This is a genomic window from Xanthomonas sp. CFBP 8152 (assembly GCF_014199025.1).
In the GTDB taxonomy this organism is placed as follows: domain Bacteria; phylum Pseudomonadota; class Gammaproteobacteria; order Xanthomonadales; family Xanthomonadaceae; genus Xanthomonas; species Xanthomonas arboricola_B.
In genome coordinates, this window is the sequence record NZ_JACHNO010000002.1 from 538,974 (window position 1) to 596,644 (window position 57,671).

47 protein-coding genes, 1 other RNA gene and 2 pseudogenes (2 of these 50 cut by a window edge) are annotated in these 57,671 nt (G+C 66.5%); 10 read left to right on the forward strand and 40 right to left on the reverse strand.

Annotated elements, in window-relative coordinates; translation table 11 throughout:
- Positions 1 to 327: the 5' portion of an SAM-dependent methyltransferase gene (locus FHT09_RS09965; protein ID WP_181141416.1), read on the reverse strand. It extends 927 nt beyond the left edge of the window; only the first 327 of its 1,254 coding nucleotides appear in the window; the start codon lies at positions 325 to 327; its stop codon lies off the left edge, out of view.
- Here FHT09_RS09965 and FHT09_RS09970 point away from each other — a divergent pair.
- Positions 326 to 1,063: a pteridine reductase gene (locus FHT09_RS09970; protein WP_104607049.1), complete on the forward strand. Its 738-nt coding sequence runs from the start codon at positions 326 to 328 to the stop codon at positions 1,061 to 1,063. The two genes, FHT09_RS09965 and FHT09_RS09970, sit on opposite strands and share 2 nt — an antisense overlap.
- 12 nt (positions 1,064 to 1,075) lie before the next feature.
- Here the strand turns inward: FHT09_RS09970 and folK are convergent, their stop codons facing one another.
- The 5 genes from folK to FHT09_RS09995 all read right to left on the reverse strand — a co-directional run bounded on the left by folK (position 1,076) and on the right by FHT09_RS09995 (position 6,095).
- Positions 1,076 to 1,588: a 2-amino-4-hydroxy-6-hydroxymethyldihydropteridine diphosphokinase gene (folK, locus tag FHT09_RS09975; RefSeq protein ID WP_104607050.1), complete on the reverse strand. Its 513-nt coding sequence runs from the start codon at positions 1,586 to 1,588 to the stop codon at positions 1,076 to 1,078.
- A 92-nt stretch (positions 1,589 to 1,680) separates the two neighbouring features.
- Positions 1,681 to 3,183: a hybrid sensor histidine kinase/response regulator gene (locus FHT09_RS09980; protein ID WP_104538572.1), complete on the reverse strand. Its 1,503-nt coding sequence runs from the start codon at positions 3,181 to 3,183 to the stop codon at positions 1,681 to 1,683.
- Positions 3,184 to 3,186: 3 nt separating this feature from the next.
- A complete protein-coding gene (locus FHT09_RS09985; protein ID WP_016900854.1) occupies positions 3,187 to 3,627 on the reverse strand; it encodes a response regulator in 441 nt (146 codons plus the stop codon).
- Positions 3,624 to 5,435 (reverse strand): ATP-binding protein, encoded by a 1,812-nt coding sequence (locus tag FHT09_RS09990; RefSeq protein WP_104538573.1) that lies wholly within the window; start codon positions 5,433 to 5,435, stop codon positions 3,624 to 3,626. Before FHT09_RS09990 ends, FHT09_RS09985 begins: the two co-directional genes overlap by 4 nt.
- Positions 5,436 to 5,720: 285 nt before the next feature.
- Positions 5,721 to 6,095, reverse strand: coding sequence for a BON domain-containing protein (locus FHT09_RS09995; RefSeq protein ID WP_181126376.1), 375 nt, complete (start codon positions 6,093 to 6,095; stop codon positions 5,721 to 5,723).
- Between the two features lie 149 nt (positions 6,096 to 6,244).
- Here FHT09_RS09995 and FHT09_RS10000 point away from each other — a divergent pair, with 149 nt between their 5' ends.
- Positions 6,245 to 7,312 (forward strand): oxidoreductase, encoded by a 1,068-nt coding sequence (locus FHT09_RS10000; protein WP_104607051.1) that lies wholly within the window; start codon positions 6,245 to 6,247, stop codon positions 7,310 to 7,312.
- A 192-nt stretch (positions 7,313 to 7,504) separates the two neighbouring features.
- On the opposite strand, the gene gnd is transcribed toward FHT09_RS10000, so the two are convergent.
- The 8 genes from gnd to FHT09_RS10040 form a co-directional block, all read right to left on the reverse strand.
- The gene (gene gnd / locus FHT09_RS10005) at positions 7,505 to 8,446 is read right to left on the reverse strand and encodes a phosphogluconate dehydrogenase (NAD(+)-dependent, decarboxylating) (protein ID WP_104538575.1); all 942 of its coding nucleotides are present in this window, start codon (positions 8,444 to 8,446) and stop codon (positions 7,505 to 7,507) included.
- A gap of 20 nt (positions 8,447 to 8,466) precedes the next feature.
- Positions 8,467 to 9,738, reverse strand: coding sequence for a hypothetical protein (locus FHT09_RS10010; RefSeq protein ID WP_258077262.1), 1,272 nt, complete (start codon positions 9,736 to 9,738; stop codon positions 8,467 to 8,469).
- A gap of 234 nt (positions 9,739 to 9,972) precedes the next feature.
- Positions 9,973 to 10,353 carry a glycine zipper 2TM domain-containing protein gene (locus FHT09_RS10015; RefSeq protein ID WP_104538576.1) on the reverse strand — a complete coding sequence of 127 codons (381 nt, stop codon included), beginning with the start codon at positions 10,351 to 10,353 and terminating at the stop codon, positions 9,973 to 9,975.
- A gap of 125 nt (positions 10,354 to 10,478) precedes the next feature.
- A complete protein-coding gene (locus FHT09_RS10020) occupies positions 10,479 to 11,252 on the reverse strand; it encodes a DUF2242 domain-containing protein (RefSeq protein WP_181141417.1) in 774 nt (257 codons plus the stop codon).
- Positions 11,253 to 11,325: 73 nt separating this feature from the next.
- Entirely contained in the window at positions 11,326 to 12,390 is a 1,065-nt protein-coding gene (locus tag FHT09_RS10025; protein ID WP_104607054.1) for a DNA methyltransferase, read from the reverse strand.
- Positions 12,383 to 13,480 carry a hypothetical protein gene (locus FHT09_RS10030; protein WP_104607067.1) on the reverse strand — a complete coding sequence of 366 codons (1,098 nt, stop codon included), beginning with the start codon at positions 13,478 to 13,480 and terminating at the stop codon, positions 12,383 to 12,385. Before FHT09_RS10030 ends, FHT09_RS10025 begins: the two co-directional genes overlap by 8 nt.
- Positions 13,481 to 13,502: 22 nt before the next feature.
- On the reverse strand, positions 13,503 to 14,906 hold the full coding sequence (locus tag FHT09_RS10035) for a nicotinate phosphoribosyltransferase (protein WP_104607055.1): 1,404 nt from the start codon (positions 14,904 to 14,906) through the stop codon (positions 13,503 to 13,505).
- 125 nt (positions 14,907 to 15,031) lie between these two features.
- Positions 15,032 to 16,087 carry a bifunctional nicotinamide-nucleotide adenylyltransferase/Nudix hydroxylase gene (locus FHT09_RS10040; protein ID WP_104607056.1) on the reverse strand — a complete coding sequence of 352 codons (1,056 nt, stop codon included), beginning with the start codon at positions 16,085 to 16,087 and terminating at the stop codon, positions 15,032 to 15,034.
- 163 nt (positions 16,088 to 16,250) lie between these two features.
- Between FHT09_RS10040 and FHT09_RS10045 the strand changes: the two genes are divergently transcribed.
- Positions 16,251 to 17,123: an endonuclease/exonuclease/phosphatase family protein gene (locus FHT09_RS10045; RefSeq protein WP_104607057.1), complete on the forward strand. Its 873-nt coding sequence runs from the start codon at positions 16,251 to 16,253 to the stop codon at positions 17,121 to 17,123.
- Positions 17,124 to 17,180: 57 nt separating this feature from the next.
- Here FHT09_RS10045 and FHT09_RS10050 read toward each other — a convergent pair whose 3' ends face one another.
- Positions 17,181 to 18,062, reverse strand: a complete 882-nt coding sequence (locus FHT09_RS10050) for a LysR substrate-binding domain-containing protein (RefSeq protein WP_104607058.1) — start codon at positions 18,060 to 18,062, stop codon at positions 17,181 to 17,183.
- A gap of 173 nt (positions 18,063 to 18,235) precedes the next feature.
- On the opposite strand from FHT09_RS10050, the gene FHT09_RS10055 reads away from it, so the two are divergent.
- Positions 18,236 to 18,979 (forward strand): sulfite exporter TauE/SafE family protein, encoded by a 744-nt coding sequence (locus tag FHT09_RS10055; protein ID WP_104607059.1) that lies wholly within the window; start codon positions 18,236 to 18,238, stop codon positions 18,977 to 18,979.
- Positions 18,980 to 19,161: 182 nt separating this feature from the next.
- Here the strand turns inward: FHT09_RS10055 and FHT09_RS10060 are convergent, their stop codons facing one another.
- The 4 genes from FHT09_RS10060 to FHT09_RS10075 form a co-directional block, all read right to left on the reverse strand.
- Positions 19,162 to 21,321 carry a carboxy terminal-processing peptidase gene (locus FHT09_RS10060; RefSeq protein WP_181141418.1) on the reverse strand — a complete coding sequence of 720 codons (2,160 nt, stop codon included), beginning with the start codon at positions 21,319 to 21,321 and terminating at the stop codon, positions 19,162 to 19,164.
- Between the two features lie 390 nt (positions 21,322 to 21,711).
- The gene (gene lipA / locus FHT09_RS10065; RefSeq protein ID WP_053054250.1) at positions 21,712 to 22,725 is read right to left on the reverse strand and encodes a lipoyl synthase; all 1,014 of its coding nucleotides are present in this window, start codon (positions 22,723 to 22,725) and stop codon (positions 21,712 to 21,714) included.
- Positions 22,726 to 22,740: 15 nt separating this feature from the next.
- Positions 22,741 to 23,439 (reverse strand): lipoyl(octanoyl) transferase LipB, encoded by a 699-nt coding sequence (lipB, locus tag FHT09_RS10070; protein ID WP_104607061.1) that lies wholly within the window; start codon positions 23,437 to 23,439, stop codon positions 22,741 to 22,743.
- Complete coding sequence (locus FHT09_RS10075) at positions 23,427 to 23,705, reverse strand: YbeD family protein (RefSeq protein ID WP_053054248.1); 279 nt, start codon at positions 23,703 to 23,705, stop codon at positions 23,427 to 23,429. Before FHT09_RS10075 ends, lipB begins: the two co-directional genes overlap by 13 nt.
- Before the next feature lie 276 nt (positions 23,706 to 23,981).
- Between FHT09_RS10075 and FHT09_RS10080 the strand changes: the two genes are divergently transcribed.
- On the forward strand, positions 23,982 to 25,043 hold the full coding sequence (locus FHT09_RS10080; protein ID WP_104607062.1) for a lipid A deacylase LpxR family protein: 1,062 nt from the start codon (positions 23,982 to 23,984) through the stop codon (positions 25,041 to 25,043).
- A gap of 151 nt (positions 25,044 to 25,194) precedes the next feature.
- Here the strand turns inward: FHT09_RS10080 and FHT09_RS10085 are convergent, their stop codons facing one another.
- The 10 genes and pseudogenes from FHT09_RS10085 to FHT09_RS10130 form a co-directional block, all read right to left on the reverse strand.
- Positions 25,195 to 26,400, reverse strand: a complete 1,206-nt coding sequence (locus FHT09_RS10085; RefSeq protein ID WP_016900824.1) for a D-alanyl-D-alanine carboxypeptidase family protein — start codon at positions 26,398 to 26,400, stop codon at positions 25,195 to 25,197.
- Positions 26,401 to 26,660: 260 nt separating this feature from the next.
- Positions 26,661 to 28,076 carry a septal ring lytic transglycosylase RlpA family protein gene (locus FHT09_RS10090; RefSeq protein ID WP_104607063.1) on the reverse strand — a complete coding sequence of 472 codons (1,416 nt, stop codon included), beginning with the start codon at positions 28,074 to 28,076 and terminating at the stop codon, positions 26,661 to 26,663.
- Complete coding sequence (mltB, locus tag FHT09_RS10095; protein ID WP_184416938.1) at positions 28,073 to 29,212, reverse strand: lytic murein transglycosylase B; 1,140 nt, start codon at positions 29,210 to 29,212, stop codon at positions 28,073 to 28,075. Before mltB ends, FHT09_RS10090 begins: the two co-directional genes overlap by 4 nt.
- 236 nt (positions 29,213 to 29,448) lie before the next feature.
- Positions 29,449 to 29,696, reverse strand: a pseudogene (locus tag FHT09_RS10100) (hypothetical protein); the annotation flags it as partial.
- A complete protein-coding gene (gene rodA / locus FHT09_RS10105; protein ID WP_104606519.1) occupies positions 29,693 to 30,811 on the reverse strand; it encodes a rod shape-determining protein RodA in 1,119 nt (372 codons plus the stop codon). The pseudogene FHT09_RS10100 and the gene rodA, both read right to left, overlap by 4 nt.
- Entirely contained in the window at positions 30,808 to 32,868 is a 2,061-nt protein-coding gene (gene mrdA, locus FHT09_RS10110; RefSeq protein ID WP_104606520.1) for a penicillin-binding protein 2, read from the reverse strand. Before mrdA ends, rodA begins: the two co-directional genes overlap by 4 nt.
- A gap of 3 nt (positions 32,869 to 32,871) precedes the next feature.
- Positions 32,872 to 33,357: a rod shape-determining protein MreD gene (gene mreD / locus FHT09_RS10115; RefSeq protein ID WP_104538589.1), complete on the reverse strand. Its 486-nt coding sequence runs from the start codon at positions 33,355 to 33,357 to the stop codon at positions 32,872 to 32,874.
- Complete coding sequence (gene mreC / locus FHT09_RS10120) at positions 33,354 to 34,547, reverse strand: rod shape-determining protein MreC (RefSeq protein WP_104606521.1); 1,194 nt, start codon at positions 34,545 to 34,547, stop codon at positions 33,354 to 33,356. The genes mreD and mreC overlap by 4 nt, the downstream gene beginning before the upstream one ends.
- Positions 34,548 to 34,627: 80 nt before the next feature.
- Positions 34,628 to 34,703, reverse strand: a non-coding RNA gene (locus tag FHT09_RS10125) — sX9 sRNA.
- 160 nt (positions 34,704 to 34,863) lie between these two features.
- Positions 34,864 to 35,910, reverse strand: a complete 1,047-nt coding sequence (locus FHT09_RS10130) for a rod shape-determining protein (protein ID WP_006452025.1) — start codon at positions 35,908 to 35,910, stop codon at positions 34,864 to 34,866.
- Positions 35,911 to 36,197: 287 nt separating this feature from the next.
- Here FHT09_RS10130 and FHT09_RS10135 point away from each other — a divergent pair, with 287 nt between their 5' ends.
- The 3 genes and pseudogenes from FHT09_RS10135 to FHT09_RS20445 all read left to right on the forward strand — a co-directional run bounded on the left by FHT09_RS10135 (position 36,198) and on the right by FHT09_RS20445 (position 39,797).
- Entirely contained in the window at positions 36,198 to 37,130 is a 933-nt protein-coding gene (locus tag FHT09_RS10135; protein ID WP_104538591.1) for a carbohydrate kinase family protein, read from the forward strand.
- A 243-nt stretch (positions 37,131 to 37,373) separates the two neighbouring features.
- Positions 37,374 to 39,347 (forward strand): sigma-54-dependent Fis family transcriptional regulator, encoded by a 1,974-nt coding sequence (locus FHT09_RS10140; protein ID WP_104606522.1) that lies wholly within the window; start codon positions 37,374 to 37,376, stop codon positions 39,345 to 39,347.
- A 256-nt stretch (positions 39,348 to 39,603) separates the two neighbouring features.
- Positions 39,604 to 39,797, forward strand: a pseudogene (locus tag FHT09_RS20445) (hypothetical protein).
- A gap of 320 nt (positions 39,798 to 40,117) precedes the next feature.
- Here FHT09_RS20445 and FHT09_RS10145 read toward each other — a convergent pair.
- The 11 genes from FHT09_RS10145 to ubiE all read right to left on the reverse strand — a co-directional run bounded on the left by FHT09_RS10145 (position 40,118) and on the right by ubiE (position 55,609).
- Positions 40,118 to 42,502 carry a TonB-dependent receptor gene (locus FHT09_RS10145; RefSeq protein ID WP_104606523.1) on the reverse strand — a complete coding sequence of 795 codons (2,385 nt, stop codon included), beginning with the start codon at positions 42,500 to 42,502 and terminating at the stop codon, positions 40,118 to 40,120.
- Positions 42,503 to 42,512: 10 nt separating this feature from the next.
- Positions 42,513 to 43,619: an S-(hydroxymethyl)glutathione dehydrogenase/class III alcohol dehydrogenase gene (locus FHT09_RS10150; RefSeq protein WP_104538593.1), complete on the reverse strand. Its 1,107-nt coding sequence runs from the start codon at positions 43,617 to 43,619 to the stop codon at positions 42,513 to 42,515.
- Positions 43,620 to 43,654: 35 nt separating this feature from the next.
- Complete coding sequence (locus FHT09_RS10155; protein ID WP_104538594.1) at positions 43,655 to 44,716, reverse strand: beta-propeller fold lactonase family protein; 1,062 nt, start codon at positions 44,714 to 44,716, stop codon at positions 43,655 to 43,657.
- Entirely contained in the window at positions 44,713 to 45,363 is a 651-nt protein-coding gene (locus FHT09_RS10160) for a c-type cytochrome (protein ID WP_166775048.1), read from the reverse strand. The genes FHT09_RS10155 and FHT09_RS10160 overlap by 4 nt, the downstream gene beginning before the upstream one ends.
- 25 nt (positions 45,364 to 45,388) lie before the next feature.
- Positions 45,389 to 47,152 (reverse strand): quinoprotein dehydrogenase-associated putative ABC transporter substrate-binding protein, encoded by a 1,764-nt coding sequence (locus tag FHT09_RS10165; protein WP_104606524.1) that lies wholly within the window; start codon positions 47,150 to 47,152, stop codon positions 45,389 to 45,391.
- Complete coding sequence (locus FHT09_RS10170; protein WP_343125512.1) at positions 47,149 to 49,188, reverse strand: methanol/ethanol family PQQ-dependent dehydrogenase; 2,040 nt, start codon at positions 49,186 to 49,188, stop codon at positions 47,149 to 47,151. Before FHT09_RS10170 ends, FHT09_RS10165 begins: the two co-directional genes overlap by 4 nt.
- A 631-nt stretch (positions 49,189 to 49,819) precedes the next feature.
- Positions 49,820 to 50,443, reverse strand: coding sequence for an HAD family hydrolase (locus tag FHT09_RS10175; protein ID WP_104606525.1), 624 nt, complete (start codon positions 50,441 to 50,443; stop codon positions 49,820 to 49,822).
- A gap of 145 nt (positions 50,444 to 50,588) precedes the next feature.
- A complete protein-coding gene (locus FHT09_RS10180) occupies positions 50,589 to 51,308 on the reverse strand; it encodes a hypothetical protein (protein WP_104606526.1) in 720 nt (239 codons plus the stop codon).
- Positions 51,309 to 51,571: 263 nt separating this feature from the next.
- Positions 51,572 to 53,527, reverse strand: coding sequence for a M1 family metallopeptidase (locus FHT09_RS10185; RefSeq protein ID WP_184416965.1), 1,956 nt, complete (start codon positions 53,525 to 53,527; stop codon positions 51,572 to 51,574).
- A gap of 227 nt (positions 53,528 to 53,754) precedes the next feature.
- Positions 53,755 to 54,645 carry a GGDEF domain-containing protein gene (locus FHT09_RS10190; protein ID WP_181126380.1) on the reverse strand — a complete coding sequence of 297 codons (891 nt, stop codon included), beginning with the start codon at positions 54,643 to 54,645 and terminating at the stop codon, positions 53,755 to 53,757.
- A 202-nt stretch (positions 54,646 to 54,847) separates the two neighbouring features.
- Positions 54,848 to 55,609, reverse strand: coding sequence for a bifunctional demethylmenaquinone methyltransferase/2-methoxy-6-polyprenyl-1,4-benzoquinol methylase UbiE (gene ubiE / locus FHT09_RS10195; RefSeq protein ID WP_016903622.1), 762 nt, complete (start codon positions 55,607 to 55,609; stop codon positions 54,848 to 54,850).
- Between the two features lie 87 nt (positions 55,610 to 55,696).
- Here ubiE and FHT09_RS10200 point away from each other — a divergent pair, with 87 nt between their 5' ends.
- Both FHT09_RS10200 and FHT09_RS10205 read left to right on the forward strand, forming a co-directional pair.
- Positions 55,697 to 57,346, forward strand: a complete 1,650-nt coding sequence (locus FHT09_RS10200) for an MFS transporter (protein WP_104538600.1) — start codon at positions 55,697 to 55,699, stop codon at positions 57,344 to 57,346.
- Positions 57,343 to 57,671, forward strand: the start of a protein-coding gene (locus tag FHT09_RS10205) for an HlyD family secretion protein (protein ID WP_104538601.1). The gene runs 760 nt beyond the window's last position; only the first 329 of its 1,089 coding nucleotides appear in the window; its start codon is at positions 57,343 to 57,345; its stop codon lies off the right edge, out of view. Before FHT09_RS10200 ends, FHT09_RS10205 begins: the two co-directional genes overlap by 4 nt.

Sequence of the window (57,671 nt, forward strand, 5' to 3'; positions counted from 1 at the left end):
CACCGGCGCCAGCGCACCGGACACGGTGGCCGCGAACAACGGCCCCAGCTCCGGTGCGGTGACGAAATCGCCAGCCTCGCCGAACTTGCTGGAGCCGGCGCTGTAATAGCCCAGGCCCGGCGCATACAACGCCAGTTCCATGAAACGCGAAAACGGAATCGCACCACCGGCGGCGGCGATCTCGGCGCGCAGATGCGCAGCCAACCGATCGCTATGCGCCAGGGCGTCCGGATCGGGAGTAGGAAGGTCGGCGTGCATGCGGGCACCGGTTGCGGGGACAATGCACAGGATAGCCGAGCCCTCTGCAACGCCGAGCGAGTACGCCATGACAGACAGTTCCAAGGTGGTGTTGATCACCGGTGCAGGCCGCCGTATCGGCGCCCAGATCGCCACCACGTTGCATGCGGCCGGCCACCGCGTTGCCTTGCACGGGCACCGCTCCGGCGAGGCGCTCGGCGCGCGCGTAGCGCAGCTGTGCGCCCAGCGCGCCGGCAGTGCGCAGGCCTTGCACGCCGATCTGCGCTTGCCGGAGGCGCCGGCGCAGCTGGTCGCCGACTGCATCGCCGCGTTCGGCCGCCTGGATGGCGTGGTCAACAATGCTTCCGCGTTCTATCCCACCCCGCTCGGCGCAGCGACGGTGGCGCAATGGGACGAATTGTTCGCAGTCAATGCACGTGCGCCGTTCTTCATCGCCCAGGCTGCCGCCGCGCAGCTGCGCCAGCACCACGGCGCCATCGTCAACCTCACCGACCTGCACGCGCAGCAGCCGATGCGCAACCACCCGCTGTACGGCGCGTCCAAGAGCGCGCTGGAAATGCTCACCCGCTCGCTCGCGCTGGAGCTGGCACCGGAGGTTCGCGTCAACGCGGTCGCGCCCGGTGCGATTCTGTGGCCGGACGAAGGCAAATCCGCAGATGCCAAACAGGCGCTGCTCGCACGCACGCCGTTGGCACGCATCGGTACGCCCGAGGAAATCGCCGAGGCGGTGCGCTGGCTGCTGGACGACGCCAGCTTCGTCACCGGCCACACCCTGCATGTGGACGGCGGCCGCCAGCTCAGTTGAGCTACAACGACGCTACCGCGCCACATCCAGCGCCGGAGCCGCGTCCAACGCAACCGTCGCAAACGCAATGCCGTACTGGGAATGCGCCTGCCACAGCGCGGCCAGGGTCTGCCCGCTCAGCGGGTCGACAAAGTCGGGCGCGATATCGGCCAGCGGCTTCAACACGAAGGCATGTTTGAGCTCGGGCCGCGGAATGCGTAGATGCCCGGGGCCTTCGATGATGCAATCGCCGAAGAACACCACATCCACGTCCAGGGTGCGGTCGCTGAAACGCGGGCCGCTGCGATCGCGGCCGTGCGTATCTTCCAGCGCATGCAGCCAGTGGTCGAGCGCAGGCAGGTCCATGTCCGTGTCCAGCGCCACGGCGTTGTTGACGAAGTCCGGCCCGTCGAAGCCCACCGCCGGCGTGCGATACGCCGGCGAGATGGCAAGTTGGCCGAAGCGCGCGCGCAAGGCGTCGACGGCCAGGCGCAGGTAGTGGGTCGGCTGGAGGTTGCTGCCGAGGCTGAGAAGCACGGTGGTCATGCGTTATTCGCGCATGCGGCCAGCGTGGGCGTCAACTGTTGCAATCGTCGCGCACCTTGGCCTGCCCGCCCGTAGTACGCCAGACCCTGGCCTCAGGCCACTTCCAGCGCATGCGCCACGGCGCGGAACACCCGGCGCATTTCCAGCGGTTTGCGCAACACATGCACCGGCAGTTCCGGCGGGAAATGCGAACGTTGCAGCGGCGCGCCGACGTCTTCGAGCACGATCGCCGGGCCGTGATAGCCCAGTTCCTGCATGCTCAACAGCACGCTCACCGCCGAGAGCTGGATGATGTCGCTGTCGATGATCACCAGGTCCGGCATCGCGTGCTGCTGCACCAGCTGCAGCGCCGCCGCACCGTCGGTTGCCAGCTGCGGTTGATAGCCCTGGCTGGACAAGGCGTTGCCCAGCAGCGACAGGCGCGTGGCCTCGCCATCCACCAACAGGATGCGCTGCCCATGCCCCAACGCCAGCGGCGGCTCGGGATCGGCAACCGTCCCCGCGGCCGCACGCATCGGCACGATCATGTCGAAACGCGTGCCCTCGCCCAGGCGGCTGTCGACCACGATGCTGCCGCCGTAGCTTTCGACGATGCGCTTGCAGGAAATCAGTCCCAGGCCGGTACCGTCGGCCTTGGTGGTGAAGAAGGGGCTGAACAGGCGTGCGCGGGTGTCCTCGCTCATGCCCACGCCGGTGTCGGCCACGCTCATGCGCACGCGCGCGCCATCATGGCGGTCGGCAGACAGGGTCAACGTCCCGCCGCCCGGCATCGCCTGGATCGCGTTCAGGCCCAGGTTGAGCAGGCACTGCTGCAACTCGGTGTAGTTGGCCTCGATGGTCAGATCCAGCGGGATCGTGTCCATCTGCAGGCGCACGCCGTCGGGCAGGCTGCTCTTGAGCAGCATCTGCACGGCCTGGAACAGGCTGGCGATCGACACCTGCTCGCGCGGCTTGTTGGAGCCACGCACGAACGACAGCATCGACTCGGCCATCTCATGCCCGCGCCGGCCGCACTCGGCCACCACGTTGGCCAGCTGACGCAGCTGCGGATCGTCGGTGCGTCCGGCCAGCAGGTCGGGCACGATCAGCAATGGCTGCAGGATGTTGCGCAGGTCGTGGCTCAACCCGGCCGCCAGCATCGCCAGGCTTTCCAGCCGCTGCGCACGCATCAGCTCGCTCTCCACGCGCTGACGTTCCAGATCCGCACGCGCCTCGCGGATCGCGCGGATCACTGCGCTGGGCAGCCGTGTCGGGTTGTGCTTGATGATGTAGTCGTTGGCGCCATCCTGCAGCGCCTTGACCGCGGTTTCCTCGCCCATCGTGCCGGAGACGAAAATGAAGGGCGTGGCGCCGTTCTGGCGCACCAGGCGCAGCGCCTGATGGCCGGAAAACCCGGGCATGCTCAGATCCGACAGCACGATGTCCGGCTGGAATGCATCCAGTGCGGCACGCAGCGATGGTTCGCTGTCCACACGCTCGAACGCCGCATCCAGCCCGGCATCGAGCAGCTGGTCGGACAACAGCTCAGCGTCTTCCGGTGAATCTTCCACCAGAAGGATCTTCAGCTGCTCCAGTTTGCCCCCCTCATGCAGCATGGGTCAGTCCAGCTCCGGTGCCTGATTGATGACCGCCCAGAAGGTGCCGAGCGTCTTGACTGCGTTGAAGAACTGATCCACGTCCACCGGCTTGACCACATAGGCATTCACGCCCAGGTCCCAGCTGCGGGCCAGGTCGCTCTCTTCGCGCGAGGACGACAGGATCACCACCGGCAGGCGCTTGAGCGACTCCTCGCTGCGGATCTGCTTGAGCACTTCCAGCCCGTCCAGGCGCGGCATCTTGATGTCCAGCAGCAACACCGCCGGCAGGCCTTCCTCGCGATCGGCGAAGATGCCCCGACGCAACAGATAGTCCATGGTTTCGACGCCGTCCTCGACATGCACGATCGGATTGGCCAGGCGGGCTTCGCGCAGGGCATCGACGGCCATTTCCGCATCGGCCGGGCTGTCTTCTGCCAGAAGAATGGTACGGATGGCGGTCATACAGTGAACTCTTGGTTGGGCGCTTCGAGCGCAGGTGGAAGCACAAAATAGAACGTGGCGCCTTCGTCGACCGCGCCTTCGGCCCAGACCCGGCCGCCGTGGCGCGTCAGCACGCGCCGCACGCTGGCCAGGCCGATACCGGTACCGGGATATTCGCTGGCCTTGTGCAGACGCTGGAACACGCCGAACAACTTGTCGCTGTATTCCATGTCGAAGCCGGCGCCGTTGTCGCGCACGCTGAACTGGTGGCCGCCGTCGGCCATCGGCGTGTAGGTGACCTCGATCCTGGCCACCTCGCGCTTGGTGCTGTATTTCACGGCATTGCCGAGCAGGTTCATCCACAGCTGGCGCATCATGTTCTCGTCGGCCACCAGCACCGGCAACGGCGCGATATGCCAGTCCACCCGGTGGCCGGTGTTCTCGCTCTGCACGTTGGAGTCCAGGATCGCGCGGGTTTCCGATACCAGCGACTGCATGTCCACCGCCTGCAGCCGCAGCGCGCTGCGCCCCAGGCGCGAGTACACCAGCAGATCGTCGATCAGCGACGCCATGCGACGCGCCGAGCTGCTGATCACTTCCATGTAGTGACGCGATTTTTCGTCCGCCGCATCGCCCAGATGGCGCGCCAGCTTGTCGGAGAATCCGGCCACATGGCGCAGCGGCGCGCGCAGATCGTGCGAGACTGAGTAGCTGAAGGCCTCCAGCTCGCGATTGACCTCCGACACCTGCTCCACCTTGCCTTCCATCTGCCGGTTGAGCTCCTGGATGCGCAGCTGCGAGGCCTTCTGCAGGCTGATGTCGCTGACCGTCATCAGCACCACGTCTTCGTCGCTGGTGTCCGGCAGCGGCATGCGCCGCGCGTTGATCAGCATGGTGCGCTGCACGCCATCGGCGGCGCGCTGCTCGTGTTCGTAGTCCCACAACTCGCGGCCGCGCAGCAGCACATCGGCCAGCCGCTGATGGATCTGCGCATCGCGCCAGACGCCCTCGCCCACGTCTTCCAGCGGCATCGATTCGTTGCCGCGCTCGTCCAGCCCGTACAACTCGGCAAACGCCGGGTTGTGCAGCAGGATGCGCTGGCTGGAATCCAGCAGCACGATCGGCTCGCGCACGGTCTGCAATACCGACGACGCACGGCCGTTGGCGCGCAGGTACTCCTGCTCGGCCGCCAGGCGGCGACGGATCTGCCGCTGCAGCAACCAGGTCACGGTGCCCAGCAGCAGCAACTGCACCACCAACGTGCCCCAGCTCAGCACGGCGTAATGGGCGCGCTCGGTGTCGGCGCGCGTGTTGCGCAGCTCCAGCAGCTTGCCCTCGGCCTCCTGCAACTCGTCGATCAGCACACGGATCGGGTTGTTCAAGGTCATGTCGTCAATCAGCACGCGGATCTGCTCGGGGGCAGTGGTCACCGCAATCCGCTCGGCCAACAACAGACGCCGCTCGATCGTGCTCTGGATGCGCCCCATCCGCACCTGCTGTGCGGGGTTGTCCTTGGTCAGCACGATCAGCCGCTGCACCGCAGCCAGCGACTCGCGCCGCCCGCGCCGCATCCGCTCCAGCAAGGCCGGACGCTGCACGCCGTGCGAGCGCATCAGGGCTGCCGATTCGGTGTCGCGCATTGCCGCTTCCAGGCGCTGGGCAGTCTCCTGCACTTCCTGGCTATGCAACACCCACGCCGCAGCCTGGTTGGCGTTGTGCGCCATCTGCTGCAACAGCAACGACGGCACCACCACAATCAGAAACACGGCAACTGCCAGTGACGGCAGGCGCCAGCGATCCCATCTGTCTTCTTGGACCGTCGTCTGCATTGCTAGGTCTGTATCCGCTCGCTGCCAAGGCCCCGAAGGCAAGTCGGCATTGTCTCCGATCAGGCCCAGGATGAGATTAACGATTCAGCCTGATCACTCCCGCGGCGACATAGCTGAATGGGCATATCATAAGTGCAGCAAACGTGAAAATGGTGCGAGCGCTTACCGCCCGTCGGCTTGCCTGGGTCGCGAACAGGCAACAAAAAAAGCGCACCCCGTGGAGTGCGCCTGGTGCTCGGATCAGCCGCCTCGCCTCGGCTGCCCCGGCATTTGCTACGGCTGCAATTACATCTTTGCAGCAACGACCTTCAGGCCTGTGGACTTGACGCTCTTGACGCCTTCGATGCCCTTGGCAACTGCCACGGCCTTGTCGTGCTCGGCCTTGGTGGCAACCGTGCCGGTCAGGGTGACGATGCCGTTCTTGGTCTCGACCTTGACGTCGGTGCCCGACACGTTGTCGGTGGCCAGCAGGTCGGCCTTCACCTTGGTGGTGATCCAGGTATCGGTCACCGGCTTCTTGGATTCGTTGATGTTGTCGGCAGCGTGATCCTTGTGCGCGGCGTGCTCCTGCGGCGCGGCGAATGCCTGCGAGGCACCCAGCGTCAGACCGAGCGACAGTGCCAGGGAAAGCAGCTTGCGTGCATGTGTCATGTTCTTCATTGGATGTACCCTCCTGTGAATGTGGCGGCAGTCTGCAATGGCGCTCGTCGTGCACACGTGACTGCCGGATGCAGGGGCTGTGAACCCGGCGCACACGGGTGCGTGCAATACCATGCAGACCTCTCCGTCGTTGCGATGAACCGTTTTCAATGCCTAAACCGTTCAATCTGGCCGTCGTCGGGTATGGCTATGTCGGCCGCACCTTCCATGCCCCGCTGATCGCCGGCACCCCGGGCCTGGCCCTGCATAGCGTGGTGTCGTCAAAACCGCAGCAGGTACAGGCGGACTTCCCCGATGTGGCCGTGCTGGCCGATCTGGAAACGGCACTGGCCGATCCGGCGCTGGACGCGGTGGTGCTGGCCACGCCCAATCAGACCCACGCGCCGTTCGCGTTGCAGGCGCTGGCCGCCGGCAAGCATGTGCTGGTCGACAAACCCTTTGCGCTGGACGCGGCGCAGGCGCGCGAGCTGGTGGCTGCAGCCGCCGCGGCCGGGCGCGTCGTCAGCGTGTTCCAGAACCGGCGCTGGGATGCGGACTTCCTCACCGTGCGCCGGCTGATCGACGAAGGCCAGTTGGGCGAGGTGGTGGAATTCCATTCGCACTTCGATCGCTTCCGGCCGCAGGTGCGCGACCGCTGGCGCGAAAGCGAGGTTCCCGGCGCCGGTCTCTGGTACGACCTGGGGCCGCATCTGCTCGATCAGGCGCTGCAGCTGTTCGGGATGCCGCAGGCGATCGGCGCGGACCTGCAGCGCCAGCGCAACCAGGCGCGCAGCGATGACTATTTCCACGTCACCCTGCGTTACCCGCGGCTGCGCGTGATCCTGCATGCCGGCTCGCTGGTGGCCGACAGCGGCCTGCGCTTTGCCGTGCACGGCACCCGTGGCAGTTATCTCAAGCACGGGCTGGACACCCAGGAGGACCAGCTACGCGCCGGACGCCGCCCCGGTACCGCCGGTTGGGGCGTGGACCCGCTTCCGGGCACGCTGACCCGCGTCGACGACGAAGGCCGCGTGCATACCCATCAACCCGACACCACGCCGGGCGACTACCGGCAGTGCTACGCCGCGTTTCGCGATGCCCTGGCAGGCACCGGACCGGCACCGGTCAGCGGTGCCGACGCGGTGCAGGTGATGGAGCTGCTGGAGCTGGCGCAACGCAGCGCCGCCTCGGGCCAGGTGCAATGGCTGGAGGGAGCGAGCGCGGTTTTACGCGGCTGATGCACGACTGTGCGCCGTGTCGGGCGCCTGACCGGTGTGCGGCATCGGCATGGCATGCTCGCGTCCTGCGGTATCGCGTGCGGGCACTGGATCAACACGCACTGCGATCAGCCAGCGGGTACGCCGGCAGTGGATGGAAAGACGTTTCACTACGCGCCCGCCATGCAGGCGCGCAGGAGTCGGCGCAACCGCTCAGACGTCCTTGCTGCCGATCGTGGGCGCGGCTTCAGTCGTGGTCTTGACTGCGTGACCACCGAACTGGTTGCGCATTGCGGCTAGCAGCTTGTCGGTGAACGAATCCTTGTCGCGCGAGCGCAGCCGCTCCATCAGCGACAAGGTGATGATCGGCGCCGACACCTCCAGATCGATCGCCTCGGCAACCGTCCAGCGCCCTTCGCCCGAATCGGCCACAAACGGTGCGATACCAGCCATGGTCGGGTTATGCGCCAACGCATCGGCAGTGAGATCCAGCAGCCACGAACGCACCACGCTGCCATCGCGCCAGATCTCGGCGACCTGGTGCAGATCCAGCGCAAAGTCGGTCTTGTGCTGCATCAAAGCGAAGCCTTCGGCATAGGCCTGCATCATTCCGTACTCGATGCCGTTATGGACCATCTTGGTGAAGTGGCCGGCGCCGCTCGGACCGACGCGCCCCCAGCCCTTGTCCGCTGCCGGCGCTAATGTGGCCAGTACCGGATGCAGCGTGGTCACCGCCGCTTCGTCGCCACCCACCATCAGGCTGTAGCCCTCCTGCAGACCCCAGACGCCGCCGCTGGTGCCGCAATCGACAAAGGCAATACCACTGGCATGCAGCAATGCGGCGCGCCGTTGCGAATCCTTGTAATACGAATTGCCGCCATCGATGACGATATCGCCGGCCTGCAACAGCGGCAGCAGCTGCGCCAGGGTGTCGTCGACGATCTTGCCCGCCGGCACCATCAACCACACCACACGCGGGCTCGGCAGCGCGGATACCAGCGAGGCCAGCGCATCGGCAGTGACCACGCCCTTGGCCTGCGCACTGCGACGCGCGCTTTCGCCCGGATCGTAGCCATGCACGCGATGTCCGCCGTGTACCAGGCGCTCGGCCATGTTGGCGCCCATGCGGCCCAAACCCACCATACCCAGTTCCATAATCGCTCCTCGTGATCTGATCAGTGCAGGGTGCCACGCCCGGCGTACGCTGGCGTGGCGGAATTCTCAATGGATCGTTCCGCCGCGGTACCGGCGCCGCACTGTTGCAACTGCCAGTCGATCCAGCGCCAGTACAAGGTGCTGCGCAGATTGTGCAAGGTCAGGTCGATCGCATACGGCGTGCGCGGGTTGCGATCGAGCAGGCGCGCTATGTGATAGGCGATCGGCTTGATCCCCTTGGGATGCACGTAGACCAGAAAGCCCTGGTAGAACGGGTCATCCAACAGGCCCTGCAGCGTTTGCAGGCGCACCTGCTGCTGCGGGTCGAGCGTGGCGCGCAGTTGTGCATCGCGCTCGTACAGCAACCGCTCGAAGCGACGCTTGCCCGGCCCGCGTAGCTCCTTGGCCAGCTCCCAGATCTGCCGGTTGAGCGCGTCGTAGTGCGCAAAGCCGCCGTGCTGCGCCAGCGCCTGCGCCGCCGCATCGCTGACGTCCACCACCACGAAGTTTTCGGCCTGATTGTGGATGTCGTCCAGAGACGACTTGTCGAACACATGCGCGATAAACCCCGGCGCACCGACAAATGCCTGGCGCCCCAGCTGCGCGGTCCTGACCGCCTTGCCGTCGGCGAAGAAATCGCCGGCATGCGCACCCAGCAGGATGCTGTCGGTGTCGTGCAGGGTCAAGAACGTGCCGATCGACAACTCGCCCGAAGTGAACACCTGATCGAAGCCCGTATCGCCATACAGTTCGCGCTGCGTGGCCAGCTGGGCCACCTGCCGCCCCACGCCGCATTCGGAGCGCACCTGGCCGCGATAAAACACCTCCAGCGCCTGCGCATTGCTGCCGCGCGGTTGATAGCCACGCCCGAAACTGCGGAAGCCGCTCCAGCCCTGCGCTGCCGCGCCGCGCCAGCCGAATCCGATCCAGCCCAGTTGCAACGCCGAAAACCGATAGCCCGGGTTGTTCTGCAGCTGCGTGGTTGCACGCCGCGTGGCCGCCCCGAGTTCGAACGCGTAAGCGCATTGGGTGGCGGTATCGTCCAGCAAGGCCTGGAGCGCGGCGCCGCGTTGCTGCGCGTTCCAGCTGGCCGGCAGCGTCAGCTGCAGATCGCCGGCTGCACGCGCCTGCGCAAGCGACCCGCGCGTACAGGGCTCGCCGCGCCGCACCACCGGCGCACGCACCGAAGCGCTGCGAATATCCCAGCCCAGCCGCCGCAGCAGGGCATCGACACAGTCCACAGACGCCTTGCGCGCAGTCTCACTCGGCGTGGCCGCGGCGGCCTGCAACATCTGCACACCGAGCAATGCGGTCGCGCATAGACGCAATGCGGTACGGGAACGCGGTTTGGGCCGCGCAGATGCGGATGCAGACGCACGCCGCATCAATCCCGTCCACAGCCGCAGGCGGGGTTTCTGAAACGCACTCATCGATACAAGGTGATGTAGATCGGCAGCAAGGCGCTGCATCCTCAGACGTAGAAAGCCCCGGCAGGACCGGGGCTCACAAGATTCAGTGCATCGATTTCAGCGGCGTTCGCAGACGCGCGCCACCTGACGATTGCCATTAGCTTGCTGGCGGTTGCCTTGAATGGTGCGACCCGCTGCACCACCAGCAACCGCACCGGCCACGGTTGCCAGCTTCTTGCCATTGCCGCCACCAACCTGGTTGCCCAGGAGGCCGCCGATCGCAGCGCCAGCGACTGTACCGCCGATGCGATTGGGATCGGTCGAGTTCTTCTGCACTTCCACATTCCGACAACGCACGCGCGTTCCGTCATTGAATCTGCGGCCTTCGTCTGCTTCGGTGTAGCGCTGCTGATGCGAATAGCTTTGCGCCTGCACGAAGGTGCTGGTCGCCATCAGGCCGATCAGGGACATACCCAACAGGGAATTGCGCATCTTCATCATCGGTCTCCTTCGTTCTCGCCCACTCGGCGAATCATGATTGCACTTTCGCCACTGTATCGAGAACGCGACGTGAAGCGTGCGGCCCGCTATTCAGGCTTTGGAGCGGAGCCTGAACCAACTTCTCACTGCTGTGCGGCAGGTTCGGTCTGCGGCACCTTGGCCGGGATCGGCGGCGGGTCCTGGGATTCGACCGGCAAGGGCGCCACCGGTGGCTGGGCGACCGGCGTTGCAGCGGGTTGCGGCGCGCTTGCCGGTGTGGCGGGCGAAACCGCCGTCTCACCCCACCGGGCGTCGGCCGCCGGTGCCGGGGGCGTGGTATGCACTTGCGGCGCCTGGGCAGCGTTTGCAGCCGCAGGCACCGCTTCGGTGACCTTGGGCAGATACGAATTCAGTCGCTCGAAGAAGCGCTTGTAGAAGGCCGCATCCTGCACCGTGGTGCTGGACACGCGCACCAGCGAATCGCCGCTACTGCCGACCGGCAACGACAACGAGCCGAGCACGCCGACTCCGACGCTGGCCGAGGTTGAACTCTTCTTCAGCGCGTAACGGTCCTGCAATGCGCTGACGAACACCTGCGCCTGGCCGCCGTCCTGCGTGGCGCAGGAAATGCGCAGATTGAGTTGCTCGCTCTGCTCGGCTTCCTTGAGCTGGAAGTTCTTGCTGCCTTCCACCGCAGCGGCATCGGCACGCGTCACCGCATAGCCCTGGCTCAACAACACCCGGCGCGCGGCCTCGCAGGCCTGCGGCGAGGTGGAGGCCACACTGCGCGAATAGGTGTCGTCGGAATTGAACGACTCGCGCATCAGCATCGTGTCGCCCTTGCTGCCACCGCAGCCAGCCAGGGTTGCCAGCGCGCCAAGCAGGGCACCGCGCGCAATCAGGGAAGAACAAGACATGGGAAAATTCCGGCATCCAGAACCGGCACAGAGCATAGCGGCAACCGCTGTGCGCGCGGCGTCGCGTTGCCGATCAGGGCAACGGCGGTTCATCCGCTGGCAATTGCAGGTCCAGCTGCAGGCGGCTGCCGTCTGCACCGATGCGCTCGGCGCGCAGATAGTGGTGCGCACGCACCGCCGCCAGCGTGACCGGCGACCGGCACGGCTCGCCCCACAGGCTCAAGGCGAATCCCTGCGCCTGCAGCCAGACGGTGAGGCGGTCCCAGAGCGGCTGCTCGGCCTGCACGATCAGGTCCAGATCCGCCGGCCCCTCCGGCACCGACGCCGGCGCCTGCAGCCAGCGCGCGTAACTGCCGTGCACCTCCACCGGCAGGCCGTTTGCCCGTAGCGCCTGCAGCAGCTGCGCTGCCTGCTGCAGGTCCAGCCGCGCACGGCGGTGCTGGAAGATCAGTGCGTACTCGTGGCTGCGATTGCTGTGCGTGCCAGCAGGCGCCAGCGCTGCACCCGGCCGCTGGTAGCACAGCACCCGCTCCTCACGCAGGGTGAACAGGCTGGCAAGGATCCGCCCCAGATCCCATGCCTGCGGGATCACCCGCCCGCCGACGACGACGTTTTCCACCATCGCCACCCCGAAGCCACCCGGCCGCAGCCGCTTGCGCAACGCATGCAAGACCGCCCGCATGCCGGACAGGTAGCCGGCGTAATCGGCACTGGCATACAGCTGCCCGGGCAATGCCGCACCGCGCCAGTGGCAACCGAAATACGGCACGTTGGTCAGGCACAGATCGATCGCCGCAGCGGGCGCGGTGTCGACCAGCGTACCGACCACGACCGGCGCCTGCACGCCGTGCCGTTGCAGACGCGTGCGTGCCAGTTGCGCACGTGCGGCATCGATCTCCATGCCATGGGCGCCGCGCCCTTCCAGCGTTGCCGCCAGCAGCGTGCTGCCGAATCCACAGAACGGGTCGAACACCTGTGCGCCCGGCACGCTGAAGTGCCGCACGAACGGGCGCATCTGATTGACCCAGCCACAATCGCGCCCGCCCAGCGGATCTATAGCGCGTAGATCCTCGGGCAGTGCCCAGGACGGGTCGTCCGGTGTCGGCGTCCACCAGCTGCGCTGATCGAGTTCATCCATCGGCCGGTTCCCACAGCACATCGGCATCCGGGTCCCAACCCGCGCACAGACGGCCGTTGGCGAAGAACACCAGCTTGTAGAGGTCGCCGGTGGCGTGGCGTGCGTGCATGGCCGCGTAGTCGGCACTTTCGAACACCACTTCCAGGCCGTCTTCGCTGCGCATGCGCAGATTCCAGAAGTAATAGCCCTCGGTCATGCCGTCTGCTTGCCAACGCGACCACCACGGCTGCTGCATGCAGCTCGCCAACAGGCTTTCCATGCCGATGCGGTGCTGCGCGATGTAACGCCAGGTGCCATTGCTGCGGTACGCATCGTCCAGACGCGACAACTCGCGGAAGATCACCTGCGTGGCGCCACAGCGGCGCGCCCACGCGATGTAGTGCGCCACGCCATCGGCAGTGTCCACGCCGCCTCGTTGCACGATGCAGACCAGCCGCACCGGCAGCCGCGCTGCGATGCGTTGCGCCGCCCGCGCGAAAATGGCCGCATCGGCAATGGGCTCGCCGGGACGAAAGCGCATGATCGCGTCGTTGCCGGCCTGCAGCGGATGGTGGCGCGACAGCTCGATCCACGACAAGCCGAAGTCGACCAGGGCATCGAGCAACTGCGCTGCCTGCGCGCGCGCAAAGCCGGCGCCATTGCTGTACAGCACGCGCTGCTCCACGCGTGGGCCGTTGGGCGTCGTCGCCAGGGTCTGCAGCAAGGTCTGCAACCAGTGCGGATCGTCGGTCATTTCCAGGCCGGACAACGAATACGACAACGGCACCTCGTGCAGCAGCTGCAACGCAGCGCGCAACTGCGCAAAGTAGTCCGGTCCCGGCCGCAGCATCGCTGCCGCCAGGCCACCTTGGTGTTGGCGCAGGTTTTCCGAACAGAAGCCGCAGCGTGCCGAACATGGCCGCACCGAGGCATACGGGGTCAGGGTGATCGGCAACGCTGCCCGATACACGCGCTCGCAGATGCGCAGCGCATGCCACCTGCCGCTCTCGCTCTGCTGCGGCACGCGCCGCCGCAAGCTGGGCGCGGCGGCGCGCAACCCGGCCAACAGCGGCGATGCAGACAGCAGTGAATCGTCATCGGAAGCGTGCATGCCCTTGCCCGCGCGGTGAACGTCAGCCACGCGCGGCGTCGGCACGGGCGCGCACCTGCTGCAACGTCCACTCCTGCTGCATGACGCCGTTCTCCCACACCGTCACCAATGCATCTTCGCTGTCGGCATGCGTGGCGACTTCGTCCAGCAACGCGCTGCGATAAGTGCCATCGCCACGGTCGCGCAGCAGCGTCAATCGACCGCGCTTGCTCTGCTTGCCCTTGTCGGTGATCGGGTCCTTGTAGACATCGATCCATTGCCCGTCCACGCGCACCGCCGAGCACTTCAGCGCGAACTTCTGGGTGTCGCGGTCCACTTTCTGCAGCAGCGCGCCGCCCATGCCGTAGGCGACGTTGTCGGCGGCGTACCCGGCTGCGGTGATACGCTCGAGAATCGCGCGCAGCGACTGCGGATTGATGCCATCGCCCTGGATCACCCGCACATGGTTGAGCACCTTGTAGCCCTTGCCGTTGCGCTGATGGCCGAACGCCTCGTCCAGCAACAGCAGGCATTGCTCGACCACGTCCACCGGGTCGCCCGAATCCGGGCGGATCACCACCGTCGCACCGGAGGCAATCACCTCCTCGCGCAAGGTGGTGCCCCAATGCTCGCGGATCGCGCGGTAGATGTCGTAGCTGTCCGATACCACCGCCACCAGCGAGCCGGGACGCGCGAACTGCGCCAGCATGTTGCGGTACGCATCGGCCTCGCGCTCGCGGCCCCAGCTGGTAATGGTGCTGTGCTCGGCGGCGGGAATCGAATATCCCGCCACCGGCGTGTGGTAGTGCGCACGCGCCAGCAACAACGCCGACAAGGTATCGGTGCCGAGGAAGTTCACCAGATGCGCGGCACCGCCAAGCGCGGCCGAGCCAAGGCTGGACACCCCACGCGCGCCGAAGTCATGCAGCTTGAACGGCAGCTGCCCTTCCGGATCGTCGCTGGTGCGCTGCAGGTAATCGCGTACGACCTGCTTGACCTGCCAGCTCACCGTTGCCACCGTCACCGGGTACCACACGCGCAACAGCAGCGTTTCCAGATATGACGGCACCCAGAACGCCTTGGGATCGGTGGATTCGATCGTCATCAACACATTGTGCGTGGGCACGACCGTGCCTTCGGGCACGGCACGGATGCGGATCGGCAGCTGCCCGCCGAGACGATCGACGATGTCGCGCCAGCCGGCTTCGTTGAACGGCTCACCATGCGCGGCCAGCAAGGCCTTCGCATCGTCGATGTCGGCGTGCGTCACCGGCCGGTTGATGGCCTCTTTCAGGATCGACTGCAGGCCGAAGAACACGGTCTGCTCGTAGACGCCACCGCGCGATTCGACATAGAAAAATGCCGCATCGGTGCCGGGTGGATACTGCAGCCAGTGGCTGGCCTTGTAGCTGTCGGTGTTGAGCAGCAGGTTATCGAGGTAATGCATGACGGAAGCTCCTTCGCGTCGAGTGAACCGGCGGTCTGTCCGCCGGCGGGGGGCTACGGTTCGAGCCGATCCAGGATTGCGAGTGGCCGTCTTCGGTGGGTGGCGGCACGCAATCCTTGTCGCCCTCAGCCGCGACCCAGGAAGAATTCGAGAATATGCAGATGATCTTCGTACAGGCGCGGCCCCATCGCCATCGCTTCGGCAAGCGGAATCCAGCGCGCCTTGTCGGCATCGTCGCCACCGCGTACCGCAGGCAGTTCACCGGCAGGGAACTCAAAATGAAAGGCATGCGTGATGGTGCGCCCACGCTGACTGCGCTCGGGGTGGTCGAACACCTGGCGCCCGCGCAATGAGCCCTTGAGCACCGGCACCGGCACTTTCAGCCGGGTTTCCTCGCGCAGCTCGCGCAGGCAGCCGTCCAGCAGACCTTCGTCCTGACCGACAAAACCACCTGGCAACGCCCACAAACCCTTGCCCGGCTCGGCACGACGACGCACCAGCAGCACGTGGCCCGAGTGCACCACCACCGCATCGGTGGTGACGAAGGTAGGCGGATACGGCGCGTCCTTCCAGGCGGCGCGATATTGCTCGATGAAACGGTACTCGGCCACCAGCTGCGCGTAGCTCGGCGAATTGCGCCGGAACGCTTCCAGCATGTCGTACACCGGCGCCGGCACATTGCCGCGCAGCATCAGCAACCCACCGTGAAAGCCGATCTCGCCGGCCTCGAACAGATAGCGGCGTAATTCGGTGGCCGACAGCGTGGCGGTCTGTTGCACATCTTCCAGCGACCACTGCGGAAACTCGCGCAGGTAATAGCTGCTGGCGTCCTTGTCCATGCCGATCAGCCCGATGCGTGCATCGAGCGTACCGCCATCGGCCTGCACGGCCTCGGCGACCTGGCGCTGTACCTCGGCAATCCACAGGCTTTCGTTGTACAGATGGTCGCGCAACGGGCCCAGGATCAGCCGCTGGCTCTCGCCCGGCAACGCGGACTCGATCATCACCGCGCGTTCGGCGACGGTCCACGGATTGCGAATGGTACGGGGCGTGTCGGCAGAGCCGATCAATACAATGAGCTTGTCCGCCATGCCCAGCGCGTGGCGGGCGACGGCGGCGTGGCCGTTATGAAAGGGCTCGAAACGCCCGATAAACACCAGATAGTCGTACTGCGGTGCCATGAGAATCCCTCACGGTTGAGTAGGCAGCCATCGGTCTATCCGGTGGCGTGGTGCAAATGCTACGCCGATGCGCGACGACGTCAAGCGTGGGCAGTGTGGCGATGACATATCGGTCATGCATGCCGATTAGACTCGCCGATTGGTCCTCGAGGAATCCGCCTGCATGCCACGCCTGTCCGTTCGCGCTATCTCACGTTCCCTGGTCGCGGCACTCGCGCTGCTGTGCATCGCCTTGCCTGCGTTGGCTGCACCTGCGCCCGCACCCTTGCGGGTGATGTCGTTCAATGTGCGCGTGCCGGTGGATACCGATGGCGACAAGCGCTGGAGCGTGCGCCGCACGGCGATGGTGGCATTGATCGAACAAGCGCACCCGGACGTCTTCGGGACGCAGGAGTTGGTGCAGGAACAGGCGCAGTATCTGGCTGCGCAACTGCCTGATTACCGCTGGTTCGGCAAGGGCCGCCGCGGCGGCGACAGCGGCAACGACGAGCACATGGGCGTGTTCTACGACGGCCGCGCGTTGTCGGTGGTGGAATCGGGCGATTTCTGGCTGTCGGAAACGCCACAGGTCCCCGGCAGCAGCAGCTGGAATACCGACCTGCCGCGCATGGTGACCTGGGCCCTGTTCGAGCGCCGCAGCGACAAACGCCGCTTCTATCTGTTCAACGCGCACTTCGCCCACCGCGACCAGGACGAGGCGGCCCGCGAGCACAGCGCGCGCCTGATCCTGTCGCGCATCGCGACGCTGCCAGCCGACATTCCGGTGGTGCTGACCGGCGACTTCAACAGCGATCCTGACCAAGGCACCTACCGCGTCCTCACCGCCACGCTTGGCGATGCACGCGCCCGCGCACCCGAGCCGCAAGGCCCGGAAAAAACTTTCCAGGACTTCACCACGCAACCGACCCGACGCATCGACTGGATCCTGTCCCGCGGCCTGACACCGACACGCTTTTCCACGCTGGATAATCGCCCCGGCGGCGTATTGCCGTCCGATCACTATCCGGTGCTGGCCGAATTCGCCTGGCCGCGTTGAGCGCGCCGACGACGCGGCACTCTCACCAAGCCGGCCTATCTGACGCTACGCAGGCGGTCAGTCGCGTTGCAGCCAATCCACCAGTGCTTGCAGCATGGTCGACGCAGGCTCGTGACGCAGCACGATCGAAAGTTGCCGAGGTGCCCAGGCTTCGTCCAATGGCACCATGACCAGCTGATCGCGCACGCATGAGCGCTGCACTGCAGCGTGCGGAAGAATCGCCACGCCCATGCCTTGCGCAAGCATGCGGCACAACACGTCGATGCCTTGTACCTTTGCACGCGTGCGCAACTGCACGCCGGCACGGTTCATTCGCACGCGCAGATGCCGTTGCAAGGCGCTGTCGCCGGCCAGCCCCAGCGTGTCCATTCCCGCAAGCTCGCTCAACCGCAGCGTCGCGGCGCCGGCCAGCGGATGCGTTGCAGCCATCACCAGCACCAGCCGATCCTCACGGAACGGCAGCACCTGCAGCCCACCGACATCGGCATGGCCTGCGACCACGGCGATGTCGACGCGCTCCTCGCGCACCGCATCGGCAGCGTCGTCGCTGCCCTGCTCGGTCAACGCCAGATCCAGCTGCGGATGTGCGATGAGAAAATCCGCCAACCGTTCGGGCAACCATGCCGACAGTGCCGCGGTATTGGCCGCCAGCCGCAGCGTCACCTGCCCACCGCCACCGTAGCCACTGAGCTCCAGCTGCAATGCCTCGGTCTGCCGCTGCAATTGCCGTGCGTGCCGCAGCAACACGCCACCGGCCGGGGTCAGGCTGACCCCGCGTCGCCCGCGTTCCAGAAGTGCGGCGCCCACCTGCGACTCCAGCGCACGAATCCGCGCGCTGGCAGCCGCCAACGACAACGCCGCGCGTTGCGCACCGGCAGTGATGCTGCCCGCCTCGACCACCGCGATGAACAATCGTAAATCGACAAACTCCAGATGCATGGCCGCTCCACAAGCACGCGTACGTCAATCATGGTGCATTGGCCGTCCACCAGACGGGCCGGCCGGGCAATGGATCTCTCCACATCCTCATGTCCCAGCCTTCGGCTCAACCGAAGCCTGCATCAAACAATCACGCATTGTCTGGCGCGGGGCCAGCCCGGATTCTTGGCGGCATGCAGACATTGCACACCCACTGGTATCTGATCGCGGGCATTTTTTTGCTGGCTGGCTGGGTCAAGGGCGTGGCCGGGATGGGCTTGCCGACCGTTGCCATGGGGCTGCTCGGTCTGTGGCTGACGCCCGCCGAGGCAGCGACGTTACTGGCGCTGCCCTCGCTGGTAACGAACGTGCAGCAAGCCTGGGGGCCGGATACGCGAACCCTGTTGCGACGTCTGTGGCCATTGCTGGCAACCGTGACGCTCGGCACCTGGCTCAGCGCAGGGGTGATGGCAGGCGCCGATCCCACCCTGGTCCGCGCCGGATTGGGCGCACTGCTGGGACTGTATGCCTTGCTTGGGCTGGCTCGCCGACACTGGACTGTGCAGGCGCGCCATGAACCCTGGGCAGGGCCACTGGCCGGACTGGCCACCGGTCTGTTGAGTGGCGCCACCGGCGTGTTCGTGTTGCCATCACTGCCCTACCTCACCGCACTGCAACTCCCGCGCGATCTGCTGATCCGGTCTTTGGGCTGGTGTTTCGGCGTTGCGACGCTGGCGCTGGCCAGTGCCCTGGCGTGGCACGGTGCGCTACCCGGCGCGGCGATCGCCCCGTCGTTGTGGGCGCTGTTGCCCACCGCCATCGGCATGTGGCTGGGTGCCTGGGTGCGCAATCGCATTTCCGCCGAGACGTTTCGGCGCTTTTTTTTCATCACCTTGCTGGTGCTCGGCCTGCAAGGCGTCTGGCAGGCACTGGCGTAAAGCCACGTTGGGCGCAATGAAACCTTGCACGGCACGCAGGCACGGCGGCCGGCAATCGATCATCCGTCAAACCGCTCGTGCAGTCGCCCATATGAAGGGGGCGGCCAACAAAAACGCCACCGCGATGCGGTGGCGTTTCTTGTACTTCAAGGTGATGTCGTCGCCAGCTGTTCGGCGAACGATCAATCGGCCCAACGTCCCGGTGCGGTCGACTGTGGCAACACCTGCGCCGACAACGGCTGGTCCTGCGACAGCAGGCCCAGCGCATCGGCCAGGATGGCAGCCGATTCGTGCAGCAACGGGTCCGGACGCTTTTCTGCGGCCTTTTCGCGTGCGGTGTCTTTGACGATATCGCGCTCGTTGCCGGTCAGGCCGTCGTCGCTGTCGTCGCCAAGCGGATCCAGCGGCAGGCCCAGCTGCTTGCGCACCTGCTGGCGATCCTTGCGCTGCTGATCCTGCTTCTGACGCTCGGCAACACGCTCGGATTCGTTCAACGAGATGTACTTCTTGGCCTTTTCATCGCGGAACTGCTTGACGTCCTCTTCCCACCACTGGAATTCCTTGTCGGTGGCGATACGCGCGGTGTGCAGGCCCTGCAACTTGGGCAGCAGCGGCGCGAAGTTGCCGTATTGGGTATGCGGCGCGGCAGCGATGCGCGTCCACGGCAGCGCATTGTCGTAGGTGCTCTCGCCGAACTCGGTGGCATCCACGCTTGCCGGGAATGCGATGTCCGGCACCACGCCCTTGTGCTGGGTGCTGGAGCCGCTGACGCGGAAGAACTGCGCGATCGTCAGCTTGACCTGCCCATAGCGCTGCCCCTCTGCGGCCGGCCAGCGGTCCAGGTCGACGATGTTCTGCACGGTGCCCTTGCCGAAGCTGGTCTCGCCGATCACCAGGCCGCGACCGTAATCCTGGATGGCACCGGCAAAGATCTCCGACGCCGAGGCCGAGCCGCGATTGATCAACACGCCCAGCGGACCATCCCAGGCAACCTTGGGATTGCTGTCGCCGTTGACAGTGACCCGGCCGCCGGATTCGCGCACCTGCACCACCGGGCCCTGCTCGATGAACAGACCGGTGAGCTCGATCGCTTCGTCCAGCGAACCGCCGCCGTTGTTGCGCAGGTCCAGCACCACGCCGTCGACCTTGTCGGTCTTGAAGCCGGCCAGCAGCTTAGCGACGTCGCGCGTTGCCGAGGCATAGTCGGTCGCGTTGCGGCGACGGCCTTCAAAATCCTGATAGAAGCCCGGCAGCTTGATGATGCCGATGCGGCGCTCCGGCTCGCTGCCCTTGGCCGGCAGGGTGATGGTCTCGCCCTTGGCGGCCTGCTCGGCCAGACGCACCTTCTGCCGGGTCAGCGTTACGGTGCGGTGCTTGCCGTCGATGCCCGACTCGGCCGGGATGTACTCCAGGCGTACCTGGGTGTCCTTGCTGCCGCGAATCTTGGCGACCACATCGTCGATGCGCCAGCCGATCACATCCTCGATTGCGCCGTTCTTGGCCTGACCCACACCGACGATGCGATCGCCTGGCTTGAGCGTGCCGTCCACCGCCGCCGGACCGCCCGGGATCACCTCACGGATCACTACCATGTCGTCTTGCTTCTGCAACTGCGCGCCGATGCCCTCCAGCGACAGCGACATTTGCTGATTGAAATTTTCGGCCGTGCGCGGCGTGAAGTAATCGGTGTGCGGATCGACCGCATTGGTGTACGCGTTGACGAAGAACTGGAACACGTCCTCGGCCTTCAATTCGTTGACCGAATCGGCCAGCGCCGCATAGCGCTTGTCCAGCGTCTTGCGGATGTCTTCGGGCTTCTTTCCGGCCAGCTTCAGGCGCAGCCAGTCGTTCATCACCGACTGGCGCCACAGCACGTCCAGCTGCTTGTCGTCGGCAGCCCACGGCACGTCCTTGCGGTCGTACTCGAACTTGTCGCTGCCGGCGAAATCGAAGTCCTGCTTGAGCAGGTCGCGCGCGTACTTGACGCGCTGGTCGACGCGCTTCTTGTAGACCGAGAACACCTGGAACGCCGGATCCAGTTTGCCACCGCGCAGCGCATCTCCCACGCCTGCTTCCAGCGGAGCGAAGCCGGCGATGTCGGTCTGGGTAAAGAACTGTTTGCTGCCGTCCAGGGTTTCCAGATAGCGCTTGAACACGTCCTTGGTCATGGCCTCGTCCAGCGTGCGCGGACGGTAGGCATAGCGGCTATCGGAGAGCAGGCCATAGACCAGCTTGGTCGCTGTGGCTTGGTCGGGTGTGGCTGCCGCCGGCAGTGCGGTGTCGGCGCGTGCGAGCAGTGCCATCGGAGTGGTCAACACCAGCGCCAGCAGGCCGGCCTTCATGGACGCAGAAACGTTGTAGGTCATCGAATGGCTCTCGGCACTGGGCCGATGAAAGAAAGGCGGTGAATGGATCAGACAGCATGACAGTGCCGAAAGTTGCTGGCGTTGTCACGGCTGGCTGAATCAGCCTAGCGCCGGGCCTGTAGCGGATTGTGAACGCGACCGTACCCTGCAAGCCCAGAGCGACGGCCGGATACGACACGACCCCGCGATATGCGGAGTGGCATGGGTCGCGCTACATCGAACTTAGTGGACCAGCGCGCGTGTGGCCGCGCGCAGCTTCGCGATGGACTGCGCTCGGCACGCAGGCAACTGCAGCGCCAGGCGATGCATCCGACCGAACTGGCGGCCGCGCCCGCCTGGGCGTGGCCGCAGGGGCCATCGGCTGCCTTAAGCAGCGACGCCGGCGCCGGCGGCCTGGCGATCGGCGTGATACGACGAGCGCACCATCGGTCCGGAGGCGACATGGCTGAACCCCAGCGCATTGCCGTAGTCCTCCAGCGCCTTGTATTCCTCCGGCGTCCAGTAGCGCATCACCGGGTGGTGGTGCGGCGTCGGCTGCAGGTACTGGCCGATGGTGATCATGTCGACATCGTGCGCACGCAGATCGCGCAAGGTGGCCTGCACCTGCTCCATCGTCTCGCCCAGGCCGAGCATGATGCCGGACTTGGTGGCGATGGACGGATGCTGCGCCTTGAAACGCTGCAGCAAGGTCAGCGACCACTGGTAGTCGGCACCCGGACGCACGTTCGGGTACAGGTCCGGCACGGTTTCGATGTTGTGGTTGAACACGTCCGGCGGGCTGAGCGCCAGGATCTCCAGCGCGCGGTCCATGCGGCCCTTGCCGCGGAAGTCCGGGGTCAGGATCTCGATGCGGGTCTTGGGTGAACTGACCCGGATGGCCGAAATGCAGTCGACGAAATGCTGGGCACCGCCATCGCGCAGGTCGTCACGATCCACGCTGGTCACCACTACGTACTTCAGGCCCATGTCGGCTACGGTGGTGGCCAGGCTGGCCGGCTCGTTTGCATCCGGCGGCTTGGGCCGGCCGTGCGCCACATCGCAGAACGAGCAGCGCCGCGTGCAGACCTCGCCCAGGATCATGAAGGTCGCGGTGCCGTGACTGAAGCACTCGTGGATGTTCGGGCAGCTGGCTTCCTCGCAGACCGTGACCAGGCGGTTTTCGCGCAGCTTGGCCTTGAGGTTCTGCACCGCATTGCCGGACGGAATCCGCACGCGGATCCACGACGGCTTGCGCAGGACCGGCGCATCGACGAACTGCACCGGCGAACGATTGATCTTGTCGCCACCGATCTGCTTGACGCCAGTCTGCAGCGGCGCAGACGCGGCGGCGTCGCCGGAGACGACCTGCAAGGGGATGGAACGGGCGATAGGCTGGGTCATGGCAATAACGGGCGCTCAGGCCGGAAGCGAAAGGTCGGGCAACGCGGAGACAGGCTGCAACACGAGACCGAACTGGCGCGCCAGCTGATCGAGCAGCACCGCCTTGACGGCGTCCATCCCGGAGGGGCCGCCCAAGTCTAGCACCGAGGTCACCTGCAGGCCCTGGTAGCCACAGGGGTTGATGCGGTGGAACGGCTCCAGGTCCATCGCCACGTTGAACGACAGGCCGTGGAAGGTGCAGCCGCGCCGCACCCGGATTCCCAGCGCGGCGATCTTGGCCTCGCCCACGTACACGCCGGGCGCGCCCTCGCGGCGCTCGGCGACGATGTTCCACTCGTCCAGGGTATCGATCAGCGCCTGCTCGATCCTGCACACGTAATCGCGCACACCGATCCCGAGCCGGCGCAGGTCCAGCAGCGGATAGACCACCAGCTGGCCGGGGCCGTGATAGGTGACCTGGCCGCCGCGATCGACCTGCAGCACCGGAATCTCGCCCGGCGCGAGTACATGCTCGGGCTTGCCGGCCTGGCCCAGCGTAAACACCGGCGCATGTTCGACCGCCCACACTTCGTCGGCCGTGGCCTCATCACGCGCATCGGTGAAACGCTGCATTGCGCGCCACACCGGCGCGTACTGCTGTCGACCGAGGTCGCGCAACGGCGTCGGCAGGACGGGAACAGGACTCGCCACCGTCTGGACCGCTACAGCGTCCACTTCACTTCCGGATGGTCGCGCAGCGCCTGGTGCGCAGCGTCGAACTGCGCGCGGCTCTCGGCGCGGAAGCCGATCTTGACCGAAACATATTTGCCGCTGGACGAATGCTTCCAGCTGATGCTTTCCTCCACCAGCTCTACACCGGTGGCGGCGAGCAGGCGCGGAAGTTCGCTTTCCAGCCCGCGCTCGGCCGCGCCCATGGCGCTGAGCTCGAAGGTGCCGGGAAACTGGAAGCCGTGATCGGGGTTGTCGGTGCTGATTTCCATCCGCCCATTATCGGGACGATGGCGGACAAACCCAAGCCCGCACCGGTCGAACGGATGAGCGCGTCGCGGCCGGGGAGCCGGGCGGTTAGCCCGCACCGGTCAGCAAGAATCGGCCATGACAGTCCCGGACCAAACACAGCTACGTGCCGGTGATGGTTCTGCACGCGAACACGCCAGCAGAAAATACGTTCCGCTGCTGCATACGTTCACGCGGCGCAGCAGCGGCCGCAGGCACCTTTGCTGAACATCGTCCTCTCTTACCCTCCCAGGCCATCCATGCTACGACCGCGCGCGTTGTCCGCTGCCCTGCTGTTCTCTCTTTCCGGGTTGTCGATGCCGGCCCTGGCTGCCGACCAGTGCGACTCCAGCACAATGCGGCGGACGCCGCCGGCGGTGAACTTCCGGGTGGATAACGACCTGTTCGGCGGGGAGGATCAGGATCAGGGCTATTCAAACGGCGCGGTGCTGACGCTGGTGTCGCCAAATCTGGTCGACTACACCGACGACCCCTGTCTGCCGCGCACCGCGCGCTGGGTCAACGGCTATCTGGAGCGTCTGCATCCGGGCGAGTTCGACCAGCAGAACATGGTGTTTTCGATTGGCCAGGCGATTTTCACTCCCACCGATCCCACCCGCCGCGATGTGATCCCGGACGATCGTCCGTATGCGGGCATCCTGCTGGCGAGCTTCGGTTACAACGCACGCAACGATGCGCATCTGCGCACCACGCAGCTGCAGGTCGGTGTGGTCGGCCCGTGGGCATTTGCGCAGGAAACACAGGACGCGATCCACGATGCGTTGGGCGATGAGAAATTCCAGGGCTGGGACAACCAGCTGCACAACGAGCCGCTGATCAACCTGGTGCACGAGCGCATGCGCCGCTGGCCGGGCGATGCGGCGGTCAATGCGGACGGCTTGGGCTGGGATTTCATTTCGCATTGGGGAGGCGCGGTCGGCAACATGGCCACGCATCTGAACGCCGGCGGCGAGGTGCGCTTCGGCTGGAAGCTGCCGGACGACTTCGGCAGCACCCCGACCCGCCCGGCCGGCGAGAACACCGCCCCCAGCCGGCTCGGACGTGCCAGCGGCTGGTCGGGCCATCTGTTCGTGACCACCGATGCACGCTGGGTGCTGCGCGACATCACCCTGGACGGCAACACCTTTCGCAACAGCCACAGCGTGGACAAGCGCCCGTTCGTGGGCGACGTCGGCTACGGCCTGGCGGTGATGTACGGACGCTGGAAGTTTGCCATCGCCCGCTACCACCGTACCCGCGAATTCGACACCCAGCGCGAAACCCCGGTGTATGGCAGTTTCACGATCAGTCGGATGCTTTGAGGGCTGGGATTGGGGAGTCGGGATTGGGGATTCGCAAGAGCGGGCTGCTGGTGCTTCGCTCCTGCTCTCGCCTTTGCCAATCCCGAATCTCCAATCCCCAATCCCCAATCCCGCAAAGAAAAAGCCGGCTTTCGCCGGCTTTTTCTTTGTATCACTCCGATTCCCACCACATCCAGAACGCATCCCAGAGGCGCTTGAAGAAGCCGCCTTCTTCGACGGCGTTGATGGCCACCAGCGGGGCCTGGGCGATGATCTTGCCGTCCAGGCTGACCTTGACGGTGCCGATCTGCTGGCCCTGCTTGATCGGGGCCTGCAGGTTCTTGGCCACTTCCATACTGGGCTTGAGGTCGTTGTAGCGGCCGCGCTGCAGGCTGACCAGCAATGGCTGGGCCACGCCGAGCTGCACTTCGTCCTGCTGGCCCTTCCAGACCTTCTGCTTGGTCACGACCTTGCCGGGCGCGTACAGGCTGTGGGTTTCGAAGAAGCGGAAGCCCCAGTTGAGCAGGGCCAGGCTGTCGTCGGCACGCTGGCGCTCGGACGAATCGCCCATCACCACCGCCACCAGGCGCTGGTCGCCGCGCTTGGCCGAGCTCAACAGGCAGTAGCCGGCCTCGGAGGTGTGGCCGGTCTTGATGCCGTCCACCGCCGGGTCGCGCCACAACAGCAGGTTGCGGTTGTTCTGCTTGATGCTGCCGACCTGGAACTCCTTGATCTTGTTGTAGGCGTAGGTCTCCGGGTAATCGCGCACCATCGCGCGGCCCAGCATGGCCAGGTCGTAGGCGGTGGAGTGGTGACCTTCGGCGCTGAGGCCGTGCGCGTTGACGAAGTAGGAGTCCTTCATGCCGATCTTGGCGGCGTAGCTGTTCATCAGCGAAGCGAAGGCTTCTTCGCTGCCGGCGACATGCTCGGCCAGCGCGATCGCGGCATCGTTGCCGGACTGGATCGCCATGCCCTTTTCCATGTCTTCCAGACGCGCGGTCTGGTTGACCGGAAAACCGCTGTAGCTGCCATCGGTGCCGGCACCACCCTCGCGCCAGGCGCGCTCGCTCATCATGACCTGGTCGTCGCGCTTGACCTTGCCATTCTTGATTTCGGCAGCGACCACATAGGACGTCATCACCTTGGTGATGCTGGCCGGGGCCAGCTGCTGGTGGATGTTTTCACCGGCCAGCACCTGCCCGGTGGCGTAATCCATCAGGATCCAGGACTTGGACACGGCCGGCGCGGGTGCGGGCGGAACCGGGACGGCGGCCGGCGCAGCGGCAACGGCAGGCGTCGGCTGCGGCGCAGGGGTCTGCGCGCAGACCAGGCCAAAGGCAAACGTGGCCACCGCGGCGGCGGCGAAGCGGAATTTCATTGAAGAACGACTCCTGACGGGCCCGAAGGCTGGGTGATGCGAAATTGTAAGGCGCCACGGCGATCAGGGCGACGCGCGCGATGCTGTGCGCGCCTGCGCAGTTCAGCGATGGCGGCAGGCGGCGTGCCGAACGTGGCTGACGGAATGGGCAACCGAGCAACCTGCACAGGGCGCGTCGTGATTACGTCTGCCCGGACGATACCTTTCGATAGCAGGCGCCGGCCTACCCGCCGACGCCTTGGCTGCCAGATCGATCGTGCCTAGTTGGCCACGATCTGCGGCCGCCCGAAGCCCAGACCGGCGATACGCTGCGCGATTTCCGAGGCATTGGCGTGATCGCGCGCGTTGACGCGCAGCCGCCACAGGGTGCGACCGCCGCTGACGATGTCGCTGACGCTGGCACCGGCAATACCGGCCGAGGCAAGCTGCGACAGCGCGCGGTTGGCGTTTTCGCGGCTGGCGAAACTGGCCACCTGCAACAGGATGTCGCCCAGTGCCGCTTCGGCCACGCTCGGTGCCTTGACCGGTGCCGGCTCGCTCCTGAGCGGACGTGCCGACGCGCTGTCGGCAGGCTTGATCGCCGCCACCGCGACCGGGGCGGCTGGCGCGACCGCTACCGGGACAGCCGAGGCAGGCCGCGGCGCGGCGGCAGCCGGCTTGCCGGTGGCCACGCGCACGCCTTGCGACTTCATCCAGGCATCGAAGTTGTCGGCATTGCCGGGCTGGCGCGAATCGGCCACGCGGTAGCGCCAACGCTCACCCGCGGGAACCGCCGCGGCTCCCGCACTGCCTGCCACCGCGGCGGCCACTGGCGCGGCGGCGCTGGCAGCCACTGTGCGCGGGGCGGCGGCCGGCACGGTGCGGGTGGGCAGACGCTGCACCAACCCATCGATCTGGCTGGCGCTGGCGGCCGGCCGCACGGCGGCCACCGCGGTGCTGGCCGGTGCGCTGCCGCTGCGGCGCTTGGCCAGCAGATTGCCGTTGTCGGCTTCGGTCAGGCCACGTACTTCGACGTTGCCGGTGCCCTTGCCGGTGATGCCCAGCTTGACCGCAGCGGCGTAGCTCAGATCGATCACGCGACCATCGTGGAACGGACCGCGGTCGTTGACGCGCACCACCACCGAGTCGCCGGTGTCGGTGTTGGTCACCAGGGCGAAGCTGGGCAACGGCAAGGTCTTGTGGGCGGCGGTAAAGGCGTACATGTCGTAGACCTCCTTGTTGGAGGTCAGCCGGCCGTGGAATTTGCTGCCGTAATACGAGGCGGTGCCGCGTTCGACATAGTCGCCGGGGCTGTCCATCACCACGTAACGCTTGCCCAGCACCTCATACGGCGAACGGTTGCCCACCGCCGAGCGCGGCTCGTTGGTGACCAGCGGTTCGGGGATGCAGGCCACATTGGGCACGTGGTCCGGCGTGGTGTCCTTGACGCCCGGCTTGTACAGGCCGCCGGCGGTGTAGTCGCCGCGCGTGGACGGGTCTTCCTTGGCCGCCGCGTACGGCGAGGTCGAGGGGCAACCGGTGGCGACATACGCCGGCCCCTTGCCGTCGACTTTGACGCCCTTGATCGCGCCGCTGCCACCGGTGCCGGCGGTTTTCTTCGGTGCACTGCTACAGGCCGCCAGGCCGAGCATCAGCGCCATCGGGATCAGCCACTTGGGGCCTGTCGTGCTGTTCATGCCGGGGGTAACTCCTTGCCGGCGATGGCCTCGGACAGCTGGAACACGGCCATCGCGTACATCTTGGAAATGTTGTAACGGGTGATCGCGTAGAAATTCTGGAAGCCCAGCCAGTACTGCTTGCCGTTGGCATCGTCCAGGGTGATCGGCGTGGCGGTGCTGCCGGCCACCACCGGCGCATTGGGGTGATAGCCGCGCGCGGACAGGTCGGCCAGCGTGTACATCGGCGACCAGTCGGTAGGATTGAATTCCTCGTGGCCGGCGGCCAGCGTGGCCGGCACTGCGACCTGGCCACCGCGCACCCAACCGCCCTTCTTGACGAAGTAGTTGGCGACCGAGGCGAACACGTCGTTGTGGTCGGTGAACAAGTTGCGCTTGCCGTCGGCATCGCCGTCGACGGCGAACTGGCGGTAGCTGGACGGCATGAACTGGCCCATGCCCATCGCGCCGGCATAGCTGCCGATCAGCGTGGTGACATCCAGCTGCTCCTCCTTGCCGAGCGCGAACAGCTGGCCGAGCTCATCGCGGAAGAACAGCTCGCGACGCACTTCGCGTTCGAGCTTGGCCGGGTCGCCGCTGCGCGGATAGCGGAACGCCAGCGTGTACAGCGCGTCCAGCACGCGGTACTTGCCGGCATTGCTGCCATAACTGGTCTCCACCCCGATGATGGCCACGATCACCTGCGCCGGCACGCCGGTGGCCGCTTCGACCCTGCTCAGTTCGGCACGATGTTCGGCCAGGAACTTGCGGCCGCCATCGATCCGCGCCTGGGTGATGAACATCGGGCGGTATTCGTTCCACGGTTTGACCCGCTCGGCCGGGCGCGACATCGCGGTGACGATGGCGTCCTTGAATTGCGCCTGTGCCAGCACCGCTTCGATCTGTGCGGCGTCGATGCCGTACTTGGCGGCGGTGTCGCGCACGAAGTTGGCGCGGGCGATCTCGAACGGCACCGGGGTCAGGTCCACCTGCGGCAGCGCGGGCGCTTCGGCGGCGGCACTGACGGGCGCGACCGGGGCGCTCGGCGGCTTGGCCGGGGGCGCGCTGGCGGCCGGCGGCGGGGTCGGAGGGCTGGGCTGGGTCGCGCAGGCGACAAGGCCGAGGGTGAGCAGGCAGGTCAGAATGCGTCGAATCATCGGCCGAGGGTAACAGAGAACAGATGAACTTCTAGCAATAAGATCATGAAACGAAAGAGCTTTAGCTTGCCGTTTTGCGCCACAAGGGATTTGGGAGTGGGATGGGGGATTGATTTGGTGCTGCGCGGGAATGGGGAATGGGGAATGGGGAATGGGGAATGGGGAATGGGGAATGGGAGTTCGGGGTGCGGGGTGGTGCGCGTGTGCCGATCGCGGGCTGTCTGGTGCACCGGGCCATGAACGTACGCCGCATTGATCAGATTGACGTTGTAGAGGGTGAACGTGCTGGCGTTCTGCGTCTTGATCAGATCCTGGCTGTTGTGCACCTGGCCGTGCAGGTCACGTCCCGATCGACGACCCGGGTGACGCCGGTGGGAACCGTCGGCGGGCCGCTGAGCAACGCGTTGCCGGTGCCGGCCCTGAGCAGCGCGCTGCCGTCCTTGCCGGTGCATGTCGCGGTTGGCTGCCGAACGCGCCGGCTCAGTACCCGTGCACCGGACGGTGCGCCTTGACCGCCATCACCAGGCCCAGCCCGGCCAGCAGCGATACCGCCGAGGTCCCGCCGTAACTCATCAGCGGCATCGGCACGCCCACCACCGGCAGCAGGCCGGAAATCATGCCGCCGTTGACCAGCACGTAGACGAAGAAGGCCAACCCGGTGGCACCGGCAACCAGGCGCGAATAGGTGTCGCGCGCCTGCGAGGCGATCCACAGGCAGCGCGCGATCACGATCAGGTACAGGCTGAGCACCGTCGCCACGCCGATCCAGCCGAACTCTTCGCTGAGCACGGAGAACGCAAAGTCGGTGGTCTGTTCGGGAATGAAGTTCAGATGCGACTGCGAGCCCAGACCCCAGCCCTTGCCGTCGAAGCCGCCGGAACCGATCGCGATCTTGGACTGGATGATGTTCCAGCCGGCGCCCAGCGCATCGTTTTCCGGGTTGAGGAACATCATGATGCGGTCCTTCTGGTATGGCCGCAGCAGCCAGAACCAGGCCACCGGCGCGGCCGCCGAGACACCGCCCACACCCACCGCCACCCACCACCACGGCAGGCCGGCCAGCAGCAGCACGAACACGCCGCTGGCGGCGATCAGCACGCCGGTGCCGAAATCCGGCTGCAGCATGATCAGGGCGGTAGGCACGCCGATGATCACGCCGGTCACCAGCACGGTGGAAATGCGCGGCGGCAGCGGCATGCGGTGCAGATACCAGGCCGCCATCATCGGCAGGCTGATCTTGAGCAGCTCGGCCGGCTGCAGGTAGAACAGTTTCAGGTCCAGCCACTGGCGGCCGTATTTGCCGGTGCCCAGGGCGAACACCGCCAGCAGCGGCAGCATCGACAAGCCGTACACCCACGGCGTCCAGGCGCGCAGGCGCAGCACCGACATGCGCGAAATGCCCCACATCGCGGCCAGGCCGATGATGAAGCGCACGGCTTGCGCCATCACCAGATGATCGCCGTTGGCGGCGCCGCCCGCGCTCTTGAGCACCGACAGCCCGATCACCATCAGCGCACCCAGCGCCAGGCACAGCATCCAGTCCAGGCTACGCGTGAAGCGCGCGACCATGTCCAGCAGCCAGCGCAGGATGTCACTCAATGGTCGGTCTCCTGGACCGCATCGGGCACATCCGGCACCACCGGCTGCGCGGGCGTGTTGGGGTCCAGCGCCACCGCGGCCTGGCCGATCACCACCGGCAGCTCGTCCAGCGTGGCTGCGGCCGCATCGCCGGCCTGGCGTGCATCGGTGGCGCCGGCTTCGAACTGGTTGACGCCCACGGCGGTCATGCCGAGTTCGCTGTCCAGCGGCTCCAGCCCGGCGGGCAGCTTGCCGAGCAACCAGGCATCGAAGATCTTGCGCGCGATCGGCGCTGCAGAACTGGTACCGAAACCACCGCCCTCCACCGCCACCGCCACTGCGATGACCGGGTTGTCGGCCGGTGCGAAGCCGACGAACAGGCCACGGTGACGCAGATGCATCGGCAGGCTGCGCGGGTCCACCGCGGCCACGCCCTTGCGGCTGACTACCTGCGCGGTGCCGGTCTTGCCGGCCATCTGATAGGGCGCGCCCGGCGTGATCGCATAGCCGGTGCCGCCGGGGCGCATGGTGTCCATCATGCCCTCGCGCACCACCTGCAGATGCGCCGCGCTGGGACTGATCGGCTTGCCCGGCGGCTGGATCATCGGCTGCCAGGGATGATCGAAGCCGGTGCGCTGCTCCAGCACCAGATGCGGGCGCAGCAGCAGCCCGCTGGCGATCGCCGACACCCCACGCACCAGTTGCAGCGGGGTCACCTTCCAGTCGCCCTGGCCGATGGCGATGTTGACGGTGTCGCCGGGATACCAGCGTTCCTTGCGGGTCTTGTACTTATAGGCCGGCGACGGCAGGATGCCGCCGATTTCGCCAAGCAGGTCCACCCCGGTCGGCTGGCCGAAGCCGTAATCGCCCAGGTAACGGTCGAAGCGCTCGATGCCCATGTCCACCGCCAGCCGGTAGTAATAGGTATTGACCGACTGGGCGATCGACTTGCGCAGATCGGTCCAGCCATGGCCGCCGCGGTGCGAGTCGCCCCAGCCGCGGCTGACCCCGGGCAGGTAGAACATGCCGGTGGACAGCACCCGGTCTTCCGGCCGGCGCAGGCCGCTGTCCAGGCCGGCCAGCGCGATCAGCGGCTTGAGCGTGGAGCCCGGCGCCACGCCGCCCAGCACCAGCCGGTTGAACTGCGGCCGCGACGGGTTGTCGTTGAGCATGCGGAAATCGGTATGCGAGATGCCGTTGACGAACAGGTTGGGGTCGTAGCTGGGCAGGCTGACCATGCCCAGGATCTCGCCGGTGCGTGGGTCCATCGCGATCGCAGCGCCTTCGTGCTCGCCGAACGCGGCCACCATCGCGCGCTGCAGGTCGGCATCCACCGACAGCCGCAGGTCCGCACCCGACTGCGGCGCAACCCGGCCGACGGTGCGGATCGCCCGCCCCTGCACATTGGTTTCGACCTGCTCGTAACCGACCTGGCCGCGCAGGTCCTGTTCGTAGTAGCGCTCCAGCCCGGACTTGCCCATGTGGGTGAGCGCGGCATTGCCCTCGCCCAGCACCGCCAGGTCTTTCTCGTCGATGCGGCCGACGTAGCCGATGATGTGCGCGAACAGCGGCCCGTACGGGTAGCGCCGGGTCAGATACGGCTCCAGCTCCACCCCGGGAAAGCGCCAGCGCTCCACCGCGAAACGCGCCATTTCCTCATCGCTCATGCGCAGCTTGAGCGTGACCGGCAGAAAGCTGCGACGCGCGCGCCGCTCGCGATTGAAGCGCTCCAGATCCTCTGGCGCGATCGGGATCACCTTGCCCAGCGCGGCCAGCATGGCGCCCATGTCGGCAACCTTGTCCGGGGTCACGTCCAGGCGGAAGGCCGGCACGTTCTCGGCCAGCAGCCGGCCGGTGCGGTCGTAGATCATGCCGCGCCCGGGCACCACCGGCTTGGGCTTGATGCGGTTGGCTTCCGAGCGCGTGGCGTAGACCTCGTGGTCGAGCACCTGCAGCTTGAAATACCAGCCGCCCAGGCCGACCAGGCAGATCACCACCATCACAAAACCCAGCACCGCACGCCGGCGGAACTGCTCGGCCTCCGCATGCGGGTTCTTGGGGTGACGACGCCCGTGCATGGCTTACTTCTTGCTCCGTTTGCCCAGCCGCACCGCATCCAGCAACACGAACAGCGGCGGCCACAGTGCCATGCCCAGCAGCGGCGCCCACCAGTAACTCCACGGCAGGGTCGGCTCGCCCACGGCCAGATGCACGGCCGAGGAGACGATGCGGTCGTTGAGCAGCAGCCCGCCGATCGCCAGCGCCTGCTGCGAAACCGGGAAGAAGCGCATCCGCGCGCGGAAGCGCTGCAGGATGAAGGTCATGATCACCAGCCGTAGCGCCTGTTCGCCGAGCAGCCCGCCATACAGCAGGTCGGCCAGTACCCCGGCCACGAAGGCGATGCCCAGCCCGACCCGGTCCGGCTCCTCGATCACCCAGTACGCCAGCACCAGCGCCAGCCAGTACGGACGCAGCGGCTGCACCAGTTCCGGCAGCGGCAGCAGGCCCAGCACCAGCGCGATGACGATGCTCGCCGGCAGGATCCAGGTGTTGCGCATGCGGGTCATCGGTCCGTCTCCTGCGGAGCCGGACGGGAATTGGGAATCGGGAATGGGGAATCGGTAGGCGCGGTGCTCTGCGGCGGTGCGGTGGCTGCGCGCTGGTTGTTTCGGGGACGGGAATTGGGAATCGGGAACTGGGAATTGGTAGGAGCGGTGTTCTGCGGCGGTGCAGTTGCTGCGCCCTGGCTGCTGCGGAGACGGGAATTGGGAATCGGGAATTGGGAATCGGTGGGAGCGCTGCCCTGCGTTGGTGCGGTGGCTGCGGGTTGCCTCGTCGATTGCGGGGATGGCGTCGACGCGGCGCCGTTGCCATTCCCGATTCCCGATTCCCGACTCCCGGCCCCCGGCATCACCCGCAGCGGCTTGCCCGCGCGCAGCAGCAGCACATCGCGGCCGCGATCGAGCTTGGCGGCCGGGGTCAGTTCGCCGACCAGGAAGGCGTGGGTGTCGTCCGGATGCAGTTCGGACACCTTGCCGACCGGGAAGCCGGCCGGGAAGCGGCCACCGAGGCCGGAGGTGACGATTTCGTCGCCCACCTGCACGCCGGCGCTGAGCGGGATGTCGCGCAGCTCCAGCCGGTCGCCGCGGCCGTAAACGATCAAGCGCACGCCGTTGCGCGCCACGCTGACCGGCACCGCGTGGTCGGGGTCGGTCAGCAGCAGCACGGTCGAATGCAGCGGGGTCACTTCGATCACCTGGCCCATCAGGCCGCCGGCATCGATCACCGCCTGCCCCATCAGCACGCCATCGCGGCTGCCGGCGTCCAGCAGCAGGCGCTGCCGGGTCGGGTCCAGGTCGATATCCAGGATCGGCGCCAGCTGCACGTCCAGGCCGCGGCGCTCGGCGACATTGAGCAGCTCGCGCAGCTGCGCATTGTCCAGCGCAGCGGTCTGTAGCCGGGTCAGGCGCGCGTTGGCCACCAGCAGCTGATTGCGCAGCGAGCGGGTTTCTTCCACCAGTTGCGCATGGGTGGCGGCGTTGTCGCGCACCTGCGAGCCGATCCGCCCCGGCAACCCGGCCACCGCCCAGATCGGCTGGATCAGCAGATTGGCCTGCAGGCGCATCTGGCTGAGCCACCCGCCCCGGCTATCGAGCGCGATCAGCACGACCGCCAGCACCAGATAGACCAGCAACCGCAGCGTGGAGGTGACTTCGCCCGGACGGGAGGCGACGGGAGGACCGGCGTAGGAGGGCACTGTCAGGGCCGGGATTGGGGAATCGGGAATGGGGAATCGGAGCGCGCTGTGCTGCCCTTGGTGCGGCTGAGGCTAGAAGCGGCTAACAAAACGTAGCGAGCAATGGTCAGGTGGGTGCGGGCGGCGCGCAGGAACCGGAGTGTACGGAGGGTGCATGAGGATTCCGAGCACAGGCCACGCCCGCCTGGCGGCTGTGCAGTAGTTTTGATGGCTGCTCTGGAACTCAAATCGGCGGGACCGCGTAGTAACCGCAACGGGCCGCAGGCAGGGCATGTTTTTACGATTCCCCAATCCCGATTCCCGATTCCCGTCCCCATCACTCCGGCGCGAAGAACTCGTTGCCGTGCATGTCCACCAGCTCCAGCGCACGACCGCCGCCGCGGGCCACGCAGGTCAGCGGGTCGTCGGCCACCTGCACGTGCAGGCCGGTTTCTTCGGAGATCAGGCGGTCCAGGTCGCGCAGCAGTGCGCCGCCGCCGGTGAGCACGATGCCGCGCTCGGCCACGTCGGCACACAGTTCCGGCGGGGTCTGCTCCAGCGCCAGCTTGACCGCGGAGATGATGCCCGACAGCGGCTCGTGCAATGCCTCGAGCACTTCGTTGGAGTTGATCTTGATCATCTTGGGCACGCCTTCGGCAAGATTGCGGCCGGAGATTTCCATCTCCTGCACCTCGTCCTGCGGGTAGGCACAGCCGATCTGCAGCTTGATGCGCTCGGCAGTGGCTTCGCCGATCAGCATGCCGTGGTTGCGACGCACGTAATTGGTGATCGACTCGTCGAAGCGGTCGCCGCCCACACGCACCGACTGCGAGTAGACGATGCCGTTGAGCGAGATGACCGCCACCTCGGTGGTGCCGCCGCCGATGTCGATGACCATCGAACCGCGCGCCTCGGTCACCGGCATGCCGGCACCGATCGCGGCGGCCATGGGTTCTTCGATCAGATACACATCGCGCGCACCGGCTTCTTCCGCCGATTCCTTGATGGCGCGGCGCTCGACCTGGGTAGAACCGGCCGGCACGCACACCAGCACGCGCGGGCTCGGGCGCAGGAAGCGCGACTTGTGCACCTTCTTGATGAAGTGCTTCAGCATTGCCTCGGTGTAGGTGAAATCGGCGATGACGCCATCCTTCATCGGGCGGATCGTGGTGATGTGGCCCGGGGTGCGGCCGAGCATCTGCTTGGCCTCTGCGCCCACTGCCGCGACCGAACGGGTACCGCCGATTGCGCGGTCCTGACGCACCGCCACCACCGACGGTTCGTTCAGTACGATGCCCTGCCCGCGTACGTAGATCAGCGTATTGGCCGTGCCCAGGTCGATGGACAGGTCGTTGGAGAACATGCCGCGGAGTTTCTTGAACATCGAGGGAGCCGTTCCTGAAAGAGTCGCTTGCCCCGTCGCCAATGCAGAAACAACTGGTCGATACGCGGGCAGAAAACGAAGTCCACTAGCCTAGCAATCCCCCCCGATGCGGGCAAGGAAAAATCGGCCGTTGCGGCGTCGTTTTCATGTGCTGGTCACGCCGGGCATGGCATGCGGTTGTGGCCCTGATCGGTCGCAGCCGTTACCCTTTGCGCCGCGGCGCTCGCGCCGTCCCGCTGCCATGCCCGGCAACTGGCGGGTATTTCCCAACGCAAAGGCCTGACTCGATGTCCGCACTGATCTGTGGTTCCCTCGCCTACGACACCATCATGGTGTTTCCGGACCAGTTCAAGAACCACATCCTGCCGGACAAGGTGCACATCCTGAATGTGTCGTTCCTGGTCCCGCGCATGCGCCGCGAGTTCGGCGGCTGCGCCGGCAACATCGCCTACAACCTGCATCTGCTCGGCGGCGCGCCGATCCCGATGGGCACCGTGGGCCAGGATTTCGGCCCGTACCGCGAACACTTCGAAACGCTGGGGATCGACCTGTCGCGGGTGAAGATCATCGACGACCTGTTCACCCCGCAGGCCTTCATCACCACCGACCACGACAACAACCAGATCACCGCGTTCCATCCGGGCGCGATGATGCGCAGCTACGAAAACCACGTGAAGGATGTGCCGGGCGTGACCCTGGGCCTGGTCGGCCCGGACGGGCGCGAGGGCATGATCCAGAATGCGGAAGAGTTCGCTGCCGCCGGCATCCCCTTCATCTTCGATCCCGGCCAGGCGATGCCGTTGTTCAACGGCCCGGAACTGCGCCAGTTCATCGAGCAGGCGGACTATGTGGTGGTCAACGATTACGAGTCCAACCTGCTGCAGGAACGCACCGGCTGGAACGAGAAGGACATCGTCTCGCGCGTGCAGGCCTACATCACCACGCAGGGCCCGAAGGGCGCGCTGGTGCATACCCCGGAAAAGACCTACGACATCCCGCCGGCGCACGAGCGCCGCGTGGTCGACCCCACCGGCTGCGGCGACGCCTTCCGTGCCGGCCTGATCTACGGCATCCAGGGCGGTTACGATTGGCTGACGATCGGCCGCATGGGCAACCTGATGGGCGCGCTGAAGGTGGAGCACCCGGGCACGCAGAACCAGCGGTTCGACTTTGCCGAGTTCAACGACCAGTTCAAGCAGCAGTTCGGTTATGCGCTCTGACGCGTACCGCCGCTGATCAACGCTTTGCCCTTCTCCCCTCGGGAGAAGGTGCCCCGCAGGGGCGGATGAGGGGACGGGCGAAACCTCATGCAGTGTGAACAGCACGACGCTCCGCACCGTACCCTCACCCCCCTCCCGCTGGAGAGGGGCGCGTCTGCACCGCACTTTGCTGCAATGCAGTTTGAGCATCAGTCCGATCTGTGCCTCTACTGACGCTTCGCGCCCACTGAGGAACGCTGGCCCATGTCCGAGCCAAGCGTTGTCGCCGCCACGTCCATCGCCCTGCCGGAGATCGAACCGGATGCGCTCCGGCAGATCCGTCGGCTGCGCGACATCGCGCCGCTTGCCGCCCCACTGTCGCGCTCGTGGCGGCGCTGCCTGGACGACTATGCGTTGTTGCCAGAGGCAGCTCCCGCGCCGCTGGTGCACGATGCGCTGCACGTGCGCGAGCGCCAGCAACGTTTGAGCGATGTGCTGCGCATTGCCAAGGTGGAGATGGAAAACCTCTACGAGCAGATCGCCGGCAGCGGCTACGCCGTGATCTTTGCCGATGCCGAAGCGACCGTGCTGCACAGCGTGCATGACCCGACCCTGCTGCGCGAGTTCCGCCAGGCCGGCCTGTTTTGCGGCGCCAGCTGGGCCGAGTGTCATCAGGGCACCAACGGCCTGGGCACCTGCGCGGCCGAGCGCACCGCAGTGAGCGTGCACCGCGGCGAACATTATCTGACCCGCCATCTGCCGCTATCGTGCAGCGGCGCGCCCATCCTGGACCCGCATGGCGGCCTGCTGGCGGTGCTGGATGCGTCCACCCCCAATGCGCAGGACGGCAAGCAGATCCAGCGTCATACCGTGGCCCTGGTGAGCATGTCGGCGGCGCAGATCTCGCGCTCGCATTTCCTCAACCAGTTCGGCCATGCCTTCATCCTGCGCTTCCATAGCCGGCCCGAGTTTGCCGGCCTGCTGCACGAGGCACTGATTGCGATCGACACCGACGGCCGCGTGCTGGCAGTCAACGAGGCGGTGCTGGAGCAACTGGGCAAGATCGATCGCAGCCAGCTGGTGGGCCGCAATATCGCCCAGGTGATGCAACTGGACTTCGACACCCTCGAGCACCGCGCAGGCAGCGATGCCGGCACCTTGTGGTCGATCCGCTGCGCCTGCCATGGGCGGCGTTTCTATGCACTGGTACGCCCGCCGCGCGCGCGCGCTGCACTGCCGGCGGTGGGCGGGCCGGCGCAGCTGGCGCCGGATACCGACCTGCACCCCGGTGAGCATGTCGGCTCGGATTCGCGCATGCGCCACAACCTGGCCAATGCATTGAAACTGGCCGCGCATCGCGTGTCGATTCTGCTGCGCGGCGATACCGGCACCGGCAAGGAGGAATTTGCCAAGGCGGTGCACCGTGGCTCGCCGTGGTCCGGCAGCGCCTTCGTGGCGATCAACTGCGCGGCAATTCCCGAGGCATTGATCGAGAGCGAATTGTTCGGGTATGCACGCGGTGCCTTCACCGATGCCGCGCGCGAGGGGCGCCACGGCAAATTGCTGCAGGCCAGCGGCGGCACGCTGTTTCTGGATGAAATCGGCGACATGCCGCTACCCTTGCAGAGCCGCCTGCTGCGCGTGCTGGAAGAACAATGCGTCACTCCGCTGGGCAGCGAACGCGCGGTACCTCTGGAGCTGCACGTGATCAGCGCCAGCCATCGCGATCTGGCGCAGCGGGTGGCGGCCGGCGAGTTTCGCGAGGATTTGTATTACCGGCTCAATGGCGTGGTGCTGCACCTGCCACCGCTGCGCGAGCGCAGCGACAAGGCCGAGCTGATCGGCACCCTGCTGCGCGAGGAAAACAGCGAGCACAGCGTGCGCATCAGCGAAGAAGCGATGCACAAACTGCTGAGCTACGCATGGCCGGGCAACCTGCGCCAGTTGCGCAACGTGCTGCGCACGGCGGCAGTCTTGTGCAGCGACGGGGTGATCCGCCTGCCCAACCTGCCGCAGGAAATCGTCGATGCCGGCAGCGCACCGTGCCTGGTCGATGGCCGCGCGGTGGCCGCCGACGACATGCCCGGCCGCGTCGCACTCGACCAGGCCGAACGTCTGGTGTTGCAGCAGCAGCTCGAGCGCCACCGCTGGAATGTCAGCCGCACCGCCGATGCCCTGGGCATCAGCCGCAATACGCTGTATCGCAAGCTACGCAAGCATGGCCTGGATACCGGGTGAGTGAGGGGCGGGGATTTGGGATTCGGAATTGGGGATTCGTTAGAGCCAATGCTGGTTCTTGGCGCTGGTATTTGGAGCGATTTATCAATAGCACTTCTTGACCACCAGGCGGGTGCCGCTGTTGCTTGAGGTGGCATGCACCCCGTGTTGATGCCGCGATTGTGGAGGGGATGATTTGGGGCTTGGCTGCAGGGCCCTTGCCCGCCCACCATCGCAGGACACGCCGCAAGTACGTCCATGTAGGCTCTTACGCGGCATCCATGCCGCGTAAGGTCCCGCGACGGTGGGCGGGCAAGGGCCAGTCGAGATGGTCGGTGTGCATGGTTTTAAACAAGGCAACCAATCAACTGTCTGGTGCGGTGTCCTCACCGCTTGCGGGACCGTGTGGCGGCATGGATGCCGCCACCGAGCCCCCAGGGACGGGTTTACGGCGTGTCCCGCGAGCGGTGAGGGCGCCGCGCGCTCGACCGACTCGGCTCTTGATCTAAGCTTCCGAGTAACCATTAACTGTCTGCTGCAGTGTCTTCGTTCTTCAATGACGTCACCAGCCAACTCTCTGGTGCGGTGGCCTCACCGATTGCGGGACCGTGTGGCGGCATGGATGCCGCCACCGAGCCCCCAGGGATGGGTCCACGGCGTGTCCCGCGAGCGGTGAGGGCACCGCGCCCTCGACTAGCACAGCTCGGCACCATCCAGATAACGCTGCGGGCGACTGGCGATTGCACCTTGCGCCTTGCGAATCCCTAATCTCCAATCCCGAATCCCCAGCCTCATAACGCCCAGCGTATGCCGATCAGATACTGCCGCGGCACGCCCGGCGCGAGGAACCTTGCCGGGCCGGTTTCCACCGGCGCATCCTGCGGGCGCGCGAGTTCGCCATCGGGGAACACATCTTCGGCCACGGCCGCGTAGGTTGCGTAGCGGCGGTTGAAGACGTTGTCGACGCGGGCGAACAGCGACAGCCGCGCGCCCAGTTGCCAACGCGCCTGCAGATCCACCAGCGCGTAGCCGGCGGTGCCGATGTCGATGCGCTCGGGTGCGGGCTCGCCGTCTTCGGCGTTGTCGACCTGGCCATCCTCGTTGCCGCTGGCCACGCGCCCGGCCACCGCACGCACCCCGGCGCCCAGGGTCAGCGCATCGCGCTGCCATTCCACGCCGAGCTTGAGGTTGTGGCGCGGCAACGCGGCGATGCGCAGGCCTGGCCGCAACGCGATCACGCGTTCGCCGGACAGCAGCTCGCCATCGCTGCGGTAGGTCGCATCCAGAAAGCTGTAGCCGGCCGACCATTGCCAGTCGCCGCTGCGCAGGCGCAGCGCCAGATCCGCGCCCTGGTAGCGGGTGCGGCCGACATTGTCGAAGTAACCCAGCTGCGTGTCCGGTGCGCGCAGGAACAAAATGTCGTCGCGATTGTCGGCGCGGTACACCGACAGGCTGGCGTTGCTGTCGGCCGATGATGCCCAGCGCGCGCCGAGCTCGTACGTGCGCGAGACGATCTGCTCCAGGCGCGGGTCGGCCTGCAGGCCGGTCGGCAACCGACACGGCTGGGTGGAATCGGCGCAGCCCAGTTCGATCGCGGTCGGTGCACGGCTGTTCTGCGCGACCGAGCCGTACAGCGTCAGCCCCGCATCGAGCCGATGGGTCAGGCCCAGGGACGGATTGGCCTTGGCGTAGACGAAGCGCTCGCGGGGGCGGTCGCCGTCGTCGGCAGTGGAAAGGATGTTATCCACCACCACGCGATTCCAGCGCACTGCGGCGCTGAGATGGGTGGCATCGTCCAGCGCCCAGGTGTCGGCGACGAACACGCCCAGCGTCTTGGTGCTGCCGCGCACGCCGGAAAAGAACGCGCGCCCGGCATCCGGATCGGCGGCGACCGAGCGGTCTTCCTGCACCCAGCCATCGCGCGCGAATTGCCGATACCGCACATGGCCACGATCGAAGGTGACGCCGGTGCTGAGCGCATGCGCACCCCACTGGCTGCTCAGGTTGACTGCCAGGCCTTGCGCCTGCTGGCGCATCTGGGTGGTGTTGAGCGCGCCGGTGGGCAAGGCATCGGCATCGGCGCGTGCGACATCGCAATCGGCATCCAGCGCGCTGCCGCCGGCGGCGTAACCGGAGGCGCATTCTTCGACGAATTCTTCGTAGTCCTCGCCGATATCGCCGTTGACGGTGTCGCGGCGGCCCACGCGCGCGTAGGCCAGTGCATGCAATGCGGTGTCCGCAGTGAAACGATGGTCCAGTTGCGCGGTGAACAGCGTATTGCGATTGCGGGTGAGATCGGGCGAGGTGTACACCGCGCGGCGGTCGGCGCGATACAGGCCGGGCTCGGGGCCATCGTCGGTGTAGCGCGTATCCGGCAGCAGGCCATTGCCGATCAGGCGGCTGCGCCCGTGCAGCAGCGACAGGCTCCAGTCGGTCTGCTCGCCCTGCTTGCCGACCTTGCCGAACACGGTTCCCAGGCGGCCCTCGGAGGCATCGCGCCAGCCGTTCTCGTCGAAACCGGTGACCGCGACGAAGCCATGCCAGCCGTCCTGGCTGGCGAGCCCGTAACTGGCATCCAGTCGCTTGCGCGCACCGCTGCCGATGCTCAGCTCGCCCTGCAACCCCGGTGAGGTGAGGCCCGATGCGGTGGACAGCACCACCGCGCCACCGAGCGTGTTCGGCCCGAACAACGGATTGGAGCCGGGCATCAGGGTGACTGCGTTGATTGCCGACTCGGGCAGCATGTCCCAGCTGACAATGTCGGCGAACGGTTCGTTGAACCGCACGCCATCCAGATACACCGACACGCCTTGCGAGGCGCCGGGCAAGGCGGAGGCGCGAAACCCGTGGAAGGTGAGATCGTTCTGGAACGCGCTACCCTGCACATCGTTGCCATCCACGCCGACGAAGCGCCGCTGCAGCAGATCGCCGAGGTTGTTGCTGCGCGCGCGCGACAACGCGCTGTTGGTGGCCGATTGCACCATGTACGGCAGTTGCGCCGCATCGATGGTGGTGCCGGGAATCGGCGTGGCGGTGACCTCGATGCGGTCCAGCCAGGTCACTTGCGGCGCCTCGGCCGCCATTGCCAGCGCGCTGCTCGCAAGCAAGGCGCTGGCGCAGGCGCCTGCCAGTGCGTGATGGTGCAACCTTGCCGTGCTGCGTGTGCCTGCTGCCATCTGCGTCTCCTCAATAGAGCACGATCGATTTGATGCCGCGCGCCGCACGCAAGTCCGCCAGCGCCTGATTGATGTCGTCCAGCGCCAGGGTGCGGGTGATCAACGGGGCCAGCTGGATGTCGCCGTGCAGATAGCGCGCGACATAGCCGGGCAACTCGCTGCGCCCTTTCACTCCGCCGAACGCGCTGCCGCGCCACACCCGTCCGGTCACCAGTTGAAACGGGCGCGTACTGATTTCCTGGGCGTCGTCGGCCACGCCGAGGATGACGCTCTCGCCCCAGCCCTTGTGGCAGCACTCCAGCGCCGCGCGCATTGCGCCGACATCGCCCACGCATGCGAAGCTGTGGTCGGCGCCGCCGTCGGTGAGGTCCACGATCACCTGCTGGATCGGCGCACCGTAGTCGCGCGGATCCAGGCAATCGGTGGCGCCCAAGGCACGCGCAAGCGCGAACTTGGCCGGGTCGATATCCACCGCGATGATGCGCCCGGCCTGTGCCAGCACCGCGCCCTGCACCACCGACAAGCCGATGCCGCCCAGCCCGAACACCGCCACGCAGTCGCCGGGCCGCACATGCGTGCTGTTGAGTACCGCACCGATGCCGGTGGTGACCGTGCAACCGAGCAGACAGACCCGGTCCAGCGGTGCCTCCGGATGGATCCGCGCAACCGCGATCTCCGGCACCACGGTGTATTCGGAGAACGTGCTGGTGCCCATGTGGTGCAGGATCGGCCGCCCGTGCAACGAGAACCGGCTGCTGCCGTCGGGCATCAGCCCGCGCTCCTGGCTGCTGCGGATCGCCTGGCACAGGTTGGTGCGACCGGAGCGGCAGAACTTGCACACCCCGCATTCGGGCATGTACAGCGGAATGACGTGATCGCCGGGCTGCACGCTGGTGACGCCGATGCCGACCGCTTCGACGATGCCGGCGCCCTCCTGCCCCAGGATCACCGGAAAGCTGGCCGCCTGCCCGTGTGTCAACGCATGCGCATCGCCATGGCAGATCCCGGTGGCGACCAGGCGCACCAGCACCTCGCCGGGCCGCGGCGGCTGCAGATCCACCTCTTCGATAGTCAGCGGCTGGTGCGGACCCCATGCCACCGCAGCGCGTGTCTTCATCCGGCCTCCCTGGCGCGCTGCGGCATGGCCGCCGCTCAGCGCGCGATGACCACGCCCCACGGCAATTCGCCGACGGGGATCTGTTTGATCTCGCGCAACGCGACGGTATCGATCACGCTCACCGTGTTCGAGCGCCCGTTGGCGACATACAGCTTGTCGCCGGCCGGGGTCAGCGCCGGATTCCACGGCCGCAGCCCCACCGCGATCTCGGCAAGACTGCGTGCGCTCTGGGTATCGATCACGCTGAGCGTGCCGGCACCGCCGTTGGACGCATACAGCCGCGTGCCGTCGGCCGACAACGCCACGCCCGCCGTACGCACGCCGGCCGGCAGGCTGGCGCGGCGTTGGCGCGTCTGCAGGTCGATCACGTCCACCACGTTGGCGGTCTCCTGCGCGATGTAGACGCTGTGCCCGTCCGGCGCGAACGCCATGCCGCGCGGATGGCCGCTGGTGGCGACCACGCCACGCGAGCGACCGGTGGCCAGCTCGATCATGTCCATGTCGTTGGAGCCCTCGTTGCTGGTGAGCAGCCAGCGCCCGTCCGGCGTGTAGGCACAGTGCTCCGGCGCCTGCCCGCGCGTGGCGATCACCTGCTGCACGCTGAACTGCGCCGCATCGATCAACATCACCTGGTTCTGCCCTTCCACGCACACCGCAAACTGCTTGCCGTCCGGCGACTGCGCAATGCCTTCGGCGTTCTCGCCGATCTCCACGCTGCGCAGCACCGCGTCCTTTTCGGTATCCAGTTCGATCAGACGGTGATGCTCGGCATCGATCAGGTACAGATGCCCGTGTGGGCCGGGCAATACCTGCTGCAAGCGCTTGCCCAACTGTCCCTGCGCACTGAGCGTACGCACCACCGTATCGGTGTGCGTGTCGATCACCGACACCGTGCCGCTGCGTTGATTGGGCACATAGGCAAACACCGGCGGTGTCGAGGGCACCGGTGCTGCGGCGGGCGTTGCAGGCGTCGCTGTCGCCGGCGCAGCGTTGGACGCCGGCGGTTCCGCATCGCGCCGGCAACCGGCCAAGGCCAGCAGCGCGCCCAGCGTGGTGGCCGCAAGCAGGCACTGCCAACCGATTGGCGCTGGCCTCATTGCACCTTGCCCGCGGTCTTGTTGATCGAATGGATGAAGGCGAGCAGTTTTTCGGTATCGCCCGGCTTGAGCACCGGTGCGAACGGCGGCATCTGCCCGACCACCTTTTCATGCCCGATCCGGGTCTTGCCGTGCGTGATCATCGCGGCGGTGCCCTCGCTGATCAGCGTACGCAAGGTGTCGTCGTCGCTGCCATACACCCAGATGTCGTTGATCAACGGCGGGCACATGCCGCCACCACCGGTGCCGCCATGGCAGGCATTGCAGCCGGCCGAGAAATAGATCTTCTTGCCCTCGGCGATCAGTTCGGGAGTGACCTTGACCTCCGGCCCCTTCGGGATCGGCACCACGGTGGCAGGCGCTGCGGGCGGCGTGGCCGGATCCGGCGCAGGCCCGGCGGCCGGGCCGGGCGCCCCGACGGCCGCCGCTGCTGGCGCAGGCGCGGTGGTGCCGGTGGCCGGCGCAGGCGGACTGGCAGCCGGCGGAGCGGCCGCCTCGGGCGCGGGCGGCGGTGCGTCCTTGCCGCAGGCGGCCAGCACGACACTGAGCAGCACCGCGCACAGCGGTGCGCGCATGCAACGATCGAAACAACCCACTGTGGACTTGCGCATGAATGAACCTTTCTGATCGGAGGGAGCACCGCGCACTCCGCGCACGCGGCGGGTGACACAGTCATTGCCGGGCCGGCTGCTTCGCCTCGGTGAGCAGCGCGGCCAGCGCGGTATCGCCGCGCGCCTGTGCCAACGCGGCGGCCGTCTTGCCGTCGCGATTGCGTGCGGCAGGATCCGCGCCGGCCGCCAGCAAGCGCTTGGCCACCGCATCGCGCCCGGACTCTGCGGCCAGCATCAATGCGGTGACGCCAGCCTGGTTGGCGTGGCCAACCTCGGCGCCGCCTGCCAGCACCGCATCGAGAATTGCCGGGTCATCGCGCGCCACCGCGAACATCGCCGGCGTGAAGCCGCTGGGATTGGCACGCCGCACATTCGCACCGGCCTTGAGCAATGCCTGCACCACGCCGACATCGGCGTAGGACACCGCCAGGTCCAGCGCGCTCCAGCCATCGCTGGAAACGGTGTCCACCGGCGCACGCCTGCCGAGCAACCTGGCCACGCTGTCGGCATCGTTGGCCCAGGCCGCCTTCATCAACGCGGTCCAGCCGCCGGCATCGCGCGCATCCAGGCGTGCGCCGGCATCGAGAAGCAAACCGACCAGATCCGGCTCCTGGTTGCGGATCGCCTGATGCAACGGCGGCTCGCCGAGCAGGTTGGGACGATTGGCATCGGCGCCATGCCGCAACAACCACGCCACGCGCACGCCATCGCCGGCGTCCAGCGCATGCGCCAGTTCCTGGTTCGTGTCGGCACCGTCGGCGATGCGCAGTTGCAACTGCGCCAGCTCCTGCGAGGACGCAGCCGGGCTTGGCGCCGTGGACACCGGCGTCGGCGTCGCATACGGCCCGTGCGCGGCCAGATCGCCGGCCACCACGCAATCGCCACAGCGCACCAGCGGCACGTGATAGCTGCGCAGGATCTCGGCGATCCTTGCCGCGCTCTGTTGCATCGCGGTGTTCAAGGCATCGCGCAGCTGTGCGTTCTTGCGCGACACCGCCCACGCCATCGAATACTCCAGCACCGCATCGTCGATGGTATTGAGCGGCACCACGCCCAGGCCGCTGCGTTGCGCGTAGTAACCGGCCACCGGGCCCCAGGATTCGGCCGCATCCAGTTCATTGGCGGCGACCCGTTCGACCAGCTTGCCGGGATGTTCCCCCGGCGCCGTGGCCGAGTCGTAGAACAGGTACTGCACCTCGCCGCTGATGCCGTGCTCGTACAGGGCCTGGCGTGCGGGCGAGCTCTGGAACACGCCCAGCCGCAGTTTTTTCAGCGCCGGGTCGTCCAGCGACGTCGGCACCAGATCCACCCCTTTGCGCGTCACCAGCACGTAAGCCGAGCGATACAGCGGGCGCGTGGTCAGGCCCTGCTCGAAATCGCTGTTGAGGTCCATCAGCACATCGCAGCGGCCGGCAGTGATGGTGCTGCGTGCCAACCCGCGCTGGTAATAGGTGCGCCACTCGTATTCCAGGCTCCGGCCCATGGCGTCGGCCACGACCTGCGCGATCTTGTTCTGAAAACCGTCGCCGGCCTTGTTGGACAACGGCATGTTGCCCGGGTCGGCGCATACCCGCAGTACGTGCGGATCGGGCGCCGGCGGGGGGGCACTTGCCGCGGCCGGCACCGCAGTGGATGCGGCCGCCGCCCTCGGTGCCGCATCGGAATGAGAAGCGCGAGCCGTCGGTGAGGACGGCTCACGGGTGCAGCCTGCGGCGACGAGTCCGAGGCTGCAAAGCGCCAGCAGCCGACACAGCTGCCGGTACATGCCACGCGCACCGGCAGCGAACTGCCGGTGTGCGCGTCCAACGCCTTGCGTGGAACTCATCGTGCAGTCTTCGCTGCGGCATTGGCGGTGCCGCCTGCGGCTGCCGTGGCGGCTGCCGTGGCGGTGGCAGTGGCAGTGGCAGTGGCGGTCACGGTCTTGCCGGCACCATCGATACGGAAGCTATGCACCATGCCGCCGAGCGGAATCTTGTCGAAGCCGGCGCCGAACGCCAGCCCTGCGGCCCCCAGGGCGCCATACGGATCGGACGGATCCAGACCTGCGGCCACCGGCAGACCGATCCAGCCACCGATGCCCGAGAACACCGCCACGTACTGGTGCCCATTGGCCTTGTAGGCGATCGGGTTGCCGATGATGCCGGAGGGCAGTTTCATCTCCCACAGCTTCTTGCCGGTGTCCTTGTCCACCGCACGGAACCAGCCATCCAGCGTGCCGTAGAACACCAGCCCGCCGTCGGTGACCAGGGTGCCGCTCCACACCGGAAACTTCTCCTTGATCTCCCACTTGGACTTGCCTTCCACCACGTCGAAGGCCTTGACGATGCCCAACGCACCCGGCTCGTTCGGCTTCATCATCACGTTGGCGAACACGTACGGCAGGCCCATCATGGTGTTGCCGCGTTCCTGCGGTTCCAGCTCCATATGCCAGTTGTTGGTGCCGCAGAAGAACACCGCCGCATTGGCCGGATCCACCGAGCACGGCTGCTGGTCCTTGCCGCCCATCGCCGAGGGGAAGGCCTGCACCTTCTTGCCGCGTTCAAGCGGCGAATGCGCGGCCACCTTGACCGGGCGGCCGGTCTTCATATCGATGCGTTCGGCCCAGTTGGCCGGCACGAACTTGTGCGCGCGCAGCAAGGTGCCGTCGCGACGATCGAGCACGTAGGCAAAGCCGTTGCGATCGAACTGCACCACCGATGGAACCTGCTTGCCGTCGATGCTCAGATCGACCAGGATCGGCTCGTTGATGCCGTCGTAATCCCATTGGTCGAATGGGGTTTTCTGATAACCCCACACCGCCTCGCCGGTATCGATCTTGCGCGCGAACAAGGTCATCGACCACTTGTTGTCATGCTCGCCGTTGTTGCATTCCTCATGCGAGGTCTTGCCGCACCGATACGACGGGCTCCACAGGCCGGGATTGCCGGTGCCGTAATACAGCAGCTTCAACGTCGGGTCGTAGCTGTACCAGCCCCATGCCGCACCGCCGCCACGCTTCCATTCGTCGTTGGGAAAGGTCTTGACGCCCAGATCGCCGAGCTGCCCATGCTGCGGATTGGCCTTGTTGAAATCCGCACCCAGGCAGATCGCCTTGTCGGTGCCGGCCGCATCGCAGGACCAGGACTGCTTGCCATCGGCAAGGTTGTAGGCAGCGACACGACCAAGCACGCCGAACTCGTTGCCGCTGATGCCGGCTACCACCTTGCCGTCGGCGATGATCGGCGCCATGGTGATGGTTTCGCCCTTGTCCGGGTGCGCGAGTTTCTGCTTCCACACTTCCTTGCCGGTCTTGGCATTGAGTGCGATCACATCGCCGCTCAGGCTGCCGAACACCAGCTTGCCGTCGGCATAGGAGGCGCCGCGGTTGACCGTATCGCAGCACGCCACCGCCACCGAGCGTTCGTCCTGCTGCGGGGTGTACTTCCACAACACCTTGCCGCCGTCGTCCTGCGCCGCCAGGTCGATGGCGAACACATTGTTCGGATACGCGCTGACCATGTACATGACGCTGCCGATCACCAGCGGCTGGCCCTCGTGGCCGCGCGTGGCATCGGTCTTCATTTCCCACGACATCTTCAGATTCTTGACGTTGTCGCGATTGATCTCGGCCAGCGGGCTGTGCCGGGTGAGTGCGAAGTCGCGCCCGATGCCGCCCCAGTTGTCGGGGTTGGTGGCATTGGTGGTGAACTCGCTATCGGTGTCGACCACGGCGGCGGCAGCCGGCGCAGCGGCGGGAGCGGCGGCCGGTGCCGGCGCAGCGGTCTCGGTGGCGGCGTCTCTTTTACACCCGGCCAGCGCGGCGCTCAGCGCAAGCATGAGCAGCACACTGCTGCGCAGGCTGCGACAGGAAGATTGGTGCATATGCGTCTACCCCTCTGGATTGAACAACCAGTCGTTTGAAGCATCCCGCGGCGCAGGCGTTGCACCCGCCAGTTGCACCGCGGACGTCGGAAACGTCGAGAGGGAAAGAGCAAACGCCATGCCAGCGTGCTGGTGCGATGCACCATGTCCGGGCAGCGGGGGTTTGCCGTGGTGGCAGTCGCTTGCGCCAGGTGCACTGTCCCGGTTCTGACACAGTTTGCGCCGGGCGTGCTGTGACATGGATGGTGCAGCGGGTGTGGGACTGCCTGCCGGTTAGTGCTGTGAACTCAGCTCGCGCGAGGCGACATGGTTGTCTCTGGCCCGCGCAAATCAATGCCGCACATCCAAAGACCGCACGACATAATCGAACGAGGTGCCGCCGCGGCCTTGGCGTCTCCCATCGGGAGAAGGTGCCCGAAGGGCGGATGAAGTTACGGCATAGGCCAGGTGCGTTATGTCTGGCTTGCTGATGACGCGTTGCAAGATTCAGCAGCGTCCACGCCCCTTCGAGCGCATGTCACTTCCAAGGCGATAACGGTGTCCTGATCGTCGACGTCATCCAACGACATGCGGCCAGCCATGCATCGCAGGCCATCCTTCCGCACGCCTGGCCTACCCGCCGAACCTCACCCTAGCGGTTCCACTGCGCCAGCAACTGCGTGCAATCCTGCAACCGCCAGTCGGCAAGGCCCGGCCACGGATCGCCGGGTGTGTTGACCAGCACGGTGCAGGCCCCGGCTGCACGACCGCAGGCAAGGTCGTTGTGGTGATCGCCGACCATGACCAGTGCTGCGACGTCCACCGCCCAACGTCGTGCGAAATACTGCAGGCCGTCGGGTGCGGGTTTGGGGGCGGCTTCATCGCGGCCGACGATGTCGTCCCAGGCGAATGCATCGCCCAGGCCGATCGCCTGCAGTGTCACCTGCGCCAATGCGCGCGCATTGCGGGTCAGCACGCCGAGCCGGCATCCGGCCGCCTGCAATGCATGCACCAAGGCCACTGCACCGGGTGCGGCCTGTGCGGCCTGTGCGAGTTCACGCTCGTGATCGAGCAACCAGGCGTGTTTGGCGGTGGCCTGCTCGGCCGGCAGCGATGCCAGGTGATGCAGGATGTCCGCCTCGGGCGGGATGTCCAACGCGCGTCGGATCAACGCAAAATCGTGCACGGCTTCGGTCAGCGTACCGTCCATGTCGAACACCCAATGGCGGTAGCCGGACAACGCGGGAGAGATCGGAGTGATGGTCGTGGCGTCCATACGTGGGGAGACTCCAGAGATGGTTGACGCAACATCGCAAGCCGTGAGGGGAACGCACATCGCGCGTGCGCACCCGAATGAACCAGCACTCCATGCCGATGCCGTGCACCGGCTGCGCAGCTGGTGACCTGCAGTGGCGGTGCGCCTACTTCCAGCCCGGCATCTGGGTGGTATCCAGGCCGCCCACTTCGAACGCTGCCGTGCGCGTGCCGCCGGCTTTCACCGGGAATGCGATGCTGATGCGCTTGGCGTTGCGTACCAGCTTCCACAGCGCCTTGTCGTCGTCGATGAACATCGCGATCGCTTCATCGGTGTCGGGGCGGTGAGCGGCCATCGGGCGTGGTGCCCCGCCATCGGCCGAGACCTGCACCTTGCAGCCGCCATAGCAGTTGAAGTCGCCGGCCTTGAGCACGAGATAGCTGTGGCGCTTCCACTGCGGGTGATCGCGGAACACCAGGCTCACCGGTTTGGGGCCGCTGCCGTCGACATCCACGCGGCTGGTGGCATCGATCATCGCCGAGCGCTGCGTGCCGCCCTTGGCCGGCACTTGCGAGTACTGCCACAACGCCTGCATGCGGCGCAGTTCGCGCGCCTGGTCGCCCTTGGCCTTGATGTCCGCATAGCCGGGTTCGATGCGTGTGGCCGCCGCGGTACCGGCGTAGCCTTCCAGCAGTGCGGCGCCATGCGCGCGTGCCATGTCCCAGTTACCGGCCTTCACCGCCGCGTCGTATTGCTTGGCGAGTGCGTCGGCCTGTTGTTGCTTGGCTTGCGCCTGCGCGCTTGCCTGCGCCTGGCGCTGCGCCTCGCGGTCGGTACAGCCACTCACTGCAGCCACGCACAGGGCCGCGCTCAGCAGATACTTCATTGTCGACTCCGGAAGGCATAAAAGGCAGCGGCAACGATACCAGCCTGCCCGCGACAGCCACGATCAGACGACCGCACAGCGTAGGAGCGCACCCGGGCGCGATGGAGCATTCCCGGTAACGCCACGTCGCGCCCGGGTGCGCTCCTACAACGGCGATTGCAGGGCGCGGTGCCATAGAAACGGCGCGATTGCAGGCACGGTGCCACCTGCACGATGCAGCAATGAAAGCGGCGGGAGGGCGTCTGCAACGCCCTCCCCTGCCATTACGGCTGCGGCTGCGTCGGCGGTGCCGCCTTGGCCTTGGCGATCATCTCGGCCACCGAGGCGGTGGTGATCGGGTGGTAGCTGGGCTTGGCTTTTTCGAAGGCCTGTTCGGCGAAGGCGATGCCGTCCGGGGTCTTCAACAACTCGGCGTAGATCGGCAGCACCAGCTTGCGGCGGCCGACGCGTTCGATGAACTCGCCTGCAGCGGGGCGCGCATCGGTGTAGCCGCTGCGGATCGCCAGCGGGTACCAGCGCATGGCGATTTCGCCGTTCGGGGTGCCGGTGAAGTGGTAGGCCTCATCCAGCTGCTTGAGCTGCTCGGGCTTGAGCGTGGCGCCCATGCCGCTGAGGAAATGCACCCATTCCTGCGTGCCCCATTCGCCGGTGACCTGCTTGCTCGGCAGCGTGCCGCTGCCGCTCCAGGCGATGCGCGCGGTGTCCACGATCGAGAAGCTGCGCGAGCGTGCCTTGGCAGCGAAGGCCGGGATGCCCGGCTGCTTCAACCACGCATCCACCTCGGCCGCGCTGACCGTATTGGGATGCTTGTCCAGCAGGTTCTTGTTGAGGTAATCGACGAACTGGTCGGTGGTGGCGCTCTGGAACGCATGATCGTCGAACCAGCCGCGCAGGAACGGGTCGAACACCTCTCGGCCGAAGCGCTGCTCCAGGAACTGCAGGAACCATGCGCCCTTGACGTAGGCCACCTGGCTCAGCGCTTCGTCTGGGTCGCGCTCCGCCAACGGCGGCAGCGCCAGCGCCTGGTCGGCCGGCGCCATGCCCTTCACTTCGGCCAGCAGGTCGCCCTGGTCGATCTCGCGCTCCATCTCGGCCATCTCCGCGCCATACAGCGCCTCGGTGATGCGGGCCTGCACGTAGGTGGTGAAGCCCTCGTTGAGCCAGATGTCCTTCCAGCTGGCATTGGTCACCAGGTTGCCCGACCAGCTATGCGCCAGTTCGTGCGCGACCAGCGAGACCAGCGACTTGTCGCCGACGATCACGGTGGGCGTGGCGAAGGTCAGGCGCGGATTCTCCATGCCGCCGAACGGGAACGACGGCGGCAGCACCAGCATGTCGTAACGGCCCCAGCGATACGGGCCATACAGTTTTTCGGCGGCACCGATCATCTTTTCGGTGTCTTCGAATTCCTTGGCGGCCTTGTCGGCCATGGCCGGCTCGGCCCACACGCCCGAGCGCGCGGAAATCGGCTTGAACACCATATCGCCGGCGGCGATCGCCAGCAGATAGGAGGGAATCGGCTCGGGCATCTTGAAGCTGTAATCGCCGTCGCGCGCGGCCTTGGGGTCGTTGTCGGCGCTCATCAGCACCATCACGTCCGGGCGCGAGGTCACGTGCGCGCTATAGGTGAAGCGTACGCTCGGGGTGTCCTGCAACGGCACCCAGCTGCGCGCATGGATCGCCTGCGACTGGCTGAACATGAAAGGCAACTGCTTGCCCTCGGTCATCGACGGCTCCAGCCACTGCAGGCCGGAGGCGGTCGGCGCGGTGTGATAGGTGATCACGACCTTGGCCGGCTGATTCGGCGCCTCGATGGTGAGCTTGCTGCCGAAGGTCTTGTCGGCCGGCGCCAGCGCAAACTGCAGCGGCGCCAGCGCGCCCTTGCCGTCGTCGGCCTGCACCTGCGCAATGCTCAGCTCGCGCGTGTCCAGCACCAGCTGCTTGGCGGCCTTGTCCTTCCACTGCAGCGTGTAGGTGGCGGTGCCGCCGATCTGCTTGGCGTCGAAATCCAGCTTCAGGTCCAGCGCCAGATCCTTGATGACCACCAGCTGCGGCTGGGCGTAGGAGCTTTCGTCGTGGTTGCGGGCATCTGCTTTCACGGGGGCCTTGGCAGTGGTGGCCGGCGCAGCGGTGCTGGCGGCCGGCGGCGTGGACTCGTTGGAACAGCCGGCCAGCGCAATGGACACGGCCAGGGACAGCGACAGGAACGGGAAGCGCATCGACGGCACCGCAGCGAGGGAATCGGGCATTTTAACGCCCCGCGCCGTTGCCTGCCCGTGCGATGGCAGACCAGCGCTTGCCAGCCGCTTGGCGAGCGGCGCTGCCGATCGTCGGCGTGCCGATGGGCAGGCGCGCACCGCGCGGAAGATGCAGTGGCCGCGGGTGGGGCACGCGCATCCGCGCAGATGGCGCAGCCTCCCTGGCTGCCGGGGACTTACCGGATCGCCTAGACCACCGGATGGCTGCGCGGGCTGTCATGCCCGTCGCGCACCAGACGCCGGCCGCCGGAGAACTTGGCGCGGTACATCGCCGCGTCGGCACGGCGATACAGCTCGGTGGCATCCAGGCCACGCTCGCACACCGCGCTCCCGGCGCTCACATGCAGCGGCGCTTCGTCGGCATCCTCGCGTTCGAGCATCGACAGCCATTGGTTGAGCTTGAGCGTGGCGTCGTCCTCGCTGGCATGCACGCCGATCAGGAATTCATCCCCGCCCCAGCGCCCGATCCAGTCCTGCGCACCCAGCCAGCCGTACGCTGATTCCACCAGCCGCACCAGCACGCGATCGCCGGCCAGATGGCCGAAGCGGTCGTTGATCGGCTTGAGGTTGTCCATGTCCAGCACGAACAGCACGAACGGCCAGCCTTCGCGCTGCGCGGAGGTAACCGAGTCGTACATTGCCTGTTCGCAGCCACGCCGGTTCAAGGCCTCGGTCAGCGGGTCGAACAAGGCGTGTTTCTTCAGATCGCGCATGCCGGCATCGATGCCGCGCAGGCTGCGATTGATTCCGCGCAGCAACCGCCCCAGTTCGTCGTCGCCATGTTCGGGCAGGCTGGGCAGACGTTGATCGGCGTAATACGCATCCAGCGCGTCAGCGGCGATGCGCAGCGGTGCGAGTAGGCGATACAGGGCCGACAGGGTCGCCGCGGTGCCAGCCAGCGTGGCCAGCAACGCCACGATCACCACCGACCACAGCGGGCGCCCGCTCAACTCGCTTTGCGCTGCCAGCCAGGCGATCAACAACAGCAGCGGCAGGTGGATGCCGACAAAGGTCACCGCCAGCAGCTTGGCGCTGAAGGAGCGGGGAAACACGCGCGACAACCCTGCGTACAAGCGCATCCACGTCTCCGGCAAAAGGGCGCCTAGTGTCGCCGACCGTTGGTGGAGCCGACGCGACGGGAGTCTCAAAAGTTTGTCGGCAAACGCACCTGCGCACAGTGCAATCGTGCGGCAAGCGAACACGAGCATGGCGTGGTCGCGCGATGCCCGGCCGTGGTGTTTGCCGGGCTGGACGCTCAGACGATGACGCGTCGGATCCGGTTCAGATCTTGTAGCCGGAGTGGATCGCCACGATGCCGCCGGTCAGATTCTTGTAGTGGCAACGCGCGAATCCGGCCTCGCCCATCATGCCCTTGAGCGATTCCTGCGGCGGATGCTTGCGGATGCTTTCTGCCAGGTACTGATAGCTGTCGGCATCGCGTGCGAACAGCTGACCCAGCCTGGGCAGGATCTTGAACGAGTGGAAGTCGTAGATCGGCTTGAACCAGTCGGCGGTGACTTCGGAAAATTCCAGCACGCGCGCCTGCCCGCCCACCTTCAACACGCGATACATCTCGCGCAGCGCGGCATCCTTGTCGGTGACATTGCGCAGGCCGAAGGAAATGGTCACCAGATCGAAACTCTGATCCGGGAACGGCAGCGCCTCGGCATTGCATTGCACGTAATCGAAGCCGGCCACCAGGCCGCGGTTGGTCAGCCGGTCGCGCCCCACCGACAGCATGCCGGCGTTGATGTCGCCCAGCACCACCGCGCCTTCGTTGCCGACGCGCTCCTTGAGCAGCACGGCGATGTCGCCGGTGCCGCCGGCCAGGTCCAGCACGCGGTCGCCCGGCTTCACCTGCGCGGTCGCCACGAAGTAGCGTTTCCATGCGCGGTGCACGCCCAGACTCATCAGATCGTTCATCAGGTCGTAGTTGCGCGCGACCGAGGTGAACACTTCGCCGACCAGTTTCTGCTTGTCCTTGGCAGCGACATCGCGGAAGCCGAAATGGGTGGTACCGGAGGTATAGGGAGATTCGCTCATGGGCGGATTATCGCACTGCTGACGCCGCCATGACCGCAACCGGACCACAATCGCCGCCTTCCCTGCGACCGGCCCTGCGAGCCTTGCGTGCACGACAAGTACGTCCAGCGCGACTGGCAGCCCCACGAGAAGCCCACCCTGCCCGGGTCGGCCTCCACCCCCCTGCACTCCACCCGGCGCCGCATCCAGTACGGGCTGGTGGGCGTGGTGGTGGCGCTGACCGGCGGGCTGAGCAATGCGCTGGTCACCGCCAACCTGACCTATCTGCAGGGCACGCTGGGCGCCTACGCAACCGAAATGGCCTGGCTGCCGGCCGCCTATGTGATGACCAACATGTCGGCCAACCTGCTGCTGGTGAAGTTCCGCCAGCAGTTCGGGCTGCGGCGCTTCACCGAGATCTTCCTGGCGCTGTATGCGGTCATCGCCTTCGCGCATCTGTTCGTGCACAGCCTGAGCTCGGCGATCACCGTGCGTGCCGCGCATGGATTGGTGGGCGCCGCGCTCAGCTCGCTGGGGCTGTATTACGTGATCCAGGCGTTTCCGGCCAGGTACCGGCTCAAGGCGGTGGTAACCGGGCTGGGGGTGACCCAGCTGGCACTGCCATTGGCGCGGGTGTTCTCCACCGACCTGCTGGAATTTGCGCAGTGGCAGGGTCTGTACCTGTTCGAACTGGGCCTGGCGGTGTTCGCGCTGGCCTGTGTGCTGGCGCTCAAGCTGCCGCCCAGCGACCGCTATCGCGTGTTCGAGCCGCTGGATTTCCTCACCTTCAGCCTGTTTGCGGCCGGTTCGGCCGGGCTGGCGGCGGTGCTGTCGTTGGGGCGGCTGCTGTGGTGGACCAGCACGCCGTGGCTGGGCGTGGTGCTAGCGGCCTCCATCGTGCTGCTGTGCACGGCGGCATGGATCGAGCACAACCGCCGCAACCCGATGATCAACACGCGCTGGCTGGCCAGCGGCGACATGCTGCGGCTGGGCCTGGCGATCCTGCTGATCCGGCTGGTGCTGTCCGAGCAGAGCACCGGCGCGATCGGCTTCTTCCAGACCCTGGGGCTGGCCAACACGCAGCTACAGACCCTGTTCGCGCTGATGTTGCTGGGCGCAGTGGTCGGCGTGGCCGCCAGCGCGTGGCTGATCAATCCGGCGCGGGTGGCCGAGCATCTGATCATTGCGGTGGCGGCGATCTGCATCGGCTGTTTCATGGATGCCGACGCCACCAGCCTCACCCGCCCGGAGCAGATGTATGTCAGCCAGTTCCTGCTCGCGTTTGGCAGCACCTTCTTCATCGGCCCGGCGATGGTGGCCGGGCTGGGCCGGGTGATCGCGCAGCCGGGCAATCTGATCAGCTTCATCGTGCTGTTCGGCATGGCACAGAACATGGGCGGCCTGCTCGGCAGCGCGTTGCTCGGCACCGTGCAGGTCGTGCGCGAGAAATACCATTCCAACCAGCTGGTCGAACATCTGGCATTGACCGACCCGCAAGTGGCCGCGCGCGTGCAGACCTATGCCGCGCTGTACGGCCGCAGCATCGGCGACCCGGCCCTGCGCCAGGCCCAGGGCGTGCGCGCCCTGGGCAGCGTGGCCACGCGCGAAGCCAATGTGCTCGCCTACAACGACGTGTTCCTGTTGATCGGCTGCATCGCCATCGCCACCGGGCTGTGGATCCTGTCCGTGCTGGTGTGGCGGCGTTATCTGCGCCCACCCGCTTCGTCCCCCTCTCCTGCTTCCACCGCGCGCCCATGAATACACCTGCAGCTTCAACCTCTCCTGCCGATCTGCAACGTCGCAGGCGGCGCCGCATCGGTGGCGTGATCGGCTTCGGCGGGCTGGCCCTGCTCGGCGTCGCACTGGTGCTGTATGCATGGCGGTTGCCGCCGTTCGTCAGCGCCGTCGAGCGCACCGAGAACGCGATGGTGCATGGCCAGATCACCGTGATCGCGCCGCAGGTCAGCGGCTATGTCACCGAGGTGCCGGTACAGGACTTCGCCCACGTCAAGCAGGGCCAGCTGCTGGCCAGGATCGACGAACGCATCTATGCCCAGCAGCTCGAACAGGCCAGGGCGCAGCT

Bases quoted from the DNA above. Each gene is read 5' to 3' on its own strand.
- FHT09_RS09970 (WP_104607049.1), top strand. From the start codon at position 326: ATGACAGACAGTTCCAAGGTGGTGTTGATCACCGGTGCAGGCCGCCGT.
- folK (WP_104607050.1), bottom strand. From the start codon at position 1,588: ATGACCACCGTGCTTCTCAGCCTCGGCAGCAACCTCCAGCCGACCCAC.
- FHT09_RS09980 (WP_104538572.1), bottom strand. From the start codon at position 3,183: ATGCTGCATGAGGGGGGCAAACTGGAGCAGCTGAAGATCCTTCTGGTG.
- FHT09_RS09985 (WP_016900854.1), bottom strand. From the start codon at position 3,627: ATGACCGCCATCCGTACCATTCTTCTGGCAGAAGACAGCCCGGCCGAT.
- FHT09_RS09990 (WP_104538573.1), bottom strand. From the start codon at position 5,435: ATGCAGACGACGGTCCAAGAAGACAGATGGGATCGCTGGCGCCTGCCG.
- FHT09_RS09995 (WP_181126376.1), bottom strand. From the start codon at position 6,095: ATGAAGAACATGACACATGCACGCAAGCTGCTTTCCCTGGCACTGTCG.
- FHT09_RS10000 (WP_104607051.1), top strand. From the start codon at position 6,245: ATGCCTAAACCGTTCAATCTGGCCGTCGTCGGGTATGGCTATGTCGGC.
- gnd (WP_104538575.1), bottom strand. From the start codon at position 8,446: ATGGAACTGGGTATGGTGGGTTTGGGCCGCATGGGCGCCAACATGGCC.
- FHT09_RS10010 (WP_258077262.1), bottom strand. From the start codon at position 9,738: ATGTTGCAGGCCGCCGCGGCCACGCCGAGTGAGACTGCGCGCAAGGCG.
- FHT09_RS10015 (WP_104538576.1), bottom strand. From the start codon at position 10,353: ATGAAGATGCGCAATTCCCTGTTGGGTATGTCCCTGATCGGCCTGATG.
- FHT09_RS10020 (WP_181141417.1), bottom strand. From the start codon at position 11,252: ATGTCTTGTTCTTCCCTGATTGCGCGCGGTGCCCTGCTTGGCGCGCTG.
- FHT09_RS10025 (WP_104607054.1), bottom strand. From the start codon at position 12,390: ATGGATGAACTCGATCAGCGCAGCTGGTGGACGCCGACACCGGACGAC.
- FHT09_RS10030 (WP_104607067.1), bottom strand. From the start codon at position 13,480: ATGCACGCTTCCGATGACGATTCACTGCTGTCTGCATCGCCGCTGTTG.
- FHT09_RS10035 (WP_104607055.1), bottom strand. From the start codon at position 14,906: ATGCATTACCTCGATAACCTGCTGCTCAACACCGACAGCTACAAGGCC.
- FHT09_RS10040 (WP_104607056.1), bottom strand. From the start codon at position 16,087: ATGGCACCGCAGTACGACTATCTGGTGTTTATCGGGCGTTTCGAGCCC.
- FHT09_RS10045 (WP_104607057.1), top strand. From the start codon at position 16,251: ATGCCACGCCTGTCCGTTCGCGCTATCTCACGTTCCCTGGTCGCGGCA.
- FHT09_RS10050 (WP_104607058.1), bottom strand. From the start codon at position 18,062: ATGCATCTGGAGTTTGTCGATTTACGATTGTTCATCGCGGTGGTCGAG.
- FHT09_RS10055 (WP_104607059.1), top strand. From the start codon at position 18,236: ATGCAGACATTGCACACCCACTGGTATCTGATCGCGGGCATTTTTTTG.
- FHT09_RS10060 (WP_181141418.1), bottom strand. From the start codon at position 21,321: ATGAAGGCCGGCCTGCTGGCGCTGGTGTTGACCACTCCGATGGCACTG.
- lipA (WP_053054250.1), bottom strand. From the start codon at position 22,725: ATGACCCAGCCTATCGCCCGTTCCATCCCCTTGCAGGTCGTCTCCGGC.
- FHT09_RS10075 (WP_053054248.1), bottom strand. From the start codon at position 23,705: ATGGAAATCAGCACCGACAACCCCGATCACGGCTTCCAGTTTCCCGGC.
- FHT09_RS10080 (WP_104607062.1), top strand. From the start codon at position 23,982: ATGCTACGACCGCGCGCGTTGTCCGCTGCCCTGCTGTTCTCTCTTTCC.
- FHT09_RS10085 (WP_016900824.1), bottom strand. From the start codon at position 26,400: ATGAAATTCCGCTTCGCCGCCGCCGCGGTGGCCACGTTTGCCTTTGGC.
- FHT09_RS10090 (WP_104607063.1), bottom strand. From the start codon at position 28,076: ATGAACAGCACGACAGGCCCCAAGTGGCTGATCCCGATGGCGCTGATG.
- mltB (WP_184416938.1), bottom strand. From the start codon at position 29,212: ATGATTCGACGCATTCTGACCTGCCTGCTCACCCTCGGCCTTGTCGCC.
- mrdA (WP_104606520.1), bottom strand. From the start codon at position 32,868: ATGCACGGGCGTCGTCACCCCAAGAACCCGCATGCGGAGGCCGAGCAG.
- mreD (WP_104538589.1), bottom strand. From the start codon at position 33,357: ATGACCCGCATGCGCAACACCTGGATCCTGCCGGCGAGCATCGTCATC.
- FHT09_RS10130 (WP_006452025.1), bottom strand. From the start codon at position 35,910: ATGTTCAAGAAACTCCGCGGCATGTTCTCCAACGACCTGTCCATCGAC.
- FHT09_RS10135 (WP_104538591.1), top strand. From the start codon at position 36,198: ATGTCCGCACTGATCTGTGGTTCCCTCGCCTACGACACCATCATGGTG.
- FHT09_RS10140 (WP_104606522.1), top strand. From the start codon at position 37,374: ATGTCCGAGCCAAGCGTTGTCGCCGCCACGTCCATCGCCCTGCCGGAG.
- FHT09_RS10145 (WP_104606523.1), bottom strand. From the start codon at position 42,502: ATGGCAGCAGGCACACGCAGCACGGCAAGGTTGCACCATCACGCACTG.
- FHT09_RS10150 (WP_104538593.1), bottom strand. From the start codon at position 43,619: ATGAAGACACGCGCTGCGGTGGCATGGGGTCCGCACCAGCCGCTGACT.
- FHT09_RS10155 (WP_104538594.1), bottom strand. From the start codon at position 44,716: ATGAGGCCAGCGCCAATCGGTTGGCAGTGCCTGCTTGCGGCCACCACG.
- FHT09_RS10165 (WP_104606524.1), bottom strand. From the start codon at position 47,152: ATGAGTTCCACGCAAGGCGTTGGACGCGCACACCGGCAGTTCGCTGCC.
- FHT09_RS10170 (WP_343125512.1), bottom strand. From the start codon at position 49,188: ATGCACCAATCTTCCTGTCGCAGCCTGCGCAGCAGTGTGCTGCTCATG.
- FHT09_RS10175 (WP_104606525.1), bottom strand. From the start codon at position 50,443: ATGGACGCCACGACCATCACTCCGATCTCTCCCGCGTTGTCCGGCTAC.
- FHT09_RS10180 (WP_104606526.1), bottom strand. From the start codon at position 51,308: ATGAAGTATCTGCTGAGCGCGGCCCTGTGCGTGGCTGCAGTGAGTGGC.
- FHT09_RS10185 (WP_184416965.1), bottom strand. From the start codon at position 53,527: ATGCGCTTCCCGTTCCTGTCGCTGTCCCTGGCCGTGTCCATTGCGCTG.
- FHT09_RS10190 (WP_181126380.1), bottom strand. From the start codon at position 54,645: ATGCGCTTGTACGCAGGGTTGTCGCGCGTGTTTCCCCGCTCCTTCAGC.
- ubiE (WP_016903622.1), bottom strand. From the start codon at position 55,609: ATGAGCGAATCTCCCTATACCTCCGGTACCACCCATTTCGGCTTCCGC.